At 26.5% G+C, this 51,426-nt stretch carries 36 protein-coding genes, 2 pseudogenes and 2 CRISPR repeat arrays; of the genes and pseudogenes, 35 read left to right on the top strand and 3 right to left on the bottom strand.

Translation table 11 applies throughout. The features are described 5' to 3' along the window. Positions 1-1,619: hypothetical protein (locus XO12_RS08025; RefSeq protein WP_175420086.1), on the top strand; the 1,619-nt coding region annotated here is incomplete at its 5' end. A 30-nt stretch (positions 1,620-1,649) separates the two neighbouring features. Here XO12_RS08025 and XO12_RS08020 read toward each other — a convergent pair. From XO12_RS08020 to XO12_RS08010, 3 genes are read right to left on the bottom strand one after another with little or no spacing between them, the layout of a single operon-like run. Next, positions 1,650-2,480: a carbohydrate ABC transporter permease gene (locus tag XO12_RS08020; protein ID WP_047265913.1), complete on the bottom strand. Its 831-nt coding sequence runs from the start codon at positions 2,478-2,480 to the stop codon at positions 1,650-1,652. Then, on the bottom strand, positions 2,477-3,352 hold the full coding sequence (locus XO12_RS08015) for a carbohydrate ABC transporter permease (protein ID WP_175420085.1): 876 nt from the start codon (positions 3,350-3,352) through the stop codon (positions 2,477-2,479). Before XO12_RS08015 ends, XO12_RS08020 begins: the two co-directional genes overlap by 4 nt. An 8-nt stretch (positions 3,353-3,360) precedes the next feature. Next, positions 3,361-4,623: a sugar ABC transporter substrate-binding protein gene (locus tag XO12_RS08010; protein WP_175420084.1), complete on the bottom strand. Its 1,263-nt coding sequence runs from the start codon at positions 4,621-4,623 to the stop codon at positions 3,361-3,363. Positions 4,624-4,771: 148 nt separating this feature from the next. Here XO12_RS08010 and XO12_RS08005 point away from each other — a divergent pair, with 148 nt between their 5' ends. The 34 genes and pseudogenes from XO12_RS08005 to XO12_RS07845 form a co-directional block, all read left to right on the top strand. Then, positions 4,772-6,574: a TIGR03960 family B12-binding radical SAM protein gene (locus tag XO12_RS08005; protein ID WP_175420083.1), complete on the top strand. Its 1,803-nt coding sequence runs from the start codon at positions 4,772-4,774 to the stop codon at positions 6,572-6,574. Further along, on the top strand, positions 6,571-7,335 hold the full coding sequence (locus XO12_RS08000) for an inositol monophosphatase family protein (RefSeq protein ID WP_047265917.1): 765 nt from the start codon (positions 6,571-6,573) through the stop codon (positions 7,333-7,335). Before XO12_RS08005 ends, XO12_RS08000 begins: the two co-directional genes overlap by 4 nt. After that, on the top strand, positions 7,332-8,405 hold the full coding sequence (locus tag XO12_RS07995; protein ID WP_047265918.1) for a glucose-1-phosphate thymidylyltransferase: 1,074 nt from the start codon (positions 7,332-7,334) through the stop codon (positions 8,403-8,405). Before XO12_RS08000 ends, XO12_RS07995 begins: the two co-directional genes overlap by 4 nt. A gap of 10 nt (positions 8,406-8,415) precedes the next feature. Then, the gene (locus XO12_RS07990; RefSeq protein WP_084822655.1) at positions 8,416-10,065 is read left to right on the top strand and encodes an alpha-amylase family glycosyl hydrolase; all 1,650 of its coding nucleotides are present in this window, start codon (positions 8,416-8,418) and stop codon (positions 10,063-10,065) included. Positions 10,066-10,295: 230 nt separating this feature from the next. After that, the gene (locus XO12_RS07985) at positions 10,296-11,321 is read left to right on the top strand and encodes a DUF6544 family protein (protein ID WP_156166149.1); all 1,026 of its coding nucleotides are present in this window, start codon (positions 10,296-10,298) and stop codon (positions 11,319-11,321) included. Positions 11,322-11,370: 49 nt separating this feature from the next. Next, a complete protein-coding gene (gene aroF, locus XO12_RS07980) occupies positions 11,371-12,189 on the top strand; it encodes a 3-deoxy-7-phosphoheptulonate synthase (RefSeq protein WP_052913205.1) in 819 nt (272 codons plus the stop codon). Continuing rightward, the gene (gene aroA, locus XO12_RS07975) at positions 12,186-13,460 is read left to right on the top strand and encodes a 3-phosphoshikimate 1-carboxyvinyltransferase (protein WP_175420082.1); all 1,275 of its coding nucleotides are present in this window, start codon (positions 12,186-12,188) and stop codon (positions 13,458-13,460) included. The genes aroF and aroA overlap by 4 nt, the downstream gene beginning before the upstream one ends. Positions 13,461-13,735: 275 nt before the next feature. Further along, the gene (locus tag XO12_RS07970) at positions 13,736-15,571 is read left to right on the top strand and encodes an ABC transporter substrate-binding protein (RefSeq protein WP_047265920.1); all 1,836 of its coding nucleotides are present in this window, start codon (positions 13,736-13,738) and stop codon (positions 15,569-15,571) included. 156 nt (positions 15,572-15,727) lie between these two features. Continuing rightward, entirely contained in the window at positions 15,728-16,765 is a 1,038-nt protein-coding gene (locus XO12_RS07965; protein ID WP_047265921.1) for an ABC transporter permease, read from the top strand. Positions 16,766-16,776: 11 nt separating this feature from the next. Next, a pseudogene (locus XO12_RS11655) lies at positions 16,777-16,887 on the top strand (ABC transporter permease); the annotation flags it as partial. Between the two features lie 513 nt (positions 16,888-17,400). Then, positions 17,401-18,147: pseudogene (locus tag XO12_RS11650) on the top strand (ABC transporter permease); the annotation flags it as partial. Between the two features lie 17 nt (positions 18,148-18,164). Continuing rightward, entirely contained in the window at positions 18,165-19,172 is a 1,008-nt protein-coding gene (locus tag XO12_RS07955; RefSeq protein ID WP_047265923.1) for an ABC transporter ATP-binding protein, read from the top strand. Continuing rightward, positions 19,172-20,347, top strand: coding sequence for an ABC transporter ATP-binding protein (locus XO12_RS07950; protein ID WP_175420080.1), 1,176 nt, complete (start codon positions 19,172-19,174; stop codon positions 20,345-20,347). Before XO12_RS07955 ends, XO12_RS07950 begins: the two co-directional genes overlap by 1 nt. Positions 20,348-20,553: 206 nt before the next feature. Beyond that, a complete protein-coding gene (locus tag XO12_RS07945; protein ID WP_175420079.1) occupies positions 20,554-23,991 on the top strand; it encodes a DEAD/DEAH box helicase in 3,438 nt (1,145 codons plus the stop codon). A 480-nt stretch (positions 23,992-24,471) separates the two neighbouring features. Beyond that, positions 24,472-25,807: direct repeats of the CRISPR family, unit length 36 nt; unit sequence CTCGGAAAGAAACTGCTCTCTGAAAGAGATAGAAAC. An 84-nt stretch (positions 25,808-25,891) separates the two neighbouring features. Then, on the top strand, positions 25,892-26,797 hold the full coding sequence (gene cmr1 / locus XO12_RS07940; RefSeq protein WP_175420078.1) for a type III-B CRISPR module RAMP protein Cmr1: 906 nt from the start codon (positions 25,892-25,894) through the stop codon (positions 26,795-26,797). After that, positions 26,794-28,479, top strand: a complete 1,686-nt coding sequence (gene cas10, locus XO12_RS07935; protein ID WP_175420077.1) for a type III-B CRISPR-associated protein Cas10/Cmr2 — start codon at positions 26,794-26,796, stop codon at positions 28,477-28,479. The genes cmr1 and cas10 (XO12_RS07935) overlap by 4 nt, the downstream gene beginning before the upstream one ends. Before the next feature lies 1 nt (position 28,480). Next, positions 28,481-29,551: a type III-B CRISPR module-associated protein Cmr3 gene (gene cmr3 / locus XO12_RS07930; RefSeq protein WP_175420076.1), complete on the top strand. Its 1,071-nt coding sequence runs from the start codon at positions 28,481-28,483 to the stop codon at positions 29,549-29,551. Further along, positions 29,548-30,861, top strand: a complete 1,314-nt coding sequence (locus XO12_RS07925) for a hypothetical protein (RefSeq protein WP_175420075.1) — start codon at positions 29,548-29,550, stop codon at positions 30,859-30,861. Before cmr3 ends, XO12_RS07925 begins: the two co-directional genes overlap by 4 nt. A 73-nt stretch (positions 30,862-30,934) precedes the next feature. Further along, positions 30,935-31,858 (top strand): type III-B CRISPR module RAMP protein Cmr4, encoded by a 924-nt coding sequence (cmr4, locus tag XO12_RS07920; RefSeq protein ID WP_175420074.1) that lies wholly within the window; start codon positions 30,935-30,937, stop codon positions 31,856-31,858. Position 31,859: 1 nt separating this feature from the next. After that, positions 31,860-32,453, top strand: coding sequence for a type III-B CRISPR module-associated protein Cmr5 (gene cmr5, locus XO12_RS07915; protein WP_052913206.1), 594 nt, complete (start codon positions 31,860-31,862; stop codon positions 32,451-32,453). Continuing rightward, entirely contained in the window at positions 32,446-33,522 is a 1,077-nt protein-coding gene (gene cmr6 / locus XO12_RS07910) for a type III-B CRISPR module RAMP protein Cmr6 (protein ID WP_052913207.1), read from the top strand. The genes cmr5 and cmr6 overlap by 8 nt, the downstream gene beginning before the upstream one ends. Before the next feature lie 200 nt (positions 33,523-33,722). Further along, complete coding sequence (gene cas10, locus XO12_RS07905; RefSeq protein ID WP_175420073.1) at positions 33,723-36,323, top strand: type III-A CRISPR-associated protein Cas10/Csm1; 2,601 nt, start codon at positions 33,723-33,725, stop codon at positions 36,321-36,323. A 1-nt stretch (position 36,324) separates the two neighbouring features. Further along, a complete protein-coding gene (gene csm2, locus XO12_RS07900) occupies positions 36,325-36,756 on the top strand; it encodes a type III-A CRISPR-associated protein Csm2 (protein WP_175420072.1) in 432 nt (143 codons plus the stop codon). Between the two features lie 18 nt (positions 36,757-36,774). Next, a complete protein-coding gene (gene csm3, locus XO12_RS07895) occupies positions 36,775-37,551 on the top strand; it encodes a type III-A CRISPR-associated RAMP protein Csm3 (protein WP_175420071.1) in 777 nt (258 codons plus the stop codon). Positions 37,552-37,562: 11 nt separating this feature from the next. Further along, positions 37,563-38,645, top strand: coding sequence for a hypothetical protein (locus XO12_RS11645; RefSeq protein WP_175420070.1), 1,083 nt, complete (start codon positions 37,563-37,565; stop codon positions 38,643-38,645). Next, positions 38,642-39,895: a type III-A CRISPR-associated RAMP protein Csm5 gene (gene csm5 / locus XO12_RS07885; protein WP_175420069.1), complete on the top strand. Its 1,254-nt coding sequence runs from the start codon at positions 38,642-38,644 to the stop codon at positions 39,893-39,895. The genes XO12_RS11645 and csm5 overlap by 4 nt, the downstream gene beginning before the upstream one ends. Positions 39,896-39,907: 12 nt before the next feature. Next, entirely contained in the window at positions 39,908-40,720 is an 813-nt protein-coding gene (cas6, locus tag XO12_RS07880; RefSeq protein ID WP_368493436.1) for a CRISPR-associated endoribonuclease Cas6, read from the top strand. Beyond that, the gene (locus tag XO12_RS07875) at positions 40,705-41,823 is read left to right on the top strand and encodes a hypothetical protein (RefSeq protein WP_175420067.1); all 1,119 of its coding nucleotides are present in this window, start codon (positions 40,705-40,707) and stop codon (positions 41,821-41,823) included. Before cas6 ends, XO12_RS07875 begins: the two co-directional genes overlap by 16 nt. Positions 41,824-41,832: 9 nt before the next feature. Then, positions 41,833-43,506, top strand: coding sequence for a TM1812 family CRISPR-associated protein (locus tag XO12_RS07870; RefSeq protein WP_175420066.1), 1,674 nt, complete (start codon positions 41,833-41,835; stop codon positions 43,504-43,506). Between the two features lie 369 nt (positions 43,507-43,875). Next, complete coding sequence (locus XO12_RS07865) at positions 43,876-45,513, top strand: CRISPR-associated primase-polymerase type A1 (protein WP_175420065.1); 1,638 nt, start codon at positions 43,876-43,878, stop codon at positions 45,511-45,513. Positions 45,514-45,521: 8 nt separating this feature from the next. Beyond that, on the top strand, positions 45,522-46,526 hold the full coding sequence (gene cas1 / locus XO12_RS07860; RefSeq protein WP_175420064.1) for a CRISPR-associated endonuclease Cas1: 1,005 nt from the start codon (positions 45,522-45,524) through the stop codon (positions 46,524-46,526). After that, entirely contained in the window at positions 46,526-46,804 is a 279-nt protein-coding gene (gene cas2 / locus XO12_RS07855) for a CRISPR-associated endonuclease Cas2 (RefSeq protein WP_047265939.1), read from the top strand. Before cas1 ends, cas2 begins: the two co-directional genes overlap by 1 nt. 17 nt (positions 46,805-46,821) lie before the next feature. Then, positions 46,822-48,756, top strand: a complete 1,935-nt coding sequence (locus tag XO12_RS07850; protein ID WP_175420063.1) for a hypothetical protein — start codon at positions 46,822-46,824, stop codon at positions 48,754-48,756. Between the two features lie 869 nt (positions 48,757-49,625). Next, positions 49,626-50,888: a CRISPR direct-repeat array (repeat unit 36 nt; unit sequence CTCTGAAAGAAACTACTCTCTGAAAGAGATAGAAAC). A 91-nt stretch (positions 50,889-50,979) separates the two neighbouring features. After that, positions 50,980-51,426, top strand: a 447-nt coding sequence (locus tag XO12_RS07845; RefSeq protein ID WP_175420062.1) for an AAA family ATPase, incomplete at its 3' end; no start/stop codon positions are given.

Raw genomic sequence — 51,426 nt, 5'->3', positions numbered from 1 at the left:
TTAAAGGGAACACAACAGACATCAAATCAGAAGTAACAAGAGAAATAAACGCACAATACAACTACTTTGCAGAAGGGGAAGCAAAAACAGAAGGAACAATAGACACAACAAATAGTTTAGCAGAAGAGCCAACAGATGAAGATGTAGTATTAGGACATGAAATATCAGGAAAAATAATATTAAATTCAGTAATAAAAAGTTCAGAAAAAGAATATGAAATAACAGATGACTTAATAATCATAGGGAAATTAACAGTAGAACCAGGAGTAACATTAAAAATCGCCGAAGATAAGTCTATTATTGTTAGAGGTACTTTAGTATTAAATGGTAGTGAAGATAATTTAATATACCTAAAACCAGATACATCTATTTTAATCAAAGGAAAATGGAATGGTATAAAGATTGAAGAAGGAGGCTATGTGGAATTTGATTATGTCAAATCAGGTTATGCAGATGCATTTATGGATATAAATGGCGAAGCCGTAATAAGCAATTCTACTATTGTACTTAATAATAAAGGATTTATTGTTCATGAAAACAAAGAATTAAATATTCAAAATTCAAAAATATCATCAATAGATCAAGCATTTTTGATGTATAATTCTTCAAAAGTTAATTTAGAAAATGTTAGCGCTTATTCCATTTCTCAATTAACACCAAATGATAATGTTAATAGATATAATGATGGAAATAGTGAAAATAATACAAAAATTACAATTAATAATTCGAACATTTCTGTTGGAAGTCTTGGTTTTAATTATATTGATGCTGAAATTAATGAAAGCACTATTACAGTAAATAATTATGATACTCTTAGTTATACTGATGTAAATATTAATAATTCATCGATAAGTAGTAATAGTATTAATATTGACTATTATACCAATATAACAATTGATAATTCTGAAATAGGAAGGTTAATTGTATATGGAGGCGAAATATCAACTATTATTAAAAATTCAACACTTAAATCATTAGAATTAAATAGCAACTGGGGAGTCAAAAATGTATTTATTGAGTCTAGTGTAATCAAAGAATTTTATAGTATTAATGAATTTGGTGGTGATTTGTTAACAAAAGATTCAACCATCGCTTATTTGCAGTTTAATGGGAATATTTCTGGGAATATAGAATTTAATAATATTGATTTTAAAAATAATTATAATAATAATTTCTATAATGAATATTTATTGTATTACAACTCCTCTTATTCAATGATTTTCGATAATTGCAGATTTACAAATGATTCATCTGATACAAATTATAGTAGAAAAGGTGTATATATTGGAAATGGTGCAATGATAGGGTTCAAAAATTCCGATTTTGAAGACTTGGATTATGGAATTTATATTGATAATGGAGCGTTACTAACCTTTGAAGGAAACCAATTAATAAATAATAATTATGGAATTTACTTTAATCAATTTGTTTCTCCAGATGTTGAACAAGAAATTTCAGGAAATTATCTTGATAATAAGACATACAATATATACAACAACACGTCTAATACTGTTAGAGTAAATGGAAATTTCTGGGGAACAACAAATGAGGAAGAAATTAAGAATAAGCTATATAATGTTGAAATTGAAAGTTGGTTGGAAAGTTCGCCTATTCAATAAACAAATCCCGGGTTTTACCGGGATTTGTTTTTAATCCTTTAAACTTCCTTGAGTTAAACCTGATATAATATATTTTTGTGCAATGGAAAAAACAATTATAGTTGGCAAAAGAGCTATAACTATGCCTGCAGATAACACATTCCATTGAATTCCTGCTTTTGATACAATTGAATATAAACCAACAGGGACAGTATATTTATCTGCAGTGTTTAAAAACATAACAGCTGTAAATAGTTCATTCCAGTTATTAACAAACGAAAAACTTAAAATTGCAGATAATCCAGGAAGCATTAATGGAACAGTAATTTTAAATAATGATTGTATTTCATTACATCCGTCAATTAAAGCAGCTTCTTCTATGCTCTTTGGAATTCTATCAAAAAAACCTTTAGCCATAATTGTGCTAAATGCTGCACCAAAACCACTATATACTATTATTATACTAATTAATTTATTAATCAAATGGAATTTTGAGAACATAATGTATTGTGGAACCATAATTAGGTATGACGGTATCATTTGGGAGAAAAATAGATATAAAATAACAATATATCTCCATTTGAACTCTTTTCGAGATAATATATACCCACTTAACATTGCAAAAATTGTTGAGATAAAAGCTGCAATTAAAGAAACAAAAATACTATTAGAAAAATATTGTTTGAAATTAACAAATTCAAATAATTTTCTGTATCCGTATAAACTTGGATTATTTGTCCAATATTTTATTGGAAATGTATATAATTCATATACAGGTTTAAATGAAGTTAATATAATCCAGTAAAGAGGAAATATAGCAAATAATAAAAATAATGCTAATAATATAAATCGTACAATTTGCCATATTGTTTTTTTCTTCATAATGAAAACTCCTTTTTAGAAGTCAATTTTAAATACATAATAGTATATAATACAAGAACAGTAACTATAATTACACCATGAGCAGCAGCTTTACTATAATTTGATTCATAAAATACAGTATTAATCATTTTTACTGATAATATTTCTGTGCTTCCAGCAGGTCCGCCTCGAGTCATTCCATATATAACATCAGGGAAATTCATAACCCATATTATTCTTAATAAAATAGTATTTATTAATGTAGGTTTAATATATGGAATAGTTATTTTAAAAAGTTTTGTGAAATATCCTGCGCCATCAATTTCGGCAGCCTCATACAATGAATCTGGTATTGATTGCAATGCGGCTAAAATCATAATAGCGAAAAATGGTATGCCATACCATACATTTACCAATATAACAGAAAACATTGCCAATGACGGATCAGATAAAAAGTTAAAACCTTCTTTAATAAAGCCTATTCGTAATAATATATCGTTTATTACTCCAAATTGACCATTAAGTAACCATGACCATATTAGTCCTATAGCAAAACCAGATATTGCCCATGGATAAAAAACAAACCCTGCATATAATCCTCTTCCTTTAAACGGTTCTTTCATTAATAATGCCAGAATAAACCCAAAGATTAATTGAAAAAATACAGAAAAGAAAATCCATTTTATTGTATTCCAGATAATATCAATGTAAAAAACATCAGAAAAGATTTCTTTATAATTTTCAAAACCTACCCATTTGACTTTTCCAAAATTAAAAATAGAATAATTTTTGAAAGAAAGCAAAACCCCACTTATCGTGGGGTATAAAATAATAAATGAAATTAAAAGAATTGTTGGCAATAGCATAAGTATAATAAATTTTCTTTGTTTCATTTAATCACCTATTTAATACCAGCATCTTTCCAGAAGTCTGACCATTGTTTTAAACATCTAACAACAGAAAGTTTTCCCAATAATACCTGTTGCATTGTTTTTTCCTGGAATTCATTCCATTTTCCCCAATTTTCATTATCTAATGAATATTGTGTGAATTGATAATGTTTAGGATCTTTAAACATTTCTGTCCATCCTTCGAAAATATTAGAACTAAAATATGAGTCGTATTTATAGACGGACTTTAATATAGGTAAAGCACCATAACTCTTACTCCAATATCCGTTGATTTCTGAAGAACTAACAAATTTTATAAATTTCCATGCTAAATCTTTGTGTTTGGAATATGTTGGTATTCCCCATCCAACAAAACCAAATGTTGGATAAGATTTTCCGCTTACACCAACAGGCAAGGGGGCAGTTTTATATTGCCCAGGTTTTAACATTTCATTTAGCATGCCAGTGGTATCAGGATCCTGGAATAATAGCGGAGTTATACCAGAAACAAAAGCGTTAACTTGTTCATCCCATCCCCAATTAACAGAATCTTTTGGAGCAGTATCTTTAAATAAGCTAACATAAAAGTTTAAACCTTCAATAGCTCTAGGGTCATCAAAAATTAATTTCCCATCCTTTGTTAAATACATATTATTTGGATCAATATCATCAAAGAAAGAAGTTACTACAATATCTATAAATGCAGTAGGGTATCCTTTTCCTCTGAAGTCAAAACCATATTGATTTTTCCCAGATTTTGTAAGTTTTTTTGCCATATCGTACATTTCTTGCATTGTTTTAGGGTAATTTTTAAATCCGTATTTAGATAAAATATCAGGTCTATAAAATAGCGTTTTTACAAATATTCCATGAGGCAATAAATAAGGTGTATTTTTATATATACTTGCAGCTTCTAAAACCCCATCTATTAAATCATTTTTTTCTGGCCAATTATTAATATAAGGAGTTAAATCTTCTAATTTTCCCATTGCAGCTAAAGTGCTTAAATTCCAATCTCCAATTTCTACAATGTCAAGTGGTTGTTCTGTGCTAACCATTAAATTTATTTTTTGATATGCTGTCTCATAAGGTGGTGAGATGACATTTATTTTTACTCCGGGATTTAATGTTTCAAACATTTCAATTATTTTGTTTAATGTAGGTGTTCTCCACGGACTTGAAAATGCTTCAATTAGATTTAACGTGATAACTTCTTCTGAAAATACAAATAGAGAAACTAAAAGAATAGAAATAATCAAAAACAACCTTTTCATACATAACACCCCCTGATTTTATGATTGTGTTTACAATTTATTATACCATATTTAACATAGATTAATCAAAAAGTTTTTTTCTAAATTTTACATATATTAAAAACAATTATGATATACTTAATCATAAAATGGTTTTAGGAGGAAATATATGAATATAGGAAAGTGGTTATTTGCATCTGGAGTTTTACATCGAGTTAGGAAACCTGCAAGATATATAGGCGGAGAATATAATTTAAGAATAAAAAAAGTGGAAAATAAAATAAGAATCGGATTGATGTTTCCAGATTTATATGAAGTTGGAATGTCTCATACGGGATTTCAAATATTAATGCATTCATTTAATCAAAAGGAAAATGTCTTTGCGGAAAGAATTTTTTTACCTTGGAAAGACATGATAGAAGAAATGAAAAATGCAAATATTCCGTTATATACTCTGGAAACATATACACCGATAAAAGAAATGGATTTAATTGGAATAACGCTTCAATATGAGCTTTCATATACAAATATTATTCATGCTTTAAAACTTGGAAATATACCAATATATTCTAAAGATAGATCAGAAAATGATCCTATAATTATAGCAGGCGGCCCTAGTGCATCTAATCCGGAACCCATTGCTGATTTTATCGATGCTTTTTATAATGGCGATGGTGAAGCGGTGATAGATGATCTGATAGAAATATTATCTAGCGATATAACCAGAGAAGAAAAAATAAAAAGAATTTATGAAACAGAAGGTTTTTATGTGCCGAAATATTATAAATTAAAGGAGACTGAATCAGGGTTTGTAGTTCCTGATTATGAGAAAAGGATAAAAATACGAAAAATTAGGGATCTCAATAATACGTCATTTCCAACTGAACAAATTGTTCCTAAAATTAGAACTATACATAATAGAGCGATAGTAGAGATAATGAGGGGATGTAATAGAGGATGTAGATTTTGTCATGCTGGGTTTTATTATAGACCTGTAAGAGAAAGAACAGCAGAAAAAATAATAAACTTATCTTTGGAAACGCTTGAAAAGACAGGCTATAATGAACTATCCCTATTATCTTTAAGCACGTTAGATTATACTGATTTGGAAAATGTTTTAAATGAATTAGAACCATTTCTTAAAGAAAATAGAATTTCCATATCACTTCCTTCAAGTAGAGTTGATAAATTTGGAATAGAAATCGGAAGCAAAATATCTGGTGCAAGAAAAACAGGACTAACCTTTGCACCAGAAGCTGGTTCTCAAAGGTTAAGAGATGTAATAAACAAAAATATCTCAGAAGAAGAAATATTCAATGTGGTAAAATATGCAAAAAACTCAGGCTGGAGAAGAATAAAATTATATTTTATGATAGGTCTTCCAACAGAAACAGAAGAAGATGTGAGAGCCATAGTTGAATTAACAAAAAAAATAAAAAAAGAAATAAAAATAAAGGATATAACAGTAAATGTATCGATATTTATTCCAAAGCCGCACACACCTTTTGAAAAAGAGCGATTTTATCAACCAAAAGAGATAAAAGAAAAAATAAAAATATTAAATGAGATAAGAAAATTTGCAAAACTGAAGATTCATGATCCGTACATTAGTTTAATTGAAGCATTATTATCAAGAGGAGATAGAAAAATATCGGAATTAATATATAAAGTAGCATTAGAGGAAAATGCAATATTTGATGAGTGGGATGAAGAATTTGATTTCAGAAAATGGGCAAGAAAAATAAATGAATTAGGCATTGATACTAAAAAATATCTTGAAAAAATAGAAACTGATGAATTACCATGGAAAATAATAGATATTTTATTAAAGGATGATTTTATAAATAACGAGATGAAAAAAGCAACAGATGGAAAAACAACAGATGATTGTCGATGGGATATATGTACATTATGTGGTGTATGTATAAAAACAGGATTAAATAATATTTTAGTTAAGCGGGTGGAAAAATGAAAGAATTTGATTTTTTGAAAGAAAAAGTAATTGAAGTTGGAAAAAAACTTCTTGAATGGAGAGAAAAAGAATTTACAATATCGAGTAAATCATCAAAACATGATTTAGTAACTTCTCTTGATTTAAGAGTTCAAGAATATCTATATAACGCATTAACAAAGCAATTTCCTGAAATAGGTTTTTTTGGTGAAGAAAGCGGAAAAGATAAAAAACCTAAAACAAATGGATATTGGGTAATAGACCCAATAGATGGAACTGTTAATTTTTCTAAAATGCTACCAATGTTTTGTATATCCGCAGCTTATGTTGAAAATGATGAACCAAAATATGGTATAATATATGCTCCAGTAATAAATCAAATTATAACAGCCGAAGAAAATAAAGGCATAAAGTATAATGATGAAAAAATTATTCCTAATTGGTCCAAAAGTTTAGAAGATGCTATGATTTCAACGGGAAACATAAGAGGAAAAACGTTTAAATTTTTTGAAGCCTTTGAGACAAAGGTTATGAGAATAAGATTGTTGGGAACCGCAGCATTACAAATTGCATATGTTGGAACAGGATATTTTGATGCATTTATTTCGGTAAAAGGCAATCCCTGGGATGTTGCAGCTGGTTATATAATAGTAAAAGAAGCCGGGGGAATAATTACTGATTATTATGGTAACAGGACAAATATATTTAATAAAAAAAATATTTATTCAAATCCATATATCTATAAAGATATAATTAAAAATTTACAGGGGGTGTTGTTGTGAAAGCGTTAATATTGTGTGCAGGTAAAGGAACAAGATTAAGACCATTGACTTTTACAAATGCAAAACCATTAATACCAATTGCAAACAAACCAACTATAGTATATAGTTTGGAAATGATAAAGGAAGCTGGAATTAATGACGTTGGGATAGTTGTTAATCCTGATAACAAATCTGATTTTGAAACAACTTTAGGTGATGGCTCAAGCTTAGGATTAAATATAACATATATAGTTCAGGAGGAACCAAAGGGTTTAGCGCATGCTGTAGCTATTTCAGAAGAGTTTTTAAAAGATGAAGAATTCTTAATGTATTTAGGAGATAATTTGGTTACAGTAGATCTTGGAAAATTCATAAAAGATTTTGATAATAATGATATGGATTCATTTATTCTTTTAACTCCAGTTGAAGATCCATCGAGATTTGGTATTGCTGTATTAAAAGATAATAAAGTTATAAGTGTTGTTGAAAAACCTAAAGATCCACCATCTAATTTAGCTATTATAGGTGTCTATATTTTTAAACCAATTGTTTTTGAGGCTATAAAAAATATAAAACCTTCATGGAGAGGGGAATTGGAAATAACGGATGCTATACAATGGTTATTGGAAAATGATAAAAATGTTGGAGCACATATTGTATATGGATGGTGGAAGGATACTGGGAAACCGGAAGATTTAATAGAAGCAAATAGAAAAATATTAGAGCAGTTAAAAGAAAGTAAAAACGAAGGTATTGTATATGAAAATTCTTCAATACATGGAAATGTAATAATAGGAAAAAATTCGAGAATATTAAATAGTGTTATTAGGGGTCCTGTAATTATAGGAGATAATGTATTAATTTCTGATTCATATGTAGGTCCATATACTAGTATTGGAGAAAATGTAACTATAGAAAATGCTGAATTAGAAAATTCAATTATATTAGATAAAGCAACAATAGCACATTTAGAAACAAGATTAGACTCAAGTATAATTGGAGCAAATGCCACAGTTATAAGCTCAGATTCGAAACCAAAATCAATAAAATTGGTAATAGGTGATTATTCAAAAATAGAAATTCCAAGATAGAGGTGTTTATATGTTAAAACATATAGAAAAATTATGGTATGATGTTTATCCTAAAAGTACAGAAAATAAATTAAATGAATTAATTGAATACTTAAAATCTGAAAAACAACAATTTTCCGAAAAAGAATTAGATTACAAATGGTATAAAAAGGCAGTAATATATTCACTTTATGTGGATTTATACGCAGGAAATTTCAAAGGATTAACGGATAAAATCGATTATTTGTCAGATTTAGGGATAAACACAATCTGGTTATTACCTGTTTTGGATTCACCTCTAATGGATCAAGGATTTGACATCAAAGATTACTATAAAATAAGAAAAGATCTTGGAAGCAATGAAGATTTCAAATTATTTCTTGATAAAGCCCATGAAAAAGGAATAAAGGTAATATTTGATATAGCTATTAATCACACATCAAATGAACATCCGTGGTTTAAATCAGCTAAGAGTTCAAAAAATTCTCCATATAGAGATTATTATATCTGGAATGAAAATACTGATAAATATAAAGAAGCAAGATTATTATTTAAGGGAATGGTTAATAGCAATTGGGAATATAATGAAGAAACAAAAGATTATTATTTTCACAGATTTTATCCTTTTCAACCAGATTTAAACTATAAAAATCCACAAGTACTAATTGAAATGATAAAAATATTAGTATTCTGGAAAAAAATGGGAATAGATGGATTTAGAATGGATGCTGCCCCATTTTTATGGAAAGAAGAAGAATCGAATTGTGAAAATTTACCTCAAACACATACAATATTAAAAATTTTTAGAAATTCATTAGATTATTTAGAAAAAGGTACAATATTAGTTGCAGAGGCTAATTTGAAACCAAGGGATGTAGTAGAATATTTTGGCAATGGGGATGAATGTCATGCGGGATATCATTTTCCATTAATGCCAAAGATTTTTCTTACATTAGCTGAAAAAAATTATATGCATGTTTTTGAAGCTTTAAAGGTAGAAAACACGCCAAATATTCCTGAAAGTTGCAGATGGTTTACGTTCTTAAGGTGTCACGATGAGTTAACTCTTGAATTTGTAACAAAAGAAGAAAGAGAAAAGATGAATAAATATTATTTAAAAAATAGGCTTTGGACGTTTAGAGAAGGCGAAGGGATTTCAGGAAGATTATATGAATTATTAGATAAAGATATTAGAAAAGTTTTACTGTCATTTTCTATATTGTTTACCACAGAAGGTTCTCCTATTATTTATTATGGAGATGAAATAGCTTTAGAAAATGACTATGATTTTTATAATAAAATGGTTGAAAAAACAGGTTTTAAAGACTCAAGATTTTTAAATAGAGGTCCTATTAATTGGGATGAAATTGAAAAAAAATTAAAAAACAAAAGTTCAAAAGAATATATTGTATTTAATACAGTAAAAAATATGTTGAAAATTAGGAAAGAAAACATAGAGTTTTTTGAACAAAAAGGTGAAGTTGTGCCTGTAAAGAATAAATCTATTTTTGTAGTAAAAAAGAAATTAAAAAATAGAATGTTGTGGGCCTTTCATAATTTATCTGAGGAAAATAAGAGTATTGAATTGAAAAGTGAAGGTTTTGAATTATTTAGTAAAGAAAAAATCTCAAAAATCAAATTGAAACCTTATGAATATTCATGGATAATTTTTAAAGATTAAAAAGCTTGTGCAAAAGCACAAGCTTTTTTAATCAAAAATTACTATAAATTTTTAAAAATCGATGCTATAATAATTTGTAAGATGTTTTTAGGTGTAATAGTTTTTTCATAATATACTTTTTATAGTGCATTAAAAATTTATATAATGGGGAAAGGGGATAAAAAACTATGATAAAAATACTTTTTGCATCTATCATTATCATCCATGGATTAATTCATTTAATGGGTTTTGTGAAAGCGTTTCAGCTTGTTGAAATAAATCAACTCACACAAAATATTTCTAAATCAATAGGACTTTTATGGTTAATTTCTGCTTTATTACTTATCATCGTAGCAATTATTCTCTTATTAGACTATGATTGGTGGTGGATAATTGCAGTTCCAACTATTTTACTTTCGCAAGTACTTATCGTTATGTATTGGCAAGATGCAAAATATGGAACAATAGCAAATATTATCCTTATAGTTGGAATAATTATTGGTTATGGTAATTGGAATTTTAATACGATGGTAAAAAATGAATTAAAATCATTTGTCATACCTTCAATTTTTGAAAGAAAAATAATGACAAAGGAAATGATCAACAGCTTGCCACCGATTATTCAAAAATGGCTTGAACAATCTAATGTAATTGGCAAAGATATTATTAACCAAGTTCATCTAAAACAAATTGGAAAAATGCGCACAACTCTTGAGGGGAAATGGATGGATGTTAGAGCTGAACAGTGGTTTAAAACGGAAAAGCCCGGTTTTATCTGGGTAGCTGATGTTAAAGCTCCTTTAGGTATATCCCTTTTAGGAAGAGACAAATATATAAATGGGGAAGGGCATATGCTTATTAAATTACTGTCTTTAATAACAGTTGTAGATTCTAAAGGAAAAGAAATAGACCAGGGAACGATGTTAAGATATCTTGGAGAAACTATTTGGTTTCCTACGGCGGTTTTAAATAAATATATTCAATGGGAACAGGTTGATCCTACAACGGTTAAAGCTGTAATGAATTATAGTGGAATTACAGCTTCAGGAATATTTAAATTTAACATAAAAGGTGATATAGTGAGTTTTGAAGCTAAACGTTATTATGAACGCAAAGGTAAATCAACTTTGGAAAACTGGTTTATACAAATAGATCCAAATAGTTATAAAGAGTTCGAAGGTATAAGAATTCCAACTAAAGCAACAGTTATCTGGAAATTAAAAGAAGGAGACTTTGCATGGTATAAACTTGAGATTACAGATATTAATTATAATTAATTAACAATATAAAAATAAAAATAAAAATAGTTTTTTGTTGGAGGAGAAAATGGATTTGAAATTAGTGAATAGAAAATCAATAAATGAAAATACAATTATTGATTTAGAAAATGTAAAAATAGGACAAGATTATTTTACGATAATAGCTGGACCTTGTTCAGTTGAAAATAAAGAAATAATAGAGGAAACAGCACATTTTCTTTCCGAATTAAATGTAAAAATAATGCGTGGAGGAGTTTTTAAACCGCGCACTTCTCCATATTCTTTTCAAGGTTTAGGTAAAAAAGGACTTGAGTATTTGAAATTAGCAGCAGAAAAATATAATTTGAAAGTAATTACTGAGGCTTTAGATGAAGATAGCTTGAAAATGGTGAATGAATGTGCAGATATAATTCAAATTGGTTCTAGAAATGCTCAAAATTTTGGATTATTGAAAAAAGTAGGGAAATTAAATAAACCAGTATTATTAAAAAGAGGGTTTATGATGACAATAGAAGAATTTTTATATTCTGCAGAATATATAGCGTTTGAAGGAAATAAAAATATTATATTATGTGAAAGAGGAATAAGGACTTTTGAAACTAAAACAAGAAACACATTGGATATTTCTGCAATACCTGTTTTAAAACAAGAAACACATTTACCAATAATTATAGATCCAAGTCATGCGGCGGGAAGAAGTGATATTATTCCTGATTTAATAAAAGCATCTTTAGCAGTTGGAGCACATGGAATAATGGTTGAAATACATCCAAATCCACAAATAGCATTATCTGATGGAAAACAAAGTTTAATGTTCAAAAGTTTTGAAACAATCGTAAAAGAATTGAAGAAAATATCAAGAACCTTTGGAGTAGAAATATTATGAAGATAAAACCGATAAGAAAAATAAGAGCAAAAATAATAGTTCCAGCTGATAAATCAATAACTCATAGAACATTGATACTATCTTCTATGGCTAAGAATGAAAGTATAATATATAATCTTTTAAATGCTAATGATACAAAAAGAACATATAATATATTAAAAAAGTTAGGTGTAAAATTCAAAGGAGATTTTAGCAAACTGATAGTAATACCAAAAAACATAAAAGAAATAGAAAGCCCATTATATTGTGGAAATTCAGGAACAACAGCCCGTTTAATGAGCGGCTTTTTAGCATCTAAAAATGGACTATTTATATTATATGGAGATAAATCGTTATCAAAAAGACCTATGAAAAGAATAATTGAACCATTGAATTTAATGGGGGCAGAAATAAAATCAAGAAATGAGAGAATGCCATTAATAATTAAAGGTGGTGAATTAAAGTCTATTGAGTATGAAATGCCTATTCCAAGTGCTCAATTAAAATCTTCTATAATTCTTGCTGGTTTAAAAGCTAATGGAGAGACAATAATAAAAGGAGATAAAGGAACGAGAGATCATACTGAAAGATTATTAAAATTTATGAATGCAAATATTGAAATAAAAAAAGATTTAATTAGAATAAGAAAATCTGATCTTGAACCATTAAATTTCAAAATCCCGGGTGATTTTTCTTCAGCTTCTTTCTTTATAACCCTTGCAATATTACATCAAAACGCAAAAATAGAAATAAATAATGTAAATCTTAATCATACAAGGATAGGATTTTTAAAAATATTAGAAAAAATGAATGCAAATATTTATTATGAAATTCATGAAAGCGAGCCAGAGCCAATTGGAAAAATAATAGCTGAAACTTCTAATGATTTAAAAGGAATTGTGATTCCTGAAAAATTAATCCCAAATGCCATAGATGAACTACCTTTATTAGCTTTAATTGGAGCTAAAGCACAGGGGAAAACAGTACTAAAAAAAGCTAAAGAATTGAGAGTAAAAGAAAGTGATAGAATAACATCAGTTATTGAAAATATGAAAAATATAGGAATTAACATTAAAGAATTAAAAGATGGATTTGAAATAGAGGGAAAACAGAAAATAATTGGTGGGAAAATAAAAACGTATAATGATCATAGAATAGCAATGATGTTTTCAATAGCTGGATTAATAAGTGAAGAGGGAATAGAAATAGACAATACAGTGTCTGTAAATATTTCTTTTCCAGAGTTTTATAAAGTTTTACTTAATATTGCTGATGAAAGTAAAAAAACTTGAATAAGAATCAAATCTTTGCTTTTTGAAAAATTCAAATAATAAAATATATTCAATTTACATAGAATTTACAAGTAAAAACTCAAAATAAAGAGATTATGAAAGAAAATTCATAATAATAAGAAAATTATAAATGTTAAAATTTATTATAATGAAATATGAAAGATAATAATGTTGAAGCTACTTAATCTCTAAGAAACTTTGATAAAGTATTTGTAATTTTAGATTTTTTGTGGTAAAATATATCCGGAATAAATTTTATATAAGGAGGGGACTGTATGAAGAGACTTTTAGTAGCATTATTGTTAGTATTTTCTATCTTTACATTTGCAGCAGTTATGAACCCCAATACAATCGTTGACGTAACAATTGGGGAACCAGACACATTAGATCCACATCAAGCATATGATACAGCAAGTGGAGAAGTTATTTATAACGTATATGATAACTTAATTCAGTACAAAGGTTCAAGCTTAAGTGAATTTGAACCAAGAATAGCAGAATCATGGGAAATAGACGGAAATACAGTAAAATTCAAAATCAGAAAAGGGGTTAAATTCCACAGCGGAAACGAATTAACACCATATGACGTAGAATACACATTTGAAAGAGCATTAATTGGAAATCCTGGTGGAGGACCAATCTGGATGTTATACGAAGTATTCTTTGGAGATTACTTCAGCTTAAAATCAGCAGTAAAAGGATTAACTGGAAAATCATGGTCAGAATTAGTAAATCCTGAAACAAAAGAACCAGTAAATGATGAAGCAAAACAGATATTATTAGATTTCTATGAAAAATATATAAATTCAAAAGTAGAAGTAGATGGAGATTACGTAGTATTCCATTTAGCAGCACCAAAAGTATACTTTTTAAACATCATAGCTCAGGGTTCATCATGGGGAGCAATATTAGACAGTAAAGCAGCAATGGGATTAGGATTATGGGACGGAAAAGCAGACGGATGGTGGAAATTCCATGATTGGAAAAAAGAAGATTCACCATTATATGCAAAAGAAATAGGTTCAGGGCCATACGAATTAGTAGAATGGAACAGAGCAGAACAGAAAGTAACATTAAAAGCATTCCCAGAATACTGGAGAGGTCCAGCAAAAGTTGAAAACGTAGTTATCTGGGGAGTAGATGAATGGTCAACAAGAAAAGCATTATTAGAAAAAGGTGAAGCTGATATTGTAGCAGTTCCAGCACAATACTTAAGCCAGATAAAAGGAAATCCTGATATAGAAATTATCGAAGGATTACCAAGCGTATCTGTAACAACATTAAACTTCAATTGGCAGGTAAAACCAGATTCTCCATATATTGGAAGCGGAAAATTAGATGGAAATGGAATACCTGTAGATTTCTTTGCAGATAAAAATGTAAGATTAGGATTCATATATTCATTTGACTACAAAAAGATGATCGATGAAGTATTAGATGGATATGGCGAATTAGTACCAACAGCAATGCCAAAAGGTTTCTTAGGATATGACGATAATTTACCAAAACCAAAATTCGATTTAAAAGAAGCAACAAAATACTTCAAGAGAGCATTTAGAGGACAATTATGGAGAAAAGGTTTCAAAATGACAATACTTTACAACACAGGAAACGCAGCAAGACAAAAATCAGCAGAATTATTAGCAGATTCTTTAAAGAAAATAAATGCAAAATTCCAGGCAGAAGTTAGAGGTGTTCAGTGGCCAACATTCTTAGATGCAAGAAAAAATGGTAAAATGCCATTATACATCTTAGGTTGGTTAGCAGATTATCCAGATCCAAACAACTTTATTTACACATTCTACCACAGTAATGGTGACTATGGTTATTACTTTGGTGAAAAATATGCACAATTTGCAAACAAACCACAGGCATTCTTTGGCGGAAAATCATTAAATGAAATGATAGAAGAAGCAGCATCATTAACAGATCCTGAAGCAAGAAAAGAAATATATATAAAAGTACAGGAATTTGTAATCAGAGAAGGATTAGGTGTTCCATTATATCAACCAATAGGTGTAAGAGTACATAGAAAATGGTTAAAAGGTTGGTATCCAAATTCAATTAGACCAGGTGACGATTATTACGCATACTGGAAATCAGATGAATAATTTAGAAAAATTTATTTAATAACTTTTAATTTTAATTTTAAGGGGAGGGGAAGGTCCTTCCCCTATTTTTTTTGTTTTTTAATATTTTTTTTCTTTAATGTTTTATTTCTATGGTATAATAAATTTGTTTTATAAAATCTTTATGGAGGTGCTTGTATGACGGCGTATATTATCAGGAGGTTATTATTACTACCTCTTATAATTTTCGGAGTAACCTTAATAGTTTTCTCCATGATGCAATTGCTTGGAGAAGACCAGTTGTTAGCTGCATATGTGGACCCTAATTCTCTTGATAAAATGTCAGTAGAAGAATTAGAAATGGTAAAAGAAAAATATGGATTAAACGATGATCCATTTACGCGATACGTAAAATGGATCGAATCTGTTGCACGTGGTGATCTTGGTTGGTCGATAGTGGGTAAAGAACCAGTAACTGATGCAATATTAAACAGATTACCATCGACAGTGGAACTTGCATTATTTTCAATTTTTCCTATTATTGGTATAGGAGTGTGGCTTGGAGTTCAGGCAGCATTGCACAGAAATAAGTGGCAGGATCACTTAATAAGAATATTTTCTATAGTTGGATGGTCCTTTCCAGATTTTGTATTTGGTCTGGTAATATTAATGGTATTTTATAGCTGGCTCGGATGGTTCCCCCCTGGAAGAATTAGTCTGGATATTGAAAACATAATAAAATCTCCAGACTTTCATCAATATACAAAATTAATCACTATTGATGGATTATTAAATGGAAGAATAGACGTATTTTGGGACGGATTGAGACATTTAATAGGTCCAATATTAACATTATCCTACTTATGGTGGGCATACTTAATAAGAATTACAAGGTCATCAATGCTGGAAGTTTTAAGTAAAGATTATGTAAGAACTGCAAGAGCAAAAGGATTATCAGAAAAAGTAGTTATACATAAACATGCAAAAAGAAATGCATTAATACCAGTAGCAACAGTTGCTGGCTCCATGATTATTGGGTTAATAATGGGTGTTATTATTGTAGAAACAATATTTGTAAGACCAGGAATAGGAAGTTTTGCTGCAAAAGCTGCAGGACAACTCGATTATGCTTCTATAATGGGAATGTTATTATTCTCATCATTGCTTTTGATAGTTGGAAACTTGATAATCGATATATCATACGCATTAATTGATCCAAGAATTAGATACGAGTGAGGTGAGTAGAAATGAATGAAGAATTTAAAAGAGCGCTTAGAAAATTCTATAAAAACCCTTCAGCAATGTTAGGAATAATATTATTAATCTTTTTTATATTGGTAGCAGCATTTGCACCGCTTTTAGCTCCGCCTCAAATACCAATAGATCCTGAAATAGAAGATATGGAAGCAATGATAAATAATCTTGAAAATACAAAAAATCCTTCAATAATAGAAGATTTAACAACATCTTTTACAGATTATTATGATTTCACATATGGTTTCTACCTTGATTATGCAAATGATATAAGAAAATTAGAAGAAACATTAAAGCAATATCAATCAAACAGAAATGACGAAAATTATAAAAAATTAATAGAAACATTATCTCCTCTAACAGAAGAATATATTTTAGATGCATCATATTTTGATAATCTTGAAAATAACAAAGATGATTCTAAAAAATTCAATGAAGCATTAAAAGATCTTGAAAATGGAATAAAAGGTTTCCTCGCAAAAGCAAAAAATGCGGAAAAAATGAAAAAAGAATTAGATGAAATTACTTCAAAAACAACATCAATAGATGAGTTTTTGCCGGCAGCAAAAAAATATTTCAAAGATTTAAAGGAAAATTATATAAAAGACTTAAATTATGACCCTTATTTAATGCCTATAGTAACATATGAAAACACTCCACAACCACCATCAAAAGAACATCCGTTTGGAATAAGTAATGGAAGGGACATATATTATGGTGTAGTATGGGGTACAAGAACAGGATTTAAAATAGGGTTGATTGTTGTTATAACAGCAACAATCATAGGATTATTTATTGGTTCAATCTCAGCTTATTTTGGTGGCTGGGTTGATGAAGTATTAATGAGAATTACAGATATATTCATGTCAATACCATTTATGTTATCAGCAATGGTGTTGACTACGGTTTTAGGAACTGGGCTAGATAAAGTTATGATAGCTATGATAGTATTTGGATGGATGGGCTCAGCAAGACTTATAAGAGGTAATATTCTTCAGGCTAAAAATGATCAATATGTATTAGCTGCAAAAGCTTTAGGAGTAAAAGATTCAAAAATAATTATTAAACATATATTGCCTAATACAATATTCCCTGTATTAATACAGGCATCAATGAGAATAGGTTCAATGGTTATAACAGCAGCAGTATTGAGTTTCCTTGGTGTAGGTGCTCCTCAGGGGTATGCCGACTGGGGATCGATACTGAATTATGCAAGAAACTGGATATTAGGTGGAACAGGTGGAGCATTTGAATACTGGTATACAATAGTATATCCTGGTACAGCAATGGTATTATTTGTATTAGCCTGGAACTTAGTTGGAGACGCATTAAGGGATATCTTTGATCCGAAACTACGCGGTTAGTTGAAAGGAGGAAAATAATGAAAGACCCAATATTAAAGGTCAATAATTTACATACATATTTTGATACAGAAGATGGTGAAGTAAGAGCTGTAAGAGGTGTGTCATTCGAAGTGCATGAAGGAGAAACATTGGCAATTGTTGGAGAATCAGGTTCTGGTAAATCTGTAACCTCATTAAGTATAATGAGATTGTTAGATGAAAATGGAAGAATAGCAGATGGAGAAATAATATATAAAGGAACAGATATAAGTAAAATTCCTGAAGATGATATGAGACATATCAGGGGAAAAGAAATAGCAATGATATTCCAGGAACCAATGACAGCATTAAATCCTGTATTTACAGTTGGAGATCAAATAATAGAAATGATAATGTTGCATATGGGAATGGATGCAAAAGCTGCAAGAGAAAGAGCAATAGATTTATTAAGAAAGGTTGGAATACCAGAACCTGAAAAGCGTGTCGATCAATATCCTCACGAATTATCAGGTGGAATGAGACAAAGAGCAATGATAGCAATGGCATTGTCCTGTAACCCGAAGGTATTAATTGCCGATGAACCAACAACAGCACTCGATGTTACAATACAGGCGCAAATATTGGAATTAATGAAAGAATTGCAAAAAGAATATGGAATGGCAATAATATTTATTACACATGATCTTGGTGTAGTAGCAGAAATGTCAGATAAAGCAGCTGTAATGTATGCTGGAAAGGTCGTAGAATATGGAGATATAGTATCAGTATTTAAAAGACCAAAAAATCCATATACATGGGGATTAATGCAGTCAATACCAAAATTGAATGAAGAAGTTGACAGATTAATGTCAATTCCAGGAACAGTTCCAAATCCAAGAAGATTTCCAAAAGGATGTGGATTTTCAAATAGATGTTTCCTTGCGAAAGAAAAATGTAAAGATGAAATGCCGGAATTAATTGAAGTCGAATCCGGGCATTATTCAAGATGCTTCTATATTGAAGAACTCGAAAAAGAAGTTGAAAAAACAAGGGCAGGTGGAAAATAATGTCTAAAAAAGTGTTATTGCAGGTAGACAATCTAAAAAAATATTTTCCGGTTAGAGCTGGAGTATTTAAAAGAGTAGTAGCACACGTTCAGGCAGTAGATGATATATCATTTAAAGTATATGAAGGTGAAACAATAGGACTTGTTGGAGAATCTGGTTGTGGTAAAAGTACTACAGGAATGACAATATTAAGATTATTAAATCCAACAGCTGGAAGAATAGTTGTAGATGGATTGGATACCACGCCGCTATTCCTGCCAAAAACAAGAGCAAACAAATATATACATGAAATGTACATTGACAAATTTAATAAACTTAAACAAGAATACAAAACTGAAGAAGAAGTAATAAATAATTTAAAAGATGAAATAGATAAAAAATATGCTAAAATTTATTTCGAAAAAGGTGCTCATGGATTATATCATGAAATGTTATCAAATCTAAGTGAAAAAAGAAAATGGTTCAGACGAAACATGCAAATAATATTCCAGGATCCATACTCATCATTAAACCCAAGATTAAGAATCAGAAGCATAATTGCAGAAGGATTATTCACACACGGATTAGTACAAAACGGATCAGAAGCAACAGAAAAAGTTAAAGACTTACTTGATAAAGTAGGATTATCATCAGAATACATATACAGATTCCCCCATGAATTCTCTGGAGGTCAAAGGCAGAGAATTGGTATAGCAAGAGCATTAGCGCTAAATCCAAAACTAATTGTTGCTGATGAAGCAGTATCAGCGCTCGATGTATCGATTCAATCACAGGTAATAAACCTATTAGAAGATTTACAAAAAGAATTCAAATTAACATATGTATTTATAGCCCACGATTTAGCAGTAGTAAAGCATATATCAGACAGAGTAGCTGTAATGTATCTTGGAAAAATAGTAGAGCTTGCAGACAAAAAAGAATTATTTGACAATCCTTTACATCCATATACAGTATCACTAATGTCAGCTATTCCAATTCCTGACCCTGAATACAAGAAAAAAAGAATAATATTGCAGGGTGATGTTCCAAGTCCTATAAACCCACCAAGTGGGTGTAGATTCCATCCAAGGTGTCCTATAGCAAAAGATATATGTTCAAAAAAGGAACCACCATTGGTTGAATTAGAAAATGGACATCAGGTAGCTTGTCATTTTGCAGGTCAATTCAAAGGCTAAAAAATCCCGGAAATTCCGGGATTTTTATTATATACACATAGATATATCAATATCTACAGTATTTTTATTCAATGAGAAAATACAAAAATTGGTAGAAACGTTCAATTTTTGCACTGTTTATTTAAAAAATAATTATGATATAATCTAAATATAATGGTATATAAAAACAAGATTATAGGTAAACTTCGTTTATAGAGGTGTTTAAATTGGGAAAGAGAATAATATATGGTAAAACATGGTGGGGGAAAAAATGGATAGAAGCAATGGAAAAAATAGATTATAATACCAATAGGTTGCCACGAGGAAAAAGATACGCCAATAAAGGATTAGTTTTAGAAATAAGAATAAATAGAAATTCAGATATTGTAGCCAGAGTCCAAGGAACACGCAACACCCCGTATAAAGAAAAAATTTCTTTAAAAAAATTTACATCAAAAGAAATAGAAAAGATAGGTGAAATTTTTTCAGACAATCCGTTTATAGCAGGTCAATTATTAAATGGAATACTCCCAGAAGAAATGTTTGAATTACTGCAAAATGAAGAAATAAAGTTATTTCCAGAATCATGGAAAGACATTGATGCATATTGTTCGTGTCCTGATTGGGCTAATCCATGTAAACATCTTGCAGCGGTATATTATATAATTGCAAACGAAATAGATAAAGATCCTTTTATGCTATTTGAAATGCATGGATTAAAAAAGAAAAAATTATTGGAAATGGCTAAAATATCAACAGAAAATTCAGAAAACACATTAAATTTTCTTCCAATAAACATCGAAAAAAGCAAAAATAATTATGAAGAAAAATTAAAAATAAAAGAGCCAGAAATATTTTTTGGAAATATAGATAATATCATCCTCTTATTGCCAGAAAAACAAGTATTTCCAGATATTTCAATAAAAGAATTTTTAAAAGAAATATATATAAAAAGCGAAAAATATATAAACAATATAGCATTAATAGAAAAAACTCCTTATTTAAAAGAAACAACATACAGCATACATTATAACCAGCAAAATCCTGAAATAACAATTTCTGGATACACACCGTTTTCAGAAAAAATAATAAAATTTGAAACACTTTTTAATATGTTATCAAGTATATCATTACAAAAAGATAGCAATGACAATGAATACTCGTTCTTTTTCAAAAAGACATTAAGTTTTGTATTCAACATAGTAAAAAACTCTTTATTTGCACCTAAAATAGAAAATATAGATGAAAAAACATATTACATAAACTATTATCCTCTTTATTTAAATGCTGAAATAAAAGAATATATAAAATATCTTGAAAAAATAATACCAGATAATCTCGTAATTCATCCAGAAAAAAACAAAACTTTAAAAAAATCAGATGCAGTAATATATATAATTACACTATTTATAAAAGAAATTATAAAACATGCATATTTAAACGATAATATACCTAATAACTTATTATCAATATTTCTAACAGATGCTAAACTTAAAGTAAAAACATTAGAAGAAAAAAATATAATTAATTTCATGAAAAATTATTTTGAACCTTTATTCTTTAAAAGCAAAGAATATACGCTTGCAATAAAAATTATGCCGTTTATTGAAGGTAGATATTACCTTTCACTTTTAGTAAAAAATAATATTAATCAACTATCAGAGCCTATTACATTAAAAACATTTTTAAAAAATAAAAAGTATAATAAAAACAAAGCAGATATTTTAAAACAAATGGGATTTCTTTCCGAGATTACAGAATTTTCTAAAATTCTGATGAAAAATGAAGAAATTATAATAACTTCTTCTGAATTGAGTGAGTTCTTTGAAAAAACATTCGCTATTTTAAAAATATTTGGTATTGAAATTATATTGCCAAAAGAAATGAAAAAAATTATTGAACCAAAGCCAGTAATTACAGTATCTGGAAATAAAAATATAGTCACTTTTCTTAATATAAATGAATTATTGAATTTTAACTGGAAAATAGCAATAGGGGATGAATTAATATCAGTAGAAGAATTTAGAAAACTATTAGAAAAGTCAGAAGGAATAATAAAATTTAAAGACATGTATATAAATCTTGAGCCTAAAAAATTTTTAAATATGCTTAAAAAATTAGAAAACCCTTTCTGGGAAAAATCAAATTACGAAACCTTAAGAAACTTACTTTCAGAAGAATTTGATGAGATTCCATTGCTACTAACAAATGAAATAAAAAAATCAATTAATGAAATAAAAAAAATAAAAAATATAAGAATTCCAAAAACATTAAATGCAACATTAAGAGAATATCAAAAACGCGGTTATAAATGGGTGAAAACAAATGTTGATAAAGGGTTTGGAGTATGTCTTGCAGATGATATGGGCCTTGGAAAAACCATTCAGATAATATCTGTATTATTAAAAGAAAAAGAAAACAACACATTAAACAGTCCAGCAATAGTTATTTGTCCAACAACATTAATAGGAAATTGGGCATCAGAAATTGAAAAATTTGCACCGGATTTGAAATATCACATATACCATGGAAATAATCGTGAATTAGACGAAGATACAGATGTAGTATTAACCTCCTATGGAATAATAAGAAAAGATATAGAAAAACTCCAAAAAATAGAATGGTCATATATAATACTTGACGAAGCCCAAAATATCAAAAATCCGTTAACATTACAAACAAAAGCAATAAAAAAACTAAATAGTCAAAAAAGAATTGCATTAACAGGAACTCCGGTGGAAAATCGTCTTGCAGAATTATGGAGTATATTTGATTTTTTAATGCCAGGATATTTAGGAAGTTACACATCATTTCTAAAAAAATATGCGATTCCTATTGAAAAATATAACGACAAATCAAAGATTGAAACAATAAAAAAAGCAATAAATCCGTTTCTATTAAGAAGATTAAAAACAGATAAAAATATCATAAAAGACTTACCAGAAAAAATAATCTTTGATCAATATGTGTATTTAACACCATTACAGACATCATTATATGCAAAAACTATTGAAATGGTGCATGATATTACCAAAACATCAGGAATTGAAAGAAAGGGATTAATCTTTAAATTAATGACATCATTAAAGCAAATATGTAATCATCCAGCAAATTATTTAAAAAGTAAAAATTTTAAATCTGAAGAATCTGGTAAAACACAAAAGTTGTTGGATTTACTAACAGAAATATTTGAAAACAATGAAAAAGCCATAATATTTACACAATACAAAGAAATGGGAGAAATACTTGAAAAAATAATCAAAAAAGATTTAGATATAAAGCCATTATTCTTCCATGGCGGATTAAGTAGAAAAAAAAGAGATGAAATGGTGAAAAAATTTCAAACATTGCATGAATATCCAGTAATAATCGTTTCTCTTAAAGCAGGAGGAACAGGGTTAAATTTAACAGCAGCATCTCATGTAATACATTTTGATTTATGGTGGAACCCTGCAGTTGAAAATCAAGCAACAGATAGGGCTTATAGAATAGGCCAAAAAAGAAATGTCATAGTCCATAGATTTATAACAAAAAATACATTTGAAGAAAAGATTAATGAAATTATACAGAACAAAAAAAATCTAAGTGAAAATATATTAACTCTTGGAGAAAAATGGATATCTGAACTCAGTGATGAAGAGTTGAAAAAAATATTCAAAATATAATACAGATTTAAAATATTAGATTTTTAGAAAATAAAAATTATACTAATGTATAGATTTTGATTAATAATCTATTAAATAAATTATAAATAAACCTTTTAAAGTATTATAAAAATAAAAATAACAAAAAATAAATATAACTGAAATAAAGTCTAAAACTCCCAAATGGTTATAAATAAATGGAAATAATTCAAAAAGGTCCGGAAGTGCTTAAAAAAATGAAACAAAGTTTAAAATAGGCTTGACAAAAGAAAAAGAGAAGAGTATAATTATATTGAAAAATGTTCCGGACCTATGTTAAAAAATGCAAAATCTCGCAAAACCGCATGAATAGAGGAAAGTTAAAAAACAGGTTCGGAGGTTGATTATAAGCGTTTTTTAGAAGATTTTTTACAAAAAACAAAGAAAAAATTGAAAATAAAAAATAGGTCCGGAAAAACGGTCTCTAAAAACTGCTAATAATAACTATTCTGGAGACCAAGTCTCGGAAAGAAACTGCTCTCTGAAAGAGATAGAAACAAAAATAATATTTTTTTGAAATTATTTTCTTTTTTAATTGCTCGGAAAGAAACTGCTCTCTGAAAGAGATAGAAACCAGTAAAAAAAATCTGAAATTAAATGTATTTGATTGTCTAACTCGGAAAGAAACTGCTCTCTGAAAGAGATAGAAACTTTAATTCTTTTTTGTTCCAATAAACTTTCTAACCAATAAACTCGGAAAGAAACTGCTCTCTGAAAGAGATAGAAACATGTTTTTTCTAACCTGTTTGTTGAATTTGTAACTTCTCCTCGGAAAGAAACTGCTCTCTGAAAGAGATAGAAACTGAATAGCTGTTAATTTAACTTTTTTTATTAATTCTGGTGGTACTCGGAAAGAAACTGCTCTCTGAAAGAGATAGAAACTGAATAGCTGTTAATTTAACTTTTTTTATTAATTCTGGTGGTACTCGGAAAGAAACTGCTCTCTGAAAGAGATAGAAACTCAAGATCATTGTATTTTTGAAGATCGATTAATATAACTCGGAAAGAAACTGCTCTCTGAAAGAGATAGAAACTTCTTTAAGTTCAGCTTTTGGTATAACAAAGAATTGTTTCCTCGGAAAGAAACTACTCTCTGAAAGAGATAGAAACTACTCATTCCAGTATTGGTAATAGCTGTTGTCTGCTTTCTCGGAAAGAAACTACTCTCTGAAAGAGATAGAAACTCTAACGCTACATATTCCTTCATTTCTTCCTCTGATGATGGTCTCGGAAAGAAACTACTCTCTGAAAGAGATAGAAACCTTAATGCTTCTTTCGGTTTAATTATCTTTGTTATCTCATACTCTGAAAGAAACTACTCTCTGAAAGAGATAGAAACTTTTCTGCTTCTTCATCTTTTAATAAATATTTTCTCTCTGAAAGAAACTACTCTCTGAAAGAGATAGAAACTTTTAAATCTAAGAAATCTTTTAATATAATATCTCTTTCTTTCTCGGAAAGAAACTACTCTCTGAAAGAGATAGAAACGATCTTCTTCCATGAGTTTCGTAACCTATATCTGCATATAGCTCGGAAAGAAACTACTCTCTGAAAGAGATAGAAACTCCTCCACAGTCGTTCCGAGTGCTTTGGCTATTTTTTTTAGTGCTCGGAAAGAAACTACTCTCTGAAAGAGATAGAAACTAAAACTTTTTTGTTGGGTTACCGAATTTATTTAAATCTGTCTCGGAAAGAAACTACTCTCTGAAAGAGATAGAAACAATTGACCTGTAATCGTTAATAATAACTTCATCCCACTGAGCTCGGAAAGAAACCACTCTCTGAAAGAGATAGAAAATGATACAAAACTAAAGACCCTTTTTATGTTTTTACACACAAGTATTAGAAGTTACTTTAGAATATTCTCATGAGAGGTGACATTATGGAAAAAATAATCTTTAGATGCGAGATAATAACTCCAATGTTTTGCTATGGGGCACATGATAAAAAAAGAGAAATGCCAGAATTAAGACCACCTTCAATAAAAGGAGTGATTCGTTTTTGGTGGAGGGCAATAAATGGACATATGTCAATTAATGACTTACGAAAAAAAGAAGCTGATATTTTTGGAGGAAGTATTGAAAATATAAAAAAGAGTAAAATTAGTATAACTATTTATCCAAAAGGAATAAAAAAATCTAAAGTAGATCCTGTTCCGCATAAAGGAAAATTTAAAAAATGCGCTTTAAATTATGGAACTAAATTTGATATTGTGTTTTCACTAAAAAAAAGAATACATATTGATAAAAAAATAATAGATTTAGAATATGTGAAAAAACTTTTTATACTTGTGAGTATTTTAGGTGGTGTAGGTAGAAGATCGAGAAGAGGGTTCGGTTCATTTGGAATTAATTACATTAATAACAAAAAAATAGATTATGATAACTTTATTAAAATTGAAAAAGTAGAAGAATTATTAAATGAAGTAAATATGGATTCAAAAAAACATTTTTCAATACAAGATAATAAAATAGTTTCAGATTTTACTTCAAAAAAATATCCTTATATAAAAGAAATAAGGATTGGAAACATTAGAGGATCTAATTTGGATAATCTTTTAAAAAAAATAAGTCTATCGTCTCATAATAATAATTCTGACTGGACTGGATTTACAAATGGACAAAAAAGATTAGCCTCTCCGATTTATGTATCTGTTGTAAAAATTATAGAACAAAATAACTTTTATTTTTTTCCTGTTGTAACAATACTAGAAACAATTTTTGAAAATAAATTTGATAATCATGGAAATAATAGAAGTGATAAATTTATAAGTGAGGTGCTAGAATGAATAATAACTATTTATTCCTTTTTACAATAGGTCCTGTTCAGTCTTTTATTGCAGAGGCAAGAAAAACAAAAGATTTATATGAAGGGAGTAAATTACTTTCTAATTTAATTGATATAGCTATTAATGAAGTGAAAAATCAAGACAAAAATGCAGAAGTGATTTTTCCATCAAAAAAAATAGAATCAAAACCAAACAGGTTTATAGCAATAATTGAAACTAATAATTCAAAGGATTTTGGGAATAAGATTGAAAATAAAGTAAAAGAAAGTTTTATGAATATTGCAAATAGAATTTTTTCTGAAAATTTTCCGGACAAGCCTAAGCCTATAAATTTTGATAAACAAATAAAGGATTTTTTAGAGATATATTGGGTAATGCAACCTTTTGAAAATAATTATGAAAGCATTTATAAAGAAATTGAAAAAACATTAGGTGCAATTAAAAATGTAAGAGTTTTCAATCAATTAGAAGAGACAGGAAGAAAATGTTCTTTGTGTGGAAAAAGAAATGCTTTATTTTATAAAAAAATGAAAAAAGAGAAAAAACCTTCTTATATACAAAACAATGCAATTGAGATTAAAAAAGATATAGAATTAAATTTTGGGGAAGGACTTTGTGCTGTTTGCTTTGTAAAAAGATTTTATGAAAATAAGAGTTTTCCCTCTACTGCTGCAATTTCTTCTATAGATTGGGTAAAAAAGGTATCGAGAGGTGACTTGGAAAATTATAAAAAGCTTTTTAAAAATTTTGATGAGCAATTATATTATGAAGAAAATTTAAGACAAAATTATCTAAAAAAATATGGATATTTTTTGAATGATGATGAACTTGAAAATGCAAAAAATAAATTAAAAGAAATTTATAAAAAAAATGGAAAGCCAAAAAAATATTATGCTCTGATTATGCTCGATGGAGATAATATGGGGAAATGGCTTTCAGGAGAATTTTTGGAAGACAACACAAATTTAAAAGAGTTTCATAATAAAATTTCAGAATCATTGGGAAAATATGCAGAAAATATAAATGAGATTGTCAAAGAACCAAAAGGTAAACGTATTTATGCTGGCGGCGATGATGTAATGACATTTTTAAACCTTGATTATCTTTTTGATATCTTAATAGATTTGCGAGAAAAGTTTCCTAAATTTGAAAAATTAGGGTTTACTATTAAAAAAGGTATGAAATCTTCTGCTTCAGCAGGTGTTGTTATTGCACATTACAAAACACCACTTTCCGAAGTTTTAAAATGGGTAAGAAAAATGGAGAAAGAAGCAAAAGAAAAAGGAAATAGAAATTCTTTAGCAATTGCAGTTTTAAAACATTCCGGAGAAATACATAAAACTGTTTATAAATGGAAAATAGAAAATGAATGGTCAGTTGAAATAATGAAAGAATTGGTTGAACAATTAAAAGATGAAAAAAAAGGATTTTCAAACACGTTTATAAAGGCATTGCAAGAAGAATTTAATAGAATGGAGAAAATTCCTGAAGATAAAATGTTAGAAATCGAATTACAACGTTTGTTAAATAGATCGTCGAAAATAAGGAATAATAAAAATGAAAAAGAAAAAAAAATAAGTGAATGGAAAGAAAAAATTAAAGAATTATACCTGGATTTAGTGGATAAAGATAACTTTTTCTCATTTTTAAATGTATCTGATTTTATAGCAAGGGAGGATTAATATGATAATCGAAATAGAGCCTCTGGATACTTTGTTTTTTAAAGATGGGAAGCCTTTTTCTATGGGTGAAGAGACCTGGGCAGAGGGGATTTTTCCACCATATCCTTCTACTATTTATGGGGCTTTAAGAAGTGCGTATTTTGCAAATAATATTAATGAATTAAACAAAGCAAAAGAAAAAGATGATCCTACAAAAGATTTAAAGATAAAAGGAATTTATTTAAAATTAGACGATGATATCTGTTTTCCCGTTCCATTAGATTGTGTGAAAGATAAAGATAAAGATAAAGATATAACTTATACTTTAAAATTAAAAACTAAGAACAATATTATTTCCAGTTATCCTAAATATTTGAATTTTTTATTAACAGCTAATGAAAAAGTTGAAAATGTTAGTCAAGTTTTTTTCAGTGATATTGATTTTGAAAAATACTTAAATGGATTTGATGAATTTTTTTATTCAGAACTTAAAAATTATTTATTCAATGAACCTAAAATAGGTATTACTCGCTCAAAAGACACTTTGTCAACTGAAGAAGGTAAGATATACAGAGTTGATATGTATAGAACTAAAAATTTAAAATTAGTAGTTGATTTTGAAAATTTGGAAATACCACAGTTTGGATTTTTAAAACTTGGTGGAGAAAGTAAATCTGCCAGGTATAAAAATATTAATAAAGAAATTAGTGTAGAGCCAGCAAAGTTTAATAAATATGATAAATGTTTTAAATTAGTTCTTACAACACCTGCAATTTTTAAGGAAAATGGGTGGATTCCTACTTGGATAGATAAGGATACTCTAGAAGGAGTAATTGGAGGTTTAAAAGTAAAGCTTATATCAGCATCAATAGGAAAACCTATTGTAATTGGTGGTTTTGATATAAAAGAAAAAAAACCTAAACCTTCTTATAAAGCAGTACCTACTGGAAGTGTATATTATTTTAAATTATTGGAAGGAAACGTTAATGATATAGTAAATATCTTTCATGAAAATAGTATATCGGAGATTTATTCTGAACAAGGTTTTGGTATATGTTATGTTGGTAAATTTAATATGGAGGTGGAAGAATGAAAAAAGTTATTACTACAGTTGGAACATCTTTATTTTCTAATTATTTTGATACTACTAAAAATAGTGATATTGATAGCTCTTTAAAGAATCATTATAAAATGTTAGAAGATAAAACTTATTCTGAATATGAAAATAATAAAGAGAGATCTGATAGAATAAAATCTAAAATTCAACAATGGGTAAATAATAATCCATATGCATCAGCAGAAATTTCCAGTATTCACAAAACAAAAGAAGAATTTAAAGATGAAGATATTGAAGTGTATCTTTTAGCTACAGACACAATACTTTCTTTTTTATCAGCAGAAATTATTAAAGAATATTTTGAAAATAATCATATTAAAGGAATTGAAGTTTATTTTAATCCAAAGTATGATGTAATTTTAGATTTACAGGTTAAAGAATTTAATAAATTTGAGAATGGAAAAAATAATCTAATTAATAAAATATCAAATTTAATGGAAATGTTTTTTAAAGATGAAAAAAAATTTGAAAAAAAAATGAAATTATTAAGAAAAAATGTTCTTTTTAATATTACAGGAGGATATAAAGGAATAATACCTATAATGACAATTCTTGCACAATTATATGAATGTAAAATTATATATAAATTTGAAGAATCAGATGATTTGGTATCAATTCCGAGAATACCAATAAATTTTGATCCTATTCTAACTGAATCTTTATTTATAGATCTTTGGTTTAAAAGGGAGGATAATAATCATAATTTTAAAAACGAAGACAAATTGAAAGAATACGGTTTTATTGATAAAGATAATAAGATTACTGCATTGGGAAAGCTTTTTTATAAAATTTCAGAGTTTAAACAAGCTATAAGTGAAAATGTATTTGGATATTATGTAGAGTATAAAGTTTTAGAATACTTATACAATGAAAATAAAAGCTTTGAACATAGTTGCAAAAAATTTGGTAGGGAGTTTGATTTTGTTTTTAAGGATGAAAACGAGATTTTTTTTGAAATATGGGAAGTAAAGTCGGTTTTTAGAATTATTAAAGATTTGGATGGGGTAATAAATCAAATAAAAGAACAACTTAAGATTCTACCATCAATAGTCAAATATAAGTTAGTACTTTATGGTCTTGATGAAAGGATTAGGGATAAAATTAAAGCTAACGTATTAGAAATTAAAAAGGAGATATTTGAAAAAAAATATCCAAAAATACAATTTGATCCTACTTTTTTACTCATAAAAGGTCTAGGTAAAATAAAAGAACAAAATAAAAAAGATAATCCATATAAAGTATTATTTAAAAATTCTTTGAAAAAAGAAGACTTTAAAGAAATTTAAAAAATAAATTTTAATTTTTTTGAATAAAAGAAATATATTGAATTTAAATAAAATAAATTAAGGAGATGAAACTATGTTTAAAATGGCTAAGCCGTTTTTTATAAGGGTAATGACACCACTTCATGCTGGAAGTGGTCAAGATTTAGGAATAGTAGATTTACCAATACAAAGAGAGAGACACACAGGTTTTCCAAAGATTGAAGGATCAGGTATTAAAGGAAGTATAAGAGAAGTATTTGGGAATTTAAAAAAAGACTTTAAAGTTGGGACTCAAACAATAAATAATAAAAATTTAAAACAAGCAATTTATCTTGCATTTGGCCCTGAAGAAGGGAATTTGCACGCTGGAGCATTGGGTTTTACAGATGCAAGAATATTACTGTTTCCAGTGAAATCAATGAAGGGGATATTTGCATATATTACATGTCCTAAAATACTGGAAAGATTTAAAGAAGAAATGATTATAGCAAAAAATACAAATACAATAAAAAATATATTTGATAAAAATCTACCATCCAAACTAACAATTTCAAATCTTGGAGAATTAGCTATAAGTGGAAATATTGTTCTTGAAGAATATACTTTTAAAGTAAAAGAAGAAAATACAACAAAAGAATTTGCAATATGGTTAAGTAATTTACTTGATATAGATGAAATCAAAAACAAACTTGTTGTTTTACCAGATGATGATTTTAAAGATTTTGTTAATTTATCAACAGAGGTTATTACAAGAACAAAGATTGATCCTAAAACAGGTACAGTTCAAAAAGGGGCGTTATTTACAGAAGAATATCTTCCTTCTGAAACAATTATGTATTCGCTTGTTTTAACAACTCCATTTTTTAATGAAAAAAAAGAAGTTTTTAATTCAATAGACAAAAAAGAAGAGGAACTCGTTATGGAATTTTTTGAAAATGGAATACCGGAAGTAATCCAAATAGGTGGAAACGCAACAATAGGAAAAGGTATCGTTGAAATAAAAAAGTGGAGGGAGTAAAATGACTAATTCAACAACAATAAAAGGGATTGAACAAGGAAGAGCTGAGTTTGCTTATAAATGCGCAGAACAAATAATTAATTTCAATGATATTTCTAAAAATTCAAAGGAATTTTTATTTCTTTTTTTTGAAGAGCAACTTAGAAAAATGTTAAAAGATAACGAAGAAAATAAAAAAATATTAGAAGAATTTTTTAAAAGTCCAGAATTAATGTATGAAACTTCTAAGGAAGATAATTATTTTAAAAAAAATATAGTAAATTTATATGAAAAAGTTCAAAAAGAATATAAATCATATGTAAAAAAAATACCTATGCTTATAAAAACAAATGGTTTTGGTGCTACAGTTGCATTTATGTTTTCCAAAGGAGGAATATATGAATTTATAGGAGAGCAAATTTTGAAATGGTTAAAAGAAGATAAAAAAAGAATTATACCAGATATTAATAACATTGAAAATTTTGAACAACTAACAAAAAAAGTTATGGAATTAAACTCTTCAGAATATAGAGCCTTGACAATTGAAGTTTTAGCATTTTTAAATTGGTTAAGAAGATTTGCTGAAGGTTTAATTGAAGGTGAAGATGATGAATAAAAAAGGGATATTTTTAGTTAAAAAATCTAAAAAAGGTTTTGAATGTAAAGTTGAAATGAGTGGTAAAAGATTCTTAATACCCTTATTTTATGAACTTAAAGATGATTCTTTAAATAAAAAAGAATGCTTAGTTGTTATAAAAAATGGGGAGATAAAGGAAATAATAGTTGATGGTAAAAAATTCTCAAAAAAAAATGAATATTATTACATGGAAAAAAGTCATAGAAAGACCAATAATAGCTTTAAAGATAATAATAAAAATACAAGAACGAACAAATTTATTGATAATATAAAGTTACCTTATGATACTAAAAATGTATTAAAAAATAATATAAATTTAATAGATAATTTTAATCTTAAATTAAATAAACTTGTTAATTTTGAAAATGGTAAATTTTTATATAAAAGTAAAAACAATAATATTCATCAATTTAATAAAAATCTGATCTACAAAGTTTCTGAAAATTATTATAAAAAAATAAAAAGGCAAAATTTAAAGCTATCAAAAGAAATGCAAGTATCAATTCAATGGAAGATGATTGTAGGTCTTAGTAATCCGTCAGTTTATGAAACATCGATGATTTTACATCATATTTATGGTTTTCCGTATCTTCCAGGCCAAGCGATAAAGGGAGTTGTAAGAAATTATATAATAGAAGAAAATTTTGATTTTGATGAAAGCAAAGCATTAAAAGATAAAGATTTTTGTGATATATTTGGAACTGATAATAAAAGTTTTTATAAAGAAAGCAGAAAAGGTAATATAATTTTCTTTGATGGATATCCTATTACTTCTCCTAAAATCAATATAGATGTTATGAATGTTCATTATTCGGATTATTATAATGGAAATTTGGCTCCTACAGATTATCAAAATCCTATTCCAATTTATTTTTTAATTGTAAAAGATACTTCATTTAATATTTTAATTGGTTCAAAAGAAAAGGAAATTGATGAATATAAAATAAAAAATACACCAATAACTGAATGGATTAAAATTGCATTACAAGAAAATGGTATAGGAGCAAAAACTTCAATAGGATATGGACGATTTGAACTGCAGGATTAAACCTGCAGTTTTTTAATTCAAAAAAATAAATTTTATATTTATTTTTCTTGCAAAAAAGAATGATTTATGTTAAAATAATACAGGAAATACTTTGTTGTTTAATAATTTTGAAAAATTAACACAATTAACATATCTAAGATAAATTTATTAGGTTAATTTTTTAATAAATTCAAGATAGTAAGAAAGGTGGTGAGGTTAGTGTGAAAAATAATAATATTAATGAAGAAAAAATACTTTCTTTATCAGGTTTACTTCATGATATTGGAAAATTTATGCAGCGTGCAGAAATTGAAAATGAAGACAATTTTGATAAAAATGGTTTTGAAGAAGATAAAAACTTATTTGCAGTTTTTAAAAATGGATATTATGGATATTTACATACGGCATATACAGCCTACTTTATTGATAAATACATAAAAGATGTAAATTTAAAAAGAAAAATTTTAGAAATATCCGCATCGCATCATAAAGTAGATAATATTATCTCAAAAGCTGATAAATACTCGGCTTCAATGGATAGAATAGTTGATGATGAGAGTTTAGATGCCGAGTCTTTAGAAAAATTAGAAAAAATTTATGGAAATGAAAATACATATAAAAAAATCAGGCAGCAATCAATTTTTGATAAGGTCGATCTTTATAAAAAATATGATAAAGGGAATTTTAATGAAGAATTAAAAGGGAAAAATAAGATCGAATTAGAAAAAATTGATTATGAAAATTTGGAAGAAATATTTCCAAAGTTTATTGAATCTGAAGAATTAATCCCTAAAGAAGGTAATTTATTAACAGATAAATATAATTATCTATGGAATGAATTTTTAAAAGAATATAAAGAAATAACTAAAATTGAAAATTTTGATACTTTTTATAATCAACTTTCCTACTTATTACAAAAGTATACTTCCAATATACCTAGCTCTACAATTAATTATCCTGATATCTCCCTTTATGATCATCTTAGGACTACTGCCGCAATTGCTTCTTGCTTGACTAATAAAAACGATAAATTTATATTACTAGAAGGAGATATTTCGGGTATTCAAAAATTTATATTTAAAATAACCGATTCTGAAGATAAAAGTAAAGTTGCAAAAAGATTAAGAGGAAGAAGTTTCTATATTTGGTTACTTACTGAGGTAATAGCGAAATATATTATAAGTTATTTTGATTTAACAATATCAAATATTCTATATTCTGGTGGCGGTAAATTTCAAATACTCTTACCAAAGAAACTAAATAGAAATGATAAAGAAATAGATATTTCAAAGGAATTGAAAGTTTTGGAATATTCTATAAACAAATGGCTATCAGAAAAATTCGATGGATTAATCTCTATTGTTTTTGGTATTTTAGTTGAAGATTTTAATATATTAGATAAAAGAACAGAACGAAGTTATTCGGATTTGTTATATAGAATGAATAATAAACTTCAAGAAAAAAAGCTCCAAAAATATGCAAATGAAATAATTTCTGAAGAAGATTTTTTTGTTAACCAAAAAGAAAAAAAAGAGCCAATAAAAAAATGTAGGATTTGTGGAATTAAATTAAAAGATAACGAAGAATATATTTGTAAAGAATGTCAAATCCATGAGAAATTAGGAACTCATTTAGCTAAGGATAATAAAATAATAATTTTTTCAAAATCAGATATAAAAATTGATAATAAAGAAATTAAAAATTTGGTAAAAGTTGATTTCGATAAATTTGGAAAAGTATATATAACCAGGAATGAAGATCTTGAAAAAAATATTATTAAAGTAATGAGTGATGAAAACTTACTAGATATTTTAAAAGTAAATAATACTAAAAATGAAATAATAAAAGGATTTAAATTTATTGGAGATACTGTTCCTAAAGCAAAAGAAAAGATTTCTAAAGAAAATCTTGAAGATTTAGAATTTGAAATTGAAAAAGAATCACCTTTAACCTTTGAAGCTATATCAAAATTATCTATAGGAGATAAAAAACTTGGGATATTAAAGATGGATGTTGATAATCTTGGAATGATATTTGCTATGGGTTTTGAAAAAAACAAAAATAACTCTGAAAAATCTATTTCAAGGATAGCTTCTTTAAGTAGAAATTTTGATTTATTTTTTGGAGGATATTTAAATAAAATATGTGATAAAGTTTTTGAGAATTGGAAAAAAGAAGTAAAAAAGTTAGAAGATCAGAAATTGACAAATATCGTTTCGAAAATAACCAATATTTTTTACATTACATATTCAGGTGGAGATGATTTGTTTATAGTTGGACCATGGGATTATACAATTGAATTAGCTCTTGAAATAAGAAATGAATTAAAAAGATTTACCGGATATAATCCAAATATTGAAATTTCTGGGGGTATTGCTATAGTAAAAAATAAGTATCCAATATCGAATGCTGCTGAAATTGCAGAAGAATATCTTGAAAAGTCTAAAAATCTTTCAACACAAAAAGGAATGATAAATGTCTTTAATACTTCTTTGAGTTGGGAGGAAAAAGAAATAAATGGAGTAAAATATAAAAAATTTGAGGATGTATTAAATAAAGCTAAAAAATATACAGAATTAGTAAGAAATGATTCTATAAATAGAGGATTAATTTATTATATTTATATGTTGAATAAAGAATATTGTGATGAAAGAAAAAATGTTAATCCGTTATATATACCAAAATTATTTTATAAAGTATATAGAACAACTGAAAAATCTTTAGCAGATAAGATAATTGAAGATTTAGTTACAAATGAATATTTTAAAGAATTTAAATTCATAGGTAGTTATATATTAGAAAAAACTAGAGGAGGGGTGTAATATGTCGGGAAGAAATAACTCTAATAATTTTGATATTATATCAGAACTTGAAAAAATTGGAGGTAAAGAAAAAAGGAATTTGTCTAAATTTTTAGAACCACAAAAATATGCAACAAAAGAAGGTATTGCTTACAAATATGCCGAATTTTTAAAAAAGAAAAACATGAAAACTGTTCAAATTAGAAATATATTTGCAACATTGAAAGAATTCGAACAAGCAAATAGAGGAAGGACTGAAGAGGATTTTGATAATTCAAAAAAATATGTTTTATTAACTCAGACTGCTTATGCAGTGGGGAGAAAAGTTGTACCTAAAAATTTTTATGATTTTATTGAATATTGTGTTGAAAGAATAAATACTCCAGATGATTTGAATGTTTTTGTAAAGTTTTTTGAAACTGTAATAGCATATTTTAAATATTTAGAAAATTAAGGGTTAGGAGGGATAAAAATGGCTAATACAACTTTTAAATTTATAGGAAAGCATATAATAAAAGGAAAGATAAAATTATTAACAGGATTACATATAGGTGGAACAAATGAAGGTTTTCAAATTGGTGGAATTGATAATGTAGTTATAAAAAATCCGTTGACTGATGAACCTATAATACCAGGGTCAACATTGAAAGGAAAAATGAGGAGTTTATTGGAATGGAAATATGCAAATATTAAAATAAAAAATAATGGTAATAATATATCTAGTAAAGTAACAGGAGATGAAAGTGCATTATTTATATTAAAATTATTTGGTCAGACAAAAGACTGGAAAGTAGACGATATGTTAGGTCCTGTAAGGTTCTTATTTAGAGATGCAACATTAACGGATGAAAGTAAAAAAGAATTAGAAAAATATTTAGGTAAAAATATTTATACTGAAGTAAAAGCGGAAAATTCTATTGATAGATTAACTTCTGCTGCTAATCCGAGATTTATGGAAAGAGTTATTGCTGGCAGTGAATTTGAATTTGAAATAGTTATGGATAATTATACAGAAGAAGACTATAAGAATCTTAAATATTTGTTTGAAGGTTTATTAATGTTGGAAGATAGTTATCTTGGTGGTGGGGGAAGTAGAGGAAATGGAAAAATAGAAATAAATATAGAAAAAGTTTCTAAAAGAAATGCGGATTATTATAGTACCGGTAAAGGAACAGCAATAAAACTAAATTTACCCCCAAAGGAGATTTTAAAAAGATTTGATGAATTAGTTGAAAAATTCAAATTATAGGGTGTGATATAGTGAATTACTATTTAATAAAATTGAAACCAGAGGGTTTTTTTTCAAAAATACCATCGTCTTATACACTTTTTGGAGCATTTTGTTGGGGAATTAAAGATTTATATGGAATAGATATAAAGAATTATATAAAAAATTTTTCTAAAAATCCAGATTTTTTTATTTCAGATGTTTTTTTATATGATGAAAGAAATGAAGAATATTTATTACCAAAGCCTCTTTCAATGAACATTGATGTAAAAAAACATATGGAAAAATTTGAGGATAAATCGATTAAGAAAATTTTTGAAGAAGAATTTCAAAATTTATATGATAAAGATTTATACGAAAAATCGTTTAAGCTTTTTTTAGTTAATAAATTTAAGAAGTTCAAAAAAATAAAATATATTAATAGTAAAGATTTTTTTGATTTTATAAATGGAGAAAAAACAAAAATTGATATATTTAAAGAATACATAAAAAAAGAAAAAGAAAAAAATTTTGATAGAAATAAACCAAAATTGGTAAATTTTTCAATACAAAGAAACAATATTGATAGACTAACAATGAGTGTTAATGAAGAATCAGGTGGAACTTTTTATGAAAATGTTATTTCTTTAAAGGGTTATGATTTATATTTTATTTTAAAGACTGAAAAGATAGAATGGTTATTACCAATTTTAAAATTTTCTTTTGAAAGAGGTATAGGAAAGAAAAAAAGTATAGGAAGAGGTCAATTTAATTTAGAAATAATAGAAGATAATAATGCAATGGAATTTTTGAAAAATATCGAAGGCAATGTAAAAAAAGATTCTGAATACAAAATAACATTAAGTAAATATATTCCATTAAAAAATGAATTTGATGTTGGAAATTCTTATTATCAAATAGAAGGCTTTAGAGGAATTACAGAAGATAGAGAATATTTTAGCGGAAAAAATATTTTTAAAGCAAAGGTTAACTATATAAAAGAAGGTAGTGTTTTAAAAGTAAAAGAACAAAAGGAATTTTATGGTGATATCCCTATTGTGAAATACATTGATGATAAAGAAATTTATCATTATGGATATGGATTTTTTTTAAACTTTAAGAAGGTGAAAAAATGAATTATAATGCAAAATTAGAAATATTATCACCTCTTCACATTGGTGATGGGAATGAGATATTTCCTATAGAATATTTTAGATATAAAGGATTTACTTATTTTATTAATGATAAAATATTGATTAACTCATTATCTAATATTGAACAAAAAGAATTTTTAGATTGGATAAAAAGTGATTCACTTAAAAATCTAAATAGTTTTTTAGATAATAAAAATATAAGTGACAAAACAATTGAACAATTGATTAAAAAATCTATTAGAATAACAAACGAAAATGTAGATAATAATGTTAAAACTATTATGAAAATTAAAGAAAAACCATATATACCTGGCAGTGAAATAAAAGGAGCTATTAGAACAGCTATAATTTTATATATTTTAAAATATAATGAAATGTTATATAATAAACTAAAATCTGAAATATTAGAATTGCAAAGGAAATTTGAGTTTCTTGTAGAGAAAACAAAAAATAAAAAGGGTAATTTAATTTTGAACAAAAAAGATATAGAAATAATAAAAAAAATATCTTTTTATTTATTTAAAAAAATAAAATATGATCATAGAAAAAAAACAAATATAATAAAAGTGACTACGATAAAAAATTTTCTTTCAAGAGAAATTCAAAAAGTGTCTAGGTTTATGGAAAAAGAGATATTAATTTTAGATACACAACGAGATGCAAAATATGATATTTTAAAAAATCTAATTATTTCAGACACCTCCCCAGGTAAAAGTGAAATTAAATATGGGAAAATCAATACATTAAATATGAGTAGAAATGGAAGTGAATGGATAGAATATATGGATAATGGAATTTTTGAATTTAGTATAAATTTGAATAATGAATCTCACGAAAAATTAGTGGATATTACTAATGATAATCAAAAAAAAGAAATATTAAGTTTAGATTTTATAAAAACTGCATTATATGAATATAGTAAAAGTATTTTGAATACAGAAAAAGAATATTTTATTAAAAATAAGAGTGAGATTATATCCAAAATACAAAATTATGAAAGACTAAATACTATAGAAAGTCCTTTAATAAGAGTAGGAAAATATAAAGGATATTTATCAAATACAATTTCAATAATTATAAAAGAAAAAGATCCAGAATTATATGATAGTTTTTTGGTGCATTGCACAAAAAATACAAGTTATACAAAAAAAGAGGTTAATGAATATTTCCCAAAAACCAGAAGAGTATTGAATAATGATATTATGGGATGGTGTAAATTAGAAATTAATTAAGAAGGTGATACTATTTTCTATAGTGTTGTTGTAGAATTAAAAGCTTTGGAAACAGGAGTTATTCCAACTTATCCTGGAAAGAAAATTCATGGGATGTTTTTTAATGTGTTAAAAAAAGCGAGTGAAGAAGTCTCGAAAAAGCTACATCAAAATTTTAATAATAAAGCTTTTACTGTTTCATCTTTTTTAGGGAAAAAAGTAGACGAACCAGTCTCTATTATGAAAAACAAAAGATATTATATAAGATTGACGTTTTTGAATGAAAAGATTTTTAATTTATTTACAGTTACAATGTTTAAAAATAAAATATTTAAAAAGGAAATCTATATAGAAAACATTAAGTTTTCTATATTAAGAGTAATTTTTGATGAAGAACAAAGTAAATGGGCAGGAGTTTTATCAATTGATGAATTATTAAGTAAAAAAGATTATTCAAACAAAATTAAACTTAAGTTTTATACCCCAACATTATTTAGAGTGGGAGACAAGCACTTAAGATATCCTGATGCAAAAAAAATATACACAGGATTATTAAATAAATTTAATAAATATAGTGAATATAAATTTAATGAAAGTATAAAAGAAGAATTTTCAAACATAAAAATTATAAATAAGCGCATAAGAAAAAAGAGAGTTTTTATAAATAACTTCTACTTAGAAGGGTTTGTTGGTGATGTGGAATTTGAAATTTCTCAGGGAAATAATGAATTATTAAAAATAGTTAATATTTTATCAGAATTCTCATTTTATGCAGGAATTGGATACAAAACCACAATGGGAATGGGTCAGGTAAGGAGGGAGCATAAAGAATGTATAGCAATATAGTATTAACAGGTGGTAAATCAGCAATTGTTGGTAGAAATGTTTGTGCAAATTATATAAAAGAAAATAACATAGAAAATATTAATAATATTGAGATAGAAAAAATAAATGGATGGGTAAATAAAGTAAAAGAAGCATTAAAGAATCATAATAAGGAATATACAAATATTAGTGTTGAATATTCTTTAATAAAAAGATTGAAGGATAATAATGAATTAAGCAATAATCCGAGAATATCTTTAATTCATACAAACACTAAAGAAGGAATTGCTGCAGCTAAAATTAATAAAATAGCTTTTGAAAGAGATTTTAATGCTGAAGTAACACTAAAAGGTGTTAACTTTGATATTGATGATAAATTTAATTTAAACAAACAATTAGGGGAATTTATGGATATTCTTGTAACTGAATTGCAAAAAGGTACAGTATATGATACATTCTTTTCACCAACTCCAGGTTATAAAGTAATGTCGTATTTGGGATATGTGGCTGGATCATTTTATGGATATAAAATGGGATATTTGTATGAAGAGAAACCAGTATTACAAGAAATTCCACCAATGCCAATAAAATTTAACGTAGAGGAAATCATTGAATTTTTACCACTTATAAAAAAGATTGAGAATACAGAAATTAAATTAAACGATTTAACTTATTCAGAGAAAAACTTCATTGAAGAAAATACATATCTTTTTGATATTATTGATGATTTCGTTAAATTAAATGCATTTGGCGTGTTTTTATTAAAAGGAATATTAAAAATTGAAGTATATATTAGTGATTCTGTTAAAAATATGTTAAATAAAAAACCTGACAAAACAAAATTTATAAAAGGTCAAATTCTTGAGATGATAAGAAAAATTCAAAAATTTAAATCAGATAACAATTCATACAAGGGCGAATTGATGCATAACAAATCATGGAAAATTGATAAACCTTATTTATATAAAGCATCAAGGGATCCATTTAGAACTATTTGGGATATTAAAGATAATAAAATATATTTATATTACATTTGGTTAGACCATAATAAATATGAAAGAGAATATACAAATAAGAATGAAAGTATACTAAATAATACAAAATTCTCATTATTCGAATTATAGGAGGTAAAAATGGAAAAAATGCTAATAGTTTCTTTTTTAGGAAAAGGTAGATATTATGAAACATTTTATTATTCTATAGAAAATTCTGGAAAAATGGTGAAAAAAAGATTAAGTCCTTTAGCAAATGCAATCTTGGAAAAAGAAAATGGAAATGATGTTGAAATATTTTTTTTTGTAACAGATGAAGTGAAAAATGAATTTTTATATGATGAAAATATATTGAATGAATTAAATGAAATTGAAAATTATGGAATAAAAGTTTCTTATAGGGATATACCAAAAGGAAAAAATTATGAAGAATTAGAAATAATTATGGAAGAAATAGAAAAATTATTATTAGATTTTAAAGGAAATAAGGTTATATTTGATTTAACACATGGTTTAAGACATATGGCTATTTTCACATCCAGTACAGTTTTTTATTTTAAAAATTTAATGGAAAAAGCTAATAAACTAGAAATGAAAATAGTTTATGGTGCATATGAAATAGGTGAGGAGATAGAAAAAAATTTAAAAAAAGTTCCTATTTTGGACATTACTCAAACGCTTGAACTTTCAAATTTAACTATTGCTTTAGAAGAATTTGAAAGATATGGAATAACTGAAAGAATGATAATAGTTTTAAAAAACATTCAGAAAATAGTTGCTAAAAATAAGTTATGTAACTTAAATGAATTGAAATTTTCATCATTATCAAGAGAATTAAAATTTTTTGAAGAATTATTAAAAATACCTTCCCCACCAGAAAAGTTAGCTAATAGTATATATAAAATAAATGATATATTAGAAAGTAGTATTAGAGAGTTTAAAATATATTCTAAAAATTCAGAAAATCTTTTTTTTATAAGACCAATTCTGAAATTCTTAGTAGATTTTCAAAAGATTGTTTTAGAGAAATTACCTCTAGACAAAAAAATAAACAAATATTCTAATATAGCAACTTTGGAAAAAGTTGAATTTATGAAAAATATAATAAAACTATTAATTAACTGGAAAATGTATTCTGAAGCTGTAATTCATTTAAGAGAACTTCTTATTGATATAAAGTTAATTGAGAATGGAAAATATTTCTATTATAACAATAAAGATTTCAGGGAAAAATATTGGATGTATTCATACAATATAGTTGATACAAAAGATAAAGAATTACCAAAAAAAATTGAAGAATTATTGAAAAATGTTAAAGGTTGGAGGAATAGTGTAGCCCATGGAGGAAGAGCAAATACTTCCATAAATCAAAAAACTCTTGAAGAAAATTTAGAAAATGCTTTATCAATGATAGATGAAATACTTTTAAGTATGAATGATTTAAAAGTAAATTCTAAAAAAATATATTTATTAAACTCTACAATAATGCCAATACCAAAAGATAACCAAGAAGGGAAATTTTATATATTGAAATTAACAAAAAATGAATTTAAAGCAATATTGGAAGATGCAATAAAAGATGATGTTTTAGATTCTGCAATTGGGCATGAGTCTGTAATAGAATTCATAAAAGATAAATTTGAATTGACTGTACCTTTGAAAAGAAAAGAAATATATTTTGAAAAAGGTGAAAGTGCATTAGTTATAAAATTAGAAAAAAGGCCTGAAGAAGGTAAAATATATACTAAAGAAGAAATGGATTTTATGGAAGAAAATAATTTGATTGGTTATTATTATATATATAGAGAAGGATGAACATATATATAAATTTAATTTTAGAAATAAAATACAAATAAAAAAATTTTATATAAAAATGAAGAAATTAGAACCCTTTTATAAGCCAATTTTGTGTAAAAGCCTAAATAACAGGAGGGAGAAAATGAGTGCTGTAACTGCACAAATAGATATTTTAAAGGACTACAAAATAAAATATAAAATTTATAAATAAGTAGTGCGAACATTCAAATAATCCCTATATATTCTGAACGCACAGAATGTATAGGGATTTATTGCAATTAAAATATAAACTATAAAATTATAAAAAAGATATGAAATAAAGAGGTGAGTAGAGAGTGGAACGAAAAAGAAATAAAACATCTATTATGAGAATTAATTGGTGATACTATGAATTATAAAAAATTAGCGTTAGAAGCAGAAGAAAATTTTGAATTTGAAAAAGCTTTGGAATATTTTGAAAAAGCAGAAGATGAACTATGTGTAAAAGATAGTTCGTTAGTAAAATATGGTGAATTACTTTTTGAATTTCAAAATTATAAAAAAGCAAAAGAAATATTTGAGAAGATAGTTAATACAAAACCAGAAAAAGAATATTTATTAAAATTAGCACAAATATACGAAGAAATAAATGAAATACAAAAAGCGTTAGAAATATATAAAAATTTAGATATAAAAGAAAAAATACAAGAACTTCAAGATAAAACAAATTTGTTTTCTCCATCTTCAAATTTAATAAGAAAATTTATAGAATTATTTTCGGGAAGAGAAGATGTATTTTCAATTCAATTTGAAAATGGATACAGGCCAATAAGGCGACCATTAAATTATAAAGATGTAAAAGAACATTTAAAAGGTGAAAAAACAATTGGAATATACCAATTAAAAAAAGATAATTCAATAAAATTTGCAGCATATGATATAGATATTAAAAAATCTTATCTACATGGCGATAACAGATACATTTATGAAGAAAATAGTAAAAAAGTAGCAAAAAAACTTATTGCCGAACTTGAACAGGAAAATATATACAGTTATATAGAATATACAGGAAATAGAGGATATCACATTTGGATATTCTTTGATATACCAATACTTAGTTATAAAATAAAAATAATAATGGAAAAAATATTAGAAAGAATAGATTTAGAAGAAGGGATAGATGTAGAAATATTTCCAAAGCAAACAGAGTTAAATGGAGGACTGGGAAATTTAATAAAAATTCCTCTTGGAATTCATAGAAAAACAGGGAAAAAATGCTTATTTGTAGATGAGAATTTTGAAATTATATCAAATCAAACAAAATTTTTGTTTTCAATAAAAGAGAATACTAAAGAGCAAATTGAAAGATTATTCAAAGATTTTACCGACGAAAATTATGAAGTATATGAAGAAACACTTACATATAAACGTTCAAATAATAAAATAAAAAAATCAAATAAAATAAAAAAAGAAATTAGAAAACAAATAATAAAACAAACATCAAGCGAATTTGATACAATCATTAATGGTTGTAGTATTTTAAAACAAATAATAAATAAAATAGAAAAAGAAGCATATATATCAGAAGAGGAAGAGAATATACTAATTAAATCAACTATAAATTTAAAAAATGGAAAAAGGGAAATTTTAAATATTCTTAAAAAAACTATAAATTTTAATCTAAAAAGATTTGAAATGATTGAAAAACAAAGCAAAGAAGTTCCAATAACCTGTGAAGAAATAAGAAAAATAATATTAAACAAAAATTTATCGCTAGATTTAAAAAATTGCACGTGCAAATTCCCAGGTAATTACAACACACCTTATGCAATAATAACAGATGTAGAAGAAATATTTATTGATAAAATAGATATAAACGATATTGCAAAAAAAATAGTAGAGAAAAATTCTGAAAAATTTGAAATAGAAAAAGAAATAAAAAATCTAAAAAAAATGATTGCTAAAAAAATGGGTGAAAAAAAAGAATTACGAGTTGAAATAGGAACAATAAAACGAAATGGTGATGATATTGAAATTATATTATAGGTGATAAAATGGTAATTTATATAACGGAACAGGGCGCAGTACTTTCAAAAAAACAGGGGCGATTAATAATATCAAAAAACAAAAATATTATATCAGAAATACCATTAAATAAAATAGAAAAAGTAAATTTAATGGGAAATATTTCTTTGACAACACCTATAATAAACTATTTTTTAGATAAAAAAATAGAAGTAATTTTTATGACACAAACTGGAAAATATCGAGGAAAATTATATACAGATGAATATAGAAATGTATTGTTAAGATTAGAACAATACAAACGTTCTCAAGATGAAGAATTTAAATTAAAAATATCAAAATCTATTGTAATTGGTAAATTAAAAAATTCATATGATTTTTTATTAAGTAGAAGTAAATACCTTCCAAAAGGTAGATTGAGTAAAGAATTAGCTGCAATAAGAAAAACAATTGAGAAAGTAGAAAAAGGAAAAAACATTGATGAAGTGAGAGGTTTTGAAGGAATTGGAACAAAATATTATTTTCAGGGATATAAAAAGTTAATAAAAAATAAAGATTTTAAATTTGAAAAAAGGACACTTCATCCTCCTCGAGACCCAATTAGCGCAATGTTATCATTTGGTTATTATTTTCTATATAACGAAGTAATGGCAGCGATAAATATAGTGGGATTGGATCCATATTTCGGAAATCTTCATACAATAGATATTTCAAAAAAATCATTATTATTTGATTTAGTTGAAGAATTTAGAAATATAATAATAGACAGTTTTATTTTAAATTTAGTAAATAGAAATGAAATAACAATAAAAGATTTCAAGAAAAAGGAAAAAGAAATAATTCATTTTACAGATAATGGATTAAAAAAATTTATCTCAAAATATGAAACTGTGCTTTCACAAAAAATGAAATATCATTTAGACGATGAAGTAAATTATATAAGAACAATATTTCAAAAGCAAGCAAGGCATTATGCAAGAGTAGTTCTTGGAGATGAAAAAGAATATATACCTTTTTACAGGGTGGGGATATAATGTTTTATGTTGTTAGTTATGATATTACAAATGATAAAAGGAGAAGAAAAGTAGTAAAATATCTTGAAAGTTATGGAATAAGAGTTCAATATAGTGTTTTTGAAACAGAATTAAATCAAGACCAATTAAAATCGTTAATAAAAGGATTAAAAAAGCAGATAAACAAAAAGGAAGATACTATAAGAATATACCCTATTTCAAAAGAAAGCAGAAAATATATAGTTACTATTGGCATTGATAAAGGCAAATTTTACGATAAAGACTTTTTGATAATATAAAAAATGGGGGGATAAAAATGTATCTAAATCTTTATGAAATTAAAACACCATACAGAGTAAAAAGACTATATTATTTTAACAAAGATAATGATCCAAAAGAATTTGCCAGGAATTTGAGTAGAGTAAACAATATTAGATTTAATGATTCAAACGATTTAGTATGGTTGGAGATTCCTGATATAGATTTTAAAATTACTCCACAACAAGCAGAAAAATATAGGATAGAAAAAAACGAAATAATAGAAGAAAAAAAAGATCCAAATCTTTTTATAAAGACAATATACAAATACTTAAAAAAGAAATTTATAGACAACAATTTTTATTATAAAAGAGGAAATAATTATATTTCAATAAATGACAAATTTCCGTTAGATAGCAATACTAATGTAAATGCACATTTGACCTATAAAATTAAACTCCATAAAATTGATGAAAAATATTATATATCAATACTTCCAAAATTCACATTTCTTTCTGATAAAACAGCGTTAGAGTCTCCAATTAGAAGTGCCTACCTATTTAATATAAAATCTGGAAAAAGTTTCCCTTACATATCAGGATTAAATGGAATATTAAAAATAGATCTTGGGGACAATGGCGTAAGAGAAGTTTCTTTCCCGGAAAATTACTATTTTAATTTCACATCAAAAGAAGCAGAAAAGTTTGGTTTTTCGAAAGAAATACATAATATATATAAAGAAAAATTACTTTCAGGATATAAAAAAATTAAACAGAAATTATATTTTTTAGAAGACATCATAAATATCAATAATTACAACTTAACCATGGACAAAAAAATATATGTAAATATCGAGTATGAGTTTAAAAAAGGTAAATCAAGAAATATAAAAGATGTTTTTAAATACTCATTTTATAAAAACGATCAGAAAATCAAAATAGCATTCTTTTTTAGTTCTAAAAAACAAATATATGAAATCCAACATTCTTTAAAAATATTATTTCAAAATAAAAATTCAATCTTTTATCAAACAATATATGAAATGGGTTTTTCAAAAGTAATATTTTTAAGAGAACCAAAAACAAAAAGTTCTGCTTTTATGTATGATCCTGAAACATTTGAAATAAGCAACAAAGATTTTTTTGAAAATTTAGAAGGAAATATAATGGCTATAGTAATACTTGATAAATTTTTAGGAAATATTGATTCTCTTATACAAAAGTTTCCTGAAAATTTAATTTTACAACCTATTTTAAAAGAAAAATTAGAAAAAATACAGCCTTATATAATAAAAAGCTATGTATACAAAATGGGAAACTTTATACAGGAATGTCAGCCATATATTATAAGAAACTTAAAAGATGAAAATAAAACACTTTATATTGGTATAGATTTAAGTCATGATAATTATTTAAAAAAAAGCAATTTAGCAATATCAGCAGTTAATAATTTTGGGGATATTATATATTTAAATAAATATAAAAATTTAGAATTAAATGAAAAAATGAATCTTGATATAGTTGAAAAAGAATATATCCAAATATTGAATGAATACCATGAAAGAAATAAAAATTATCCTGAAAATATTATTGTATTGAGAGATGGGAGATATTTGGAAGATATAGAAATAATAAAAAATATTTTAAATATTGAAAACATAAAATATTCATTGATAGAAGTTAATAAAAGTGTAAATATCAATTCATATGAAGAATTAAAAGAGTGGATAATAAAACTTTCCGATAATAATTTTATTTATTACCCAAAAACATATTTCAATCAAAAAGGCGTGGAAATAAAAATAATAGAAAACAATACAGATTATAATAATGAAAAAATAATAGAACAAGTATATTCATTAACAAGAGTAGTCCATCCGACGCCATATGTTAATTATAGATTGCCCTATCCACTTCAGGTAGTAAATAAAGTAGCCCTAACAGATTTAGAATGGAAATTGTATATTCCATTCAAGAACAAATTTAGAAAGTAAAAAATAATCTTGAAGTAACGTTTGATGAAGCAATAAAATTACTTTTAAATTAATAAAAAATATTAATTTAAAAGATATATTTTTATCAAAAGAAAAAATAGAAATACATGAGAAAAAAATAATGGTTCTTCTACAATAAAAATTGAATTGAAAATCAAAACAGGAAATATAAATTTAGAAGAAAAAAAACTTACATTGAATATACTATAAAATTAAGAGAGAAAAATAAGATAATATATAAGCAAGAAACAGAATATATTATTGCGCTTAATATAAAAAATAAAAAAATTTATACATTTTTTATAGAAAAACAATTAAATAAAATTGTTTGGCCATTTTTAAGAGTTGATTTTCATAATAACTTAGGACGAGTTGGAACTAGACCGGTGACTTTACCATTATTAAAATAAAGTAATTATATTATTTATGGTTCTAAATTGTAAAAATATATGAAACTCTTTATTTGAAAGTTTTTTAACGAACAAGAAGACTTGTTAACAAAAAAGCAAGATTTAAGAAAAAATAATTTAATAATATTACAACTTCTAAAAATATCTTAAATAAAGATTTTGATATTAAAAATCGCGCGGAAAATATTAACGAAAGATTATAACGTTTAAAACAGGCTTGACAAGAGAAAAAGAGAAGAGTATAATTATATTGAAAAACATTCCGGACCTATGTTAAAAATTGCAAAATCGCGCAAAACCGCATGAATAAAGGGAAGTTAAAAAACAGGTCCGGAGGTTGATTATAAGCGGTTTTTAGAAGATTTTTTACAAAAAACAAAGAAAAAATTGAAAATAAAAAACAGGTCCGGAAAAACGCCTTCTAAAAACGGCTAATAATAACTATTTTAGAGACCAAGTCTCTGAAAGAAACTACTCTCTGAAAGAGATAGAAACAATCCCATTTCTACTGCTGCTTCTAACAAGAAATCTGTTGTCTCTGAAAGAAACTACTCTCTGAAAGAGATAGAAACTCCCTTTAAATCTGACATTTCTATTCACTCCCGAAAGTATCTCTGAAAGAAACTACTCTCTGAAAGAGATAGAAACCGTTTTGCCTAAATATTCTCCTGCTTTTAGTCTTCTAAATACTCTGAAAGAAACTACTCTCTGAAAGAGATAGAAACTGAGTTTATTGCTACTATTTTGTTAGTATTCTTGTAACAATCCTCTGAAAGAAACTACTCTCTGAAAGAGATAGAAACTCATACATTAAAATCGCCTCCTATTTGTTTTCATCTCTTTCTCTGAAAGAAACTACTCTCTGAAAGAGATAGAAACTACAATATTGAATATATTGTATGGTCAGTAATTACTAAGCCCTCTGAAAGAAACTACTCTCTGAAAGAGATAGAAACAGATAAAATTGCTACTGAAAAGCATTTCATCATAATTTTTCTCTGAAAGAAACTACTCTCTGAAAGAGATAGAAACTCATCATGTGTAAGATCACTATTAATAACAGACTCTAATATCTCTGAAAGAAACTACTCTCTGAAAGAGATAGAAACCTTCATTTGATTCTATTTTGTTTTTCTTCATATAATATGCACTCTGAAAGAAACTACTCTCTGAAAGAGATAGAAACATTTCTGCCCTAATAGAGGCCAGAGTGAGAGAATCTTGGTTCTCTGAAAGAAACTACTCTCTGAAAGAGATAGAAACTCATTTGAATTATGTTAATCTCTTTTAAATCATTATAAATCTCTGAAAGAAACTACTCTCTGAAAGAGATAGAAACTCCCCTTGAATTATCAGGGGATTCATTTATTTCAAATTCTACTCTGAAAGAAACTACTCTCTGAAAGAGATAGAAACAAACTTCATTTTATCTCCTCCTTTATTTTTATATTTCAAACTCTGAAAGAAACTACTCTCTGAAAGAGATAGAAACCTATTGCATCTTGGCAGATGTTCATTAAAACTGGATACTCACTCTGAAAGAAACTACTCTCTGAAAGAGATAGAAACGCATGTCCAATTAAATTCGGAACTTCTCCGTTTTTGCATAACTCTGAAAGAAACTACTCTCTGAAAGAGATAGAAACTTTCGATCAAAGTGTTGGAAAAAATAATTTTTCCATCAAGCTCTGAAAGAAACTACTCTCTGAAAGAGATAGAAATACAAATGATTTTCGATTAAATTCTGTAAATATTTGGAAGGAATATGTTATAATATGAATGAAAAATAAAAATGAAAGTGGAGATGATGAAAATGAAAAAATTACCAATAGGAGTACAGGATTATAAAAAACTAATAATAGAAAATTATATATATATAGATAAAACAAAGTATATATTAGAATTAGCAAATTCTGGAGTACCAACCTTTCTCTCAAGACCAAGGAGATTTGGAAAAAGTTTAACAGTATCAACATTATATTATCTATTCAAAGGAGAAAAAGAATTATTTAAAGATACATATATATATGACAAATGGGAATTTAAAGAATATCCTGTAATAAAACTCGATATGTCAGATAATACATTAACAACATATGATGAATTTATAGATTCACTTAATGAAAGAATTGAAGAATTATATAGAGAATATGATATTTCACCAATAAAAAATAATTTACCAACAAAATTTGGACATTTAATAACAGAATTAAGTAAAAAATACAAAGAAAAAACAGTAATACTCATAGACGAATATGAA

Source organism: Marinitoga sp. 1154, from assembly GCF_013363285.1.
Classification (GTDB): domain Bacteria; phylum Thermotogota; class Thermotogae; order Petrotogales; family Petrotogaceae; genus Marinitoga.
Note: the sequence above shows the minus strand (reverse complement) of the source record. Positions and strands in the feature narration are given on the sequence as shown.

Excerpts from the sequence above, each read along its gene's own strand:
- XO12_RS08020 (WP_047265913.1), bottom strand. The coding sequence starts at position 2,480 with ATGAAGAAAAAAACAATATGGCAAATTGTACGATTTATATTATTAGCA.
- XO12_RS08015 (WP_175420085.1), bottom strand. The coding sequence starts at position 3,352 with ATGAAACAAAGAAAATTTATTATACTTATGCTATTGCCAACAATTCTT.
- XO12_RS08010 (WP_175420084.1), bottom strand. The coding sequence starts at position 4,623 with ATGAAAAGGTTGTTTTTGATTATTTCTATTCTTTTAGTTTCTCTATTT.
- XO12_RS08005 (WP_175420083.1), top strand. The coding sequence starts at position 4,772 with ATGAATATAGGAAAGTGGTTATTTGCATCTGGAGTTTTACATCGAGTT.
- XO12_RS08000 (WP_047265917.1), top strand. The coding sequence starts at position 6,571 with ATGAAAGAATTTGATTTTTTGAAAGAAAAAGTAATTGAAGTTGGAAAA.
- XO12_RS07990 (WP_084822655.1), top strand. The coding sequence starts at position 8,416 with ATGTTAAAACATATAGAAAAATTATGGTATGATGTTTATCCTAAAAGT.
- aroF (WP_052913205.1), top strand. The coding sequence starts at position 11,371 with ATGGATTTGAAATTAGTGAATAGAAAATCAATAAATGAAAATACAATT.
- aroA (WP_175420082.1), top strand. The coding sequence starts at position 12,186 with ATGAAGATAAAACCGATAAGAAAAATAAGAGCAAAAATAATAGTTCCA.
- XO12_RS07970 (WP_047265920.1), top strand. The coding sequence starts at position 13,736 with ATGAAGAGACTTTTAGTAGCATTATTGTTAGTATTTTCTATCTTTACA.
- XO12_RS07965 (WP_047265921.1), top strand. The coding sequence starts at position 15,728 with ATGACGGCGTATATTATCAGGAGGTTATTATTACTACCTCTTATAATT.
- XO12_RS07955 (WP_047265923.1), top strand. The coding sequence starts at position 18,165 with ATGAAAGACCCAATATTAAAGGTCAATAATTTACATACATATTTTGAT.
- XO12_RS07950 (WP_175420080.1), top strand. The coding sequence starts at position 19,172 with ATGTCTAAAAAAGTGTTATTGCAGGTAGACAATCTAAAAAAATATTTT.
- cmr1 (WP_175420078.1), top strand. The coding sequence starts at position 25,892 with ATGGAAAAAATAATCTTTAGATGCGAGATAATAACTCCAATGTTTTGC.
- cas10 (WP_175420077.1), top strand. The coding sequence starts at position 26,794 with ATGAATAATAACTATTTATTCCTTTTTACAATAGGTCCTGTTCAGTCT.
- cmr3 (WP_175420076.1), top strand. The coding sequence starts at position 28,481 with ATGATAATCGAAATAGAGCCTCTGGATACTTTGTTTTTTAAAGATGGG.
- XO12_RS07925 (WP_175420075.1), top strand. The coding sequence starts at position 29,548 with ATGAAAAAAGTTATTACTACAGTTGGAACATCTTTATTTTCTAATTAT.
- cmr4 (WP_175420074.1), top strand. The coding sequence starts at position 30,935 with ATGTTTAAAATGGCTAAGCCGTTTTTTATAAGGGTAATGACACCACTT.
- cmr5 (WP_052913206.1), top strand. The coding sequence starts at position 31,860 with ATGACTAATTCAACAACAATAAAAGGGATTGAACAAGGAAGAGCTGAG.
- cmr6 (WP_052913207.1), top strand. The coding sequence starts at position 32,446 with ATGAATAAAAAAGGGATATTTTTAGTTAAAAAATCTAAAAAAGGTTTT.
- csm2 (WP_175420072.1), top strand. The coding sequence starts at position 36,325 with ATGTCGGGAAGAAATAACTCTAATAATTTTGATATTATATCAGAACTT.
- csm3 (WP_175420071.1), top strand. The coding sequence starts at position 36,775 with ATGGCTAATACAACTTTTAAATTTATAGGAAAGCATATAATAAAAGGA.
- csm5 (WP_175420069.1), top strand. The coding sequence starts at position 38,642 with ATGAATTATAATGCAAAATTAGAAATATTATCACCTCTTCACATTGGT.
- XO12_RS07875 (WP_175420067.1), top strand. The coding sequence starts at position 40,705 with ATGTATAGCAATATAGTATTAACAGGTGGTAAATCAGCAATTGTTGGT.
- XO12_RS07870 (WP_175420066.1), top strand. The coding sequence starts at position 41,833 with ATGGAAAAAATGCTAATAGTTTCTTTTTTAGGAAAAGGTAGATATTAT.
- XO12_RS07865 (WP_175420065.1), top strand. The coding sequence starts at position 43,876 with ATGAATTATAAAAAATTAGCGTTAGAAGCAGAAGAAAATTTTGAATTT.
- cas1 (WP_175420064.1), top strand. The coding sequence starts at position 45,522 with ATGGTAATTTATATAACGGAACAGGGCGCAGTACTTTCAAAAAAACAG.
- cas2 (WP_047265939.1), top strand. The coding sequence starts at position 46,526 with ATGTTTTATGTTGTTAGTTATGATATTACAAATGATAAAAGGAGAAGA.
- XO12_RS07850 (WP_175420063.1), top strand. The coding sequence starts at position 46,822 with ATGTATCTAAATCTTTATGAAATTAAAACACCATACAGAGTAAAAAGA.